The 57,671-nt window shown below is 59.3% G+C and carries 39 protein-coding genes (1 of these 39 running past the window's edge); 21 read left to right on the top strand and 18 right to left on the bottom strand.

Annotated elements, in window-relative coordinates:
- Positions 1–531: 531 nt before the first annotated feature.
- Positions 532–684 carry a hypothetical protein gene (locus NZK35_RS34650; protein WP_259632095.1) on the bottom strand — a complete coding sequence of 51 codons (153 nt, stop codon included), beginning with the start codon at positions 682–684 and terminating at the stop codon, positions 532–534.
- A 33-nt stretch (positions 685–717) separates the two neighbouring features.
- On the opposite strand from NZK35_RS34650, the gene NZK35_RS08450 reads away from it, so the two are divergent.
- The 3 genes from NZK35_RS08450 (at position 718) to NZK35_RS08460 (ending at position 9,581) form a co-directional block, all read left to right on the top strand.
- Complete coding sequence (locus NZK35_RS08450) at positions 718–5,739, top strand: DUF1549 domain-containing protein (RefSeq protein ID WP_259632096.1); 5,022 nt, start codon at positions 718–720, stop codon at positions 5,737–5,739.
- A 75-nt stretch (positions 5,740–5,814) separates the two neighbouring features.
- Positions 5,815–7,284 carry a DUF1501 domain-containing protein gene (locus NZK35_RS08455; RefSeq protein ID WP_259632097.1) on the top strand — a complete coding sequence of 490 codons (1,470 nt, stop codon included), beginning with the start codon at positions 5,815–5,817 and terminating at the stop codon, positions 7,282–7,284.
- Positions 7,285–8,075: 791 nt separating this feature from the next.
- On the top strand, positions 8,076–9,581 hold the full coding sequence (locus tag NZK35_RS08460) for a hypothetical protein (protein ID WP_259632098.1): 1,506 nt from the start codon (positions 8,076–8,078) through the stop codon (positions 9,579–9,581).
- A gap of 62 nt (positions 9,582–9,643) precedes the next feature.
- On the opposite strand, the gene tatC is transcribed toward NZK35_RS08460, so the two are convergent.
- Positions 9,644–10,936, bottom strand: a complete 1,293-nt coding sequence (tatC, locus tag NZK35_RS08465) for a twin-arginine translocase subunit TatC (protein WP_407699779.1) — start codon at positions 10,934–10,936, stop codon at positions 9,644–9,646.
- A gap of 278 nt (positions 10,937–11,214) precedes the next feature.
- Between tatC and NZK35_RS08470 the strand changes: the two genes are divergently transcribed.
- Positions 11,215–12,183 carry a type I phosphomannose isomerase catalytic subunit gene (locus NZK35_RS08470; RefSeq protein ID WP_259632099.1) on the top strand — a complete coding sequence of 323 codons (969 nt, stop codon included), beginning with the start codon at positions 11,215–11,217 and terminating at the stop codon, positions 12,181–12,183.
- Between the two features lie 125 nt (positions 12,184–12,308).
- On the opposite strand, the gene NZK35_RS08475 is transcribed toward NZK35_RS08470, so the two are convergent.
- A complete protein-coding gene (locus NZK35_RS08475) occupies positions 12,309–13,526 on the bottom strand; it encodes a DUF1559 domain-containing protein (protein ID WP_259632100.1) in 1,218 nt (405 codons plus the stop codon).
- Positions 13,527–14,229: 703 nt separating this feature from the next.
- Here NZK35_RS08475 and NZK35_RS08480 point away from each other — a divergent pair.
- A complete protein-coding gene (locus NZK35_RS08480) occupies positions 14,230–15,345 on the top strand; it encodes a cysteine desulfurase family protein (RefSeq protein ID WP_259632101.1) in 1,116 nt (371 codons plus the stop codon).
- Between the two features lie 216 nt (positions 15,346–15,561).
- Here the strand turns inward: NZK35_RS08480 and NZK35_RS08485 are convergent, their stop codons facing one another.
- Positions 15,562–18,345 (bottom strand): hypothetical protein, encoded by a 2,784-nt coding sequence (locus tag NZK35_RS08485; protein WP_259632102.1) that lies wholly within the window; start codon positions 18,343–18,345, stop codon positions 15,562–15,564.
- 580 nt (positions 18,346–18,925) lie between these two features.
- Here NZK35_RS08485 and NZK35_RS08490 point away from each other — a divergent pair.
- A complete protein-coding gene (locus NZK35_RS08490) occupies positions 18,926–20,359 on the top strand; it encodes a hypothetical protein (RefSeq protein ID WP_259632103.1) in 1,434 nt (477 codons plus the stop codon).
- A 717-nt stretch (positions 20,360–21,076) separates the two neighbouring features.
- Here NZK35_RS08490 and tssH read toward each other — a convergent pair.
- The 14 genes from tssH to tssK all read right to left on the bottom strand — a co-directional run bounded on the left by tssH (position 21,077) and on the right by tssK (position 38,554).
- Positions 21,077–23,926, bottom strand: a complete 2,850-nt coding sequence (gene tssH, locus NZK35_RS08495; protein ID WP_259632104.1) for a type VI secretion system ATPase TssH — start codon at positions 23,924–23,926, stop codon at positions 21,077–21,079.
- Between the two features lie 44 nt (positions 23,927–23,970).
- Positions 23,971–25,116, bottom strand: coding sequence for a type VI secretion system baseplate subunit TssG (gene tssG, locus NZK35_RS08500; protein WP_259632105.1), 1,146 nt, complete (start codon positions 25,114–25,116; stop codon positions 23,971–23,973).
- Entirely contained in the window at positions 25,080–26,921 is a 1,842-nt protein-coding gene (gene tssF, locus NZK35_RS08505) for a type VI secretion system baseplate subunit TssF (RefSeq protein ID WP_259632106.1), read from the bottom strand. The genes tssG and tssF overlap by 37 nt, the downstream gene beginning before the upstream one ends.
- On the bottom strand, positions 26,918–27,412 hold the full coding sequence (tssE, locus tag NZK35_RS08510) for a type VI secretion system baseplate subunit TssE (RefSeq protein ID WP_095736225.1): 495 nt from the start codon (positions 27,410–27,412) through the stop codon (positions 26,918–26,920). Before tssE ends, tssF begins: the two co-directional genes overlap by 4 nt.
- The gene (locus tag NZK35_RS08515; RefSeq protein ID WP_259632107.1) at positions 27,413–28,219 is read right to left on the bottom strand and encodes a type VI secretion system accessory protein TagJ; all 807 of its coding nucleotides are present in this window, start codon (positions 28,217–28,219) and stop codon (positions 27,413–27,415) included.
- 70 nt (positions 28,220–28,289) lie between these two features.
- Positions 28,290–29,870, bottom strand: a complete 1,581-nt coding sequence (gene tssC / locus NZK35_RS08520) for a type VI secretion system contractile sheath large subunit (protein ID WP_259632108.1) — start codon at positions 29,868–29,870, stop codon at positions 28,290–28,292.
- A gap of 277 nt (positions 29,871–30,147) precedes the next feature.
- Positions 30,148–31,647 (bottom strand): type VI secretion system contractile sheath large subunit, encoded by a 1,500-nt coding sequence (tssC, locus tag NZK35_RS08525; RefSeq protein WP_259632109.1) that lies wholly within the window; start codon positions 31,645–31,647, stop codon positions 30,148–30,150.
- 66 nt (positions 31,648–31,713) lie between these two features.
- On the bottom strand, positions 31,714–32,232 hold the full coding sequence (gene tssB, locus NZK35_RS08530; protein ID WP_259632110.1) for a type VI secretion system contractile sheath small subunit: 519 nt from the start codon (positions 32,230–32,232) through the stop codon (positions 31,714–31,716).
- A gap of 131 nt (positions 32,233–32,363) precedes the next feature.
- Positions 32,364–33,509, bottom strand: coding sequence for a type VI secretion system protein TssA (gene tssA / locus NZK35_RS08535; protein WP_259632111.1), 1,146 nt, complete (start codon positions 33,507–33,509; stop codon positions 32,364–32,366).
- A 47-nt stretch (positions 33,510–33,556) separates the two neighbouring features.
- Positions 33,557–34,279, bottom strand: coding sequence for a sigma-70 family RNA polymerase sigma factor (locus tag NZK35_RS08540; RefSeq protein ID WP_259632112.1), 723 nt, complete (start codon positions 34,277–34,279; stop codon positions 33,557–33,559).
- Positions 34,276–34,683 (bottom strand): hypothetical protein, encoded by a 408-nt coding sequence (locus NZK35_RS08545; RefSeq protein WP_259632113.1) that lies wholly within the window; start codon positions 34,681–34,683, stop codon positions 34,276–34,278. The genes NZK35_RS08540 and NZK35_RS08545 overlap by 4 nt, the downstream gene beginning before the upstream one ends.
- A gap of 10 nt (positions 34,684–34,693) precedes the next feature.
- Positions 34,694–36,376, bottom strand: coding sequence for a type VI secretion system protein (locus tag NZK35_RS08550; RefSeq protein WP_259632114.1), 1,683 nt, complete (start codon positions 36,374–36,376; stop codon positions 34,694–34,696).
- A gap of 22 nt (positions 36,377–36,398) precedes the next feature.
- Complete coding sequence (locus tag NZK35_RS08555) at positions 36,399–37,037, bottom strand: DotU family type IV/VI secretion system protein (protein ID WP_259632115.1); 639 nt, start codon at positions 37,035–37,037, stop codon at positions 36,399–36,401.
- A gap of 56 nt (positions 37,038–37,093) precedes the next feature.
- Positions 37,094–38,554 (bottom strand): type VI secretion system baseplate subunit TssK, encoded by a 1,461-nt coding sequence (tssK, locus tag NZK35_RS08560; protein ID WP_259632116.1) that lies wholly within the window; start codon positions 38,552–38,554, stop codon positions 37,094–37,096.
- A 166-nt stretch (positions 38,555–38,720) separates the two neighbouring features.
- Here tssK and NZK35_RS08565 point away from each other — a divergent pair, with 166 nt between their 5' ends.
- The 15 genes from NZK35_RS08565 to NZK35_RS08635 all read left to right on the top strand — a co-directional run.
- Complete coding sequence (locus NZK35_RS08565) at positions 38,721–43,526, top strand: hypothetical protein (protein WP_259632117.1); 4,806 nt, start codon at positions 38,721–38,723, stop codon at positions 43,524–43,526.
- A 194-nt stretch (positions 43,527–43,720) separates the two neighbouring features.
- The gene (locus NZK35_RS08570) at positions 43,721–44,203 is read left to right on the top strand and encodes an Hcp family type VI secretion system effector (RefSeq protein WP_259632118.1); all 483 of its coding nucleotides are present in this window, start codon (positions 43,721–43,723) and stop codon (positions 44,201–44,203) included.
- Positions 44,204–44,484: 281 nt separating this feature from the next.
- On the top strand, positions 44,485–46,470 hold the full coding sequence (locus tag NZK35_RS08575; protein ID WP_259632119.1) for a type VI secretion system Vgr family protein: 1,986 nt from the start codon (positions 44,485–44,487) through the stop codon (positions 46,468–46,470).
- A 20-nt stretch (positions 46,471–46,490) separates the two neighbouring features.
- Entirely contained in the window at positions 46,491–46,910 is a 420-nt protein-coding gene (locus NZK35_RS08580) for a hypothetical protein (protein ID WP_259632120.1), read from the top strand.
- Positions 46,911–46,918: 8 nt separating this feature from the next.
- Positions 46,919–47,953, top strand: coding sequence for a DUF2169 family type VI secretion system accessory protein (locus NZK35_RS08585; protein WP_259632121.1), 1,035 nt, complete (start codon positions 46,919–46,921; stop codon positions 47,951–47,953).
- The gene (locus tag NZK35_RS08590) at positions 47,941–49,050 is read left to right on the top strand and encodes a hypothetical protein (RefSeq protein ID WP_259632122.1); all 1,110 of its coding nucleotides are present in this window, start codon (positions 47,941–47,943) and stop codon (positions 49,048–49,050) included. Before NZK35_RS08585 ends, NZK35_RS08590 begins: the two co-directional genes overlap by 13 nt.
- Before the next feature lie 44 nt (positions 49,051–49,094).
- On the top strand, positions 49,095–50,225 hold the full coding sequence (locus NZK35_RS08595) for a DUF2169 domain-containing protein (protein WP_259632123.1): 1,131 nt from the start codon (positions 49,095–49,097) through the stop codon (positions 50,223–50,225).
- A 5-nt stretch (positions 50,226–50,230) separates the two neighbouring features.
- Positions 50,231–51,214 carry an FHA domain-containing protein gene (locus NZK35_RS08600; protein ID WP_259632124.1) on the top strand — a complete coding sequence of 328 codons (984 nt, stop codon included), beginning with the start codon at positions 50,231–50,233 and terminating at the stop codon, positions 51,212–51,214.
- Positions 51,215–51,303: 89 nt separating this feature from the next.
- Entirely contained in the window at positions 51,304–51,786 is a 483-nt protein-coding gene (locus NZK35_RS08605) for an Hcp family type VI secretion system effector (protein ID WP_259632125.1), read from the top strand.
- A gap of 302 nt (positions 51,787–52,088) precedes the next feature.
- Positions 52,089–54,179 carry a type VI secretion system Vgr family protein gene (locus tag NZK35_RS08610; protein WP_259632126.1) on the top strand — a complete coding sequence of 697 codons (2,091 nt, stop codon included), beginning with the start codon at positions 52,089–52,091 and terminating at the stop codon, positions 54,177–54,179.
- 28 nt (positions 54,180–54,207) lie between these two features.
- Positions 54,208–55,230: a DUF2169 family type VI secretion system accessory protein gene (locus NZK35_RS08615; protein WP_259632127.1), complete on the top strand. Its 1,023-nt coding sequence runs from the start codon at positions 54,208–54,210 to the stop codon at positions 55,228–55,230.
- Positions 55,231–55,232: 2 nt separating this feature from the next.
- A complete protein-coding gene (locus tag NZK35_RS08620) occupies positions 55,233–56,294 on the top strand; it encodes a hypothetical protein (protein ID WP_259632128.1) in 1,062 nt (353 codons plus the stop codon).
- Between the two features lie 6 nt (positions 56,295–56,300).
- Positions 56,301–56,681, top strand: a complete 381-nt coding sequence (locus NZK35_RS08625; RefSeq protein ID WP_259632129.1) for a DUF4150 domain-containing protein — start codon at positions 56,301–56,303, stop codon at positions 56,679–56,681.
- A 10-nt stretch (positions 56,682–56,691) separates the two neighbouring features.
- The gene (locus NZK35_RS08630; RefSeq protein WP_259632130.1) at positions 56,692–57,405 is read left to right on the top strand and encodes an AHH domain-containing protein; all 714 of its coding nucleotides are present in this window, start codon (positions 56,692–56,694) and stop codon (positions 57,403–57,405) included.
- Between the two features lie 51 nt (positions 57,406–57,456).
- Positions 57,457–57,671, top strand: partial view of an imm11 family protein gene (locus NZK35_RS08635; RefSeq protein WP_259632131.1) — the beginning only. Its footprint extends 358 nt past the window's final position; the window shows 215 of its 573 coding nt (coding positions 1–215); the start codon lies at positions 57,457–57,459; the stop codon falls past the right edge of the window.

Here is a 57,671-nt window from a genome sequence, read left to right on the forward strand (position 1 = left end):
TGTCGATTGAGCGGTATTGGGCGCGAGCCCTCCGGTGTTTCGGGATCGATGAGCGACCGGAGGGCTTGCGCCCTGCCGCTAACACCTCGTCAAACGCAGGGAATCAACGCCGCTCCGGAGGTGGTGCTTCGCTGACCTCCGGCTACTCGCTGTGCTCCCTCCGGGATACCGGAATGGCGTTGCTCTCTGTTGACACCAAACAAGGTGTTCTTGTTAGCAGAATTGCCCGCGAGCCCGCCGTTGTTTCCAGGCGGCCTCCACCCTCATCCGCTTGCGCTGGTTTTTCACACGCTCAGGTGAACGTCCTCCCCCCGGTAGAATCGCGGAACGAAGAAGTTGACGATGGTTGGGTTTCCCAGTAGAGTCAAGGGAGTGGAAGCTCGCCGTAAGTACGGGTTTCCGCCCCCGCCTGCCCCTTCCTGGGCTACCTGCACGGAGCGTCCTGACCACGTTCGGGTGTTTTCGTGTCGGACTGGCCTTCGTCAGAAATGAATGTTCCGCAGGACTTTCCGTTTCCGACGCGTCGAATGGTCATTGTCCTTTCAAAATGATCACGCGACGGGTCACCGGCGCGGTCACTGCGGATCCGACGGGATTGTTACCCAGGTATCCACTGTGAAAACTCGCTTCTTTTTCGGTCGGGTCGCCGCCGCATTCGTGCTGGTGTCCGTTGGTTTCTCTCACGCGCTCGTCGGTTCGGATGCCGCTGAAACTCCGGTGAGTTTCTCGAAGCAAATCGATCCGATCTTTCGACAGCACTGTTACGGTTGTCATCAAGGCGCCAAGCAACTCGGCGCGTACGTGATGACGGACTTTGCGTCACTGGTCGGCGGCGGTGAGACGGGCGAGCCGGCGATCGTTGCTGGGAAACCCGAGGAAAGCTATCTGATCGCGCAGATCACCCCGGTCGACGGCGTGGCCGAGATGCCGAAACCGCCGTCCCAGCCGCTCAGCGAGGTCGAAGTCGAATTGGTGCGGCGTTGGATCGCCGAGGGAGCGACGAATGACTCGCCAGATGACACCGCGCCGCCGTTCGGCAGCGAAAACCCACCGCACTACAACGACGCCCCTTCGGTTCCGTCGATCGACGTCTCACCCGACGGAAAGCAGATCGCCGTCGCGGGTTACCACGAAGTCTTGCTGGTGGATACGGCGGACGGCGCGATCCAAAGCCGCTTGATCGGGATCAGTCCGCGGATCAATTCGGTGCGTTACAGTCCCGACGGAAGTCGCTTGGCGGCGATCGGTGGCACTCCGGGCGTTCGCGGTGAAGTGCAAATCTGGAATCCCAGCACCGGCGAATTGGAACTGTCGGTGCCCTTCACCTACGACGCCCTGTCCGGCGCAGGCTGGTCGCCCGACAACAACAAACTCGCATTCGGCGCGTCGGACAATGTGGTCCGCGCGATCGACGCCAACAGCGGTCAACAAGTGCTCTTCCAGGGCGCCCACGACGATTGGATTCGTGACGTCGCCTTCACGCCCGACGGAACGCACTTGGTTTCTGTCGCGCGGGACATGTCCTGCAAATTGACCGAGGTGGAAACGGAACGCTTCATCGACAACATCACCTCGATCACGCCCGGGGCACTGTCGGGCGGGTTGAGCAGCATCGCGATGCACCCGGAGCGAAACGAGATCTTGATCGGCGGTGCCGACGGTGTCGCCAAGGTCTATCGCATCTTCCGCGAAACCGCCCGCAAGATCGGTGACGATGCCAATTTGATCCGCAAGCTGCCCGCGATGCAGGGGCGGATCTTCAACGTCGCGATCAACCACGACGCGACCCGCATCGCCGCGGTCGCAACCCTGAACGGCAAATCCGAAGTCCGCGTGTGGTCGTATGATTTCAGCGGTGATCTGACCGACGAACTGAAAAAGATCCTCGCCAAACGCGTCAACGATCGGTCGCCCGAAGAGAAGAAAAAGGCCGACGCCTATCGCCAGTCGGAAACCAAACAATTGGCGTTGCACCAGATCGACGATGCCGCGGCCTACGCGATTGCGTTCGCACCGGATAACTCGCTGTATATCGCCGCCAGCAACGGGCAACTTCAGCGGCTTGCCGCCGACGGCACGCCGGACAAAACCTTCGAAGTGTTCCGGGCCGCCGAACGAGAGGCCGCCAGCGAAGCAGACGCGATCGCGGGTCGGTTCGACGCCGAAGCCTGGATCGGCAAACTCGATACCGTCGGGCAAGCCGGTGTGGACCCGAAATCGATTCAATCGATCGACGTCGCACCCAAATCCGCCGAACTGAATTCTCCCTACGCCTATGTCCAATTGGTCGTCACCGCAACGACCACCGGCGGCGAAACACTGGACGTCACGCGTGCGTGCAACTTCCAAACCCCAGCGTTTGTCGCTTCCAACTCCGCCGGATTGCTCTGTCCGACTCAGGACGGAAATGGCAACGTGGTGGTTTCGCTCGGTGACCATCAAAGTACCGTGACGGTTTCGGCAACGCAGATTTCCGCAGCCCCCACCGAATCGATCGGCGCGGTCGATTTCATTCAAGACGTCAACCCGGTCCTCAGCCGACTGGGCTGCAATCAAGGAACGTGTCACGGGGCACAGAAGGGAAAGAATGGATTCAAGCTTTCGCTCCGCGGCTACGACCCGATTTTTGATCTGCGTGCGTTGACCGATGATCTGGCGGCGCGGCGAATCAATGCGGCCGCCCCGGAACAATCGCTGATGCTCCGCAAGCCACTGGGGCTGACGCCACACGAAGGCGGCGCGCTGATGGTTCACGGCGATCCCTATCACGCGATCCTGCGACGATGGATCGCCGACGGCAGTCGATTGAATTTGGGCGTCCCACGGGTGACGAAGCTGGAGATCTATCCCCAGAATCCGGTGATCCAGACGATCGGGACCGAGCAACAGGTGCGTTTGGTCGCCCATTTCGCCGATGGCAACACCCGTGATGTGACCCGTGAAGCGTTTATCGAAAGCGGCAACACCGAAGTCGCCTCGTCGGGCAAGGGCGGACTATTAAGAGCGGTCCGGCGCGGCGAAGCGGCCATCTTGGCACGTTACGAAGGCAAGTACGCCGCGACGACCCTGACGGTGATGGGCAATCGCGACGACTACCAAGAGCAAGACTATGAAACGTGGGGCAAAATTGACGAGCTGGTTGCCGCAAAATGGCGACGCGTCAAAGTGCAGCCCAGTGAGTTGTGCGACGACGCCGCGTTCCTGCGCCGCGTGACCTTGGATTTAACCGGGTTGCCGCCGACCAGTGAGCAAGTCCGTGATTTCCTAGCCGATGACACGCCGACGCAAGAGAAACGCGCCCGCAAGATCGATCAGTTGCTCGGCAGCGAAGGTTATGTCGACTATTGGACCAACAAGTGGGCGGACCTGCTGCAGGTGAATCGAAAGTTTCTTGGCGTCGAAGGCAGCAAGGCGTTCCGCGAATGGATTCGCAACGCCGTCGTGGAGAACCGTCCCTACGACGAGTTCGCCCGACAGATCTTGACCGCCACGGGTTCCAACAAAGACAACCCGGCGGCCAGCTACTTCAAAGTGCTGCGTGATCCCGAGAACACGATGGAGAACACCACGCACCTGTTCTTGGGCATTCGATTCAACTGCAACAAATGCCACGATCACCCGTTCGAGCGTTGGACCCAAGACCAGTACTACGAGATGGCGGCATTCTTTGGCCAAGTCGCTTTGGAAAACGACCCCGCCTCGGGTGGCAAGAAGATCGGGGGAACCGCCGTCGAGGGCGCCAAACCCCTCTATGAAAAAGTGGTCGACAAAAAGGACGGGGAAGTCATCCACGCACGCACCGGCGACGTCGCACCGCCGAGTTTTCCGTACGACGTACCCTGCGAAATGCCCGACGAAGGCACCCGCCGGGAAAAGCTGGCGGCCTGGATGACCGATGCCGACAACCCGTACTTCGCCCGCAGCTTCGTCAATCGTTTGTGGGGCTATCTGTTGGGCGTCGGTTTGATCGAGCCGATTGATGACATTCGTGCCGGCAATCCGCCGACCAACCCCGAATTGCTGAACCATCTGACCAAACAATTTGTCGCGTCGGGGTTTGATGTCCGCGCCATGTTGCGGCAAATCTGCAACAGCCGCACGTATCAATTGAGTGTCGCGACCAACCCGATGAACGAAGACGACACGTTGAACTACGCTCGCGCGATGCCGCGGCGTCTGCCGGCCGAAGTCATTTACGACGCCGTGCACGCGTTGACCGGTGCCGAAAGCAACATTCCCGGAATGCCCAAAGGCACGCGTGCCGCTGCCGTCACCGACTCGGGCGTCAAGCTCAATGACGGCTTCTTGCAGAACCTGGGACGCCCGGTTCGCGAAAGCGCCTGTGAATGCGAACGCTCCAGCGAACTGCAACTCGGTCCGATCATGGCCTTGATCGGTGGCCCCACGGTGGCCACCGCGATCGCCGACCCCAAGAACGAATTGGAACGCATCGTCCAGGAAAATCCGGATGACCGCGAATTGGCGACGGAAATCTTCCTCCGCTCGATCGGCCGGCCGCCGAGCGAAACCGAATTGGCAGCGTTCGATCAAATCAAGCAACAGATCAAGACCGACCACGAACTGCTTGAGAAAGAACTGGCTGCGAAAGAAATCGAGTGGGCCGAGCGGAAGCAAGAATTGGAACAGATCCGGGAGGCGAAACTTGCCGAAACCAATGCGCAATTGGCCGCACGGATCGAAGCCGCCAAACCGGAACAAAAACGCTTGGCCAAAGAGCGTGAGGCGCGAATCGAAAAGGCCACCAAGGCGCTCGAAGACGTCAACAAACAGTTGGCAGAAAAAGTAACGCAGTGGGAAACCGAACACGCCGCGGCGGTCGAGTGGCATCCGCTGCGACCTTCCAAAGCGGTCTCGACCAACAAAGCCAAGCTGGTCGCCGCGGAAGATCGCTCGATCACCGCCAGCGGTCAAACCGGTAAGACGGTCTACACGATCGAGTATCCGACGTCACTGAAAAACATCACCGGATTCCGCTTGGAAGCCCTCTCCGATCCGTCGTTGCCAAGCAACGGTCCCGGTTTGCCGCCCAACGGGAACTTCGTGATCACCGAATTCGAAATCAAGGTCGCATCCAAGTCCGACCCCAAGGCGTTTGCGGACGTACCGATCGCAAGCGGCAAGGCAGATTTCTTGCAGCCGAGCTTTACGATCGAAGCGACCTTTGACGGCGACAAACGCGGACAAGGCGGATGGGCGGTAGCCGGTGCGACCGGCGTCGACCACTGGGCCACGTTCAAGCTGAAGCAAGCGATCGAAAACCCCGACGGCTGTGTGCTGCAGTTCCAAATCCATCAGTTTCACAACGCCGCCGAACACGTGTTGGGCAAGTTTCGCATCAGCGCGACGACGGACACCGGCGAGATTCCATTGGACCTGCCCGAAACGTTTCGTTCCATCGTCGCGACACCGGTCGCCGATCGCGACGAGACGGCGAAACAGTCGTTAATCGATTACGTCGGCAAGACCGACCCGGATCGAACCAAGGCCGAAGCCGCGTTGGCCGAAGCCCGGAAAGCAGTCCCCCGCGACACCGAAACGGTTCGGTTGGAGCAACGTCGCGACGCCTTGTCCGTCGCAACGCCCGATGATGCCCGAATCATTCGGCTGCGAAATGACGTCGCACAAAGTAAACAGCAAGTCGAACGGTTACGTTTGACGGCGGCAGAAGACCTGACGTGGGCACTGATCAATAGCCCCGCCTTTTTGTTCAACCACTAACGTGGCCCGGATGGTTTTAACACACGTTCGGTGCCAAACCGCCGATCGCCCACATCGCTTCGGAGAACCCCAATCATGCTTTCGTTCAAAGGCTTCGCCGCCAAAGACCTTTGCGATCCCCACCTGGCTCCGTCTCGCCGCACGTTCTTGCGTGTCGGTGGCTGCGGGATGCTGGGGCTGTCGCTGCCTTCGTTGATGCAACTCGAAAACGCCTCGGCCGGTGAGGTGCTCGGCGGCGGTCCCGGTTGGGGCAAAGCCAAGAGCATCATCATGGTGTATTTGCAAGGCGGCCCCAGCCACCTGGACCTGTGGGATCCCAAGGAGAATGTTCCCGACAACGTCAAAAGTCAATTCCAACCGATCAGCACCAAGATCCCCGGGATCAAGTTCACCGAGAATCTGCCGCAGTTGAGTCAACTGAACGATCGATTCACCATGATTCGGTCGATGTCATACACGCCCAACGGCCTGTTCAACCACACCGCGGCGATTTACCAGATGATGACCGGCTACACGACCGACAAGGTCAGCCCGTCGGGACAGCTGGAACCGCCTTCGCCGAAAGACTTCCCTAATTTCGGCAGCAACATCGTCAAGATGCAGCCGGTCGACGAACCGATGTTGCCCTTCGTCATGTTGCCACGGCCCCTGCAAGAATCCAACGTCGTCGGCAAGGGCGGGACGGCCGGTTTCTTGGGCAAGTCCTATGACCCCTACACGCTCTATCCAGATGGCGATGATCTGGACATGAGCAAGATGAACCGCATCAAGATCGATGACCTGAAACTGCGTCCGGAAGTGTTCAGCGTGCGGCTGAAGCGACGGGCGCAATTGCGAAATTTGCTCAACGCGCAAATGCCGGAGATCAACAAGGCCGTCGAGAGTTTTGAGTTGGATGAATACTACGACCGAGCGTTGTCGTTGATCGTTTCCGGTCGGGCCCGCGAGGCGTTTGACTTGGCCAGTGAACCGGAAGACCTGCGCGACAAGTATGGCCGCAACACCTTCGGCCAAAGCTGTTTGCTCGCCCGACGCCTGGTCGACGCCGGGACGCGTGTTGTCGAAGTCATTTGGCCCAAGGTCGCCAACAGCGACAACCACTCGTGGGACCATCACAGCGGATTGAGTAAGCGGATGAAAGAACAATCGGCGCCGATGCTGGACGCCGGATTGTCGACGCTGATTGAAGATCTGGATGACCGCGGCATGTTGGAAGACACGCTGGTCGTTGCCGTCGGTGAATTCGGCCGCAGCCCACAGCGCGGCGTCAGCACCAGCGGCAACAACAACTCCGACGACGGACGCGACCACTGGCCGTATTGCTACACCGCCGTCATGGCGGGTGCCGGAACCAAGCGCGGTTACGTGCACGGCAAGAGCGACAAAACCGCATCGGCACCGTTGGAAAACCCTGTCCACCCGGCCGAGTTGTTGGCCACGATCTACCACAGTTTCGGCATTCACCCCGAAACGATCGTCTACAACCACCTCAACCAGCCGAGAGAGTTGGTCAAGGCGCAAGCGTTGACGGCGCTGTTGAGTTAGGGCGGGGAGTGGTTCACCGCCGAACGGGGTTGTGTCCATTGCACAACGGCGTCGATGCATCTTCTTAAAGATGATGGCACCCTTCTCCCCCACAAATCGTTCACAAGCTTGCTTGTGAACGATTTGTGGGGGAGAAGGGCCGGGGATGAGGGGGCTGGTGATCGCTATTGCATCCCGCATCGTTCGTCACAGAGCATACGGTTGGGCAGTTGACCTTGATACCTTGCGACTCAGGTGTGTGGCCCCTCACCCCCAGCCCCTCTCCCCAAAAAACGCTCGACGCTGCGCGACTTCGGCGTTTTTTGGGGAGAGGGGAGCCAGTGTCGTTTTTTGATATCCTTCAGTAATTCAATCGACATCCACCGGAGTCGATCGTAAGGCCGCAGGACAGTTCGTGGTGGGTGATGTACGTGTCAGGCGCGGGCAAACGCAACATCGCCATACTCCCCGGCGCGTGAAACTTCACACGTCACCTATTCCCCGCCACGACTTTTTCCCCGCGACGGAACTTTTTACAGGCGGGTTTGAAAATCGTTCTACGCGTCCGGCGTTTCTATCGGTTGCCGTTTGATCACTGCGATTGAATTTTCACGCGGCAATTCACGGTGATTTCTTGTCCGGCGTTTTTTCGTGGTCGTGATTGGTCCGGTCGATGCATCCCTCGTCGTTTCAATGCCCGCCGGCCTTTGAATCCAACATGATTCCCGGCGGGCTCACGTTTGAAACGTGATCGCACTGCATGGGCAGGCCGCGTTTCAAAGCATCACACCTTGATCGAAGGATAAAAAGGTATGAAACGTTTGAGTGTACAGGCTCTGGAAAGCCGAAAGCTGTTGGCTGCCGATATCGGCGTTGTGGATACGACGCTCTATATCGAAGGCACCGGCGGCAATGACATCGCAGAAGTCTACACGGTGGAAAACTCTGTCTTCGTGAAACTGCAAACCCAAGACGCCGACGGCCAAGTCGCGTCGATGGAGCAGAGTTATGACGCGGAGCTGATCGATGGCATCATCTTCGAAGCATTGGGCGGCGATGACTTGCTGGTCAACGACACGTCGTTGGATTCCATCATGCGAGCTGGTGGTGGAAACGATGTCGTGCTGGGCGGTTCGGGACGCGACATTCTGGTCGCCGGTGCGGGCGCCGACGTCGTTCTCGGCGGCGGTGGCGACGACGTCATCTTGGGCGGTCCCGGCGACAACGTGATCATCGACTCGACCGGCGACACACCGACCGACACGATCGTGGAAGAGGACACGATCGTCGACGAGACCTCCGATGCGCCGTTGGCCGAAGACTCCGATGACCAAAGCTCCGATGTCGATGACACGCCGCTGGGTGATCTGTTGACCAGCGACGACTCGGAATCGCAAGACTGCGGCGGGGAACCGGCGGCGGAGGCCGATTCCGAAACCACCGCCGATCTGAATCCTGATGAAACCGTCGGCGTCCTCGGTCAACCCGATGCCGAAGACGGAGACACCAGCGACGAAGCGATCGAGCCGGTCGGAGAGGTCGCCGTTGATCCCATCGACGAAGTCGCCGTTGATCCCATCGACGAAGTCACCGTGGATCCCGTCGATGAAGTCACAGTGGATCCCGTCGACGAAGTCGCCGTTGATCCCGTCGACGAAGTCACCGTGGATCCCGTCGATGAAGTCACCGTGGATCCCGTCGATGAAGTCACCGTGGATCCCGTCGACGAAGTCGCCGTTGATCCCATCGACGAAGTCACCGTGGATCCCGTCGATGAAGTCACCGTGGATCCCGTCGATGAAGTCACCGTGGATCCGACCGGCGAAGTCACCGTGGATCCGACCGGCGAAGTGACCGGTGAACCCGTTGAGGAGGCCATTGTTGAACCGACCAATGAAGTCACTGACGAACCTGTTACTGAGGTCACCGCTGATCCGACCGACGAAGGGTCCGACGCGCCCGTTGGTGAAGTCACGGTTGAGCCGACTGATGAGGTCACCGGTGAAGTGACCGGCGACACTTCGGAGACTCCCGAGTCACAGTCGGACATCGTCGATCCGCAGCCCGTCGCTGAAGACACCGATGCCACAGACGGAGAAAGCATCGATCCGGTGTCTGAAGAAACGGATGAATCCTCGGACGTCGTCGCGGAAGACACCGATGGCGGTGCCAGCGACGAAACCGATAACGATGTCATCTTCGGCGGTACCGGCAACGACTGGATCTTCGGCGAAAGCGGTGACGATACCGTGTTCGGCGGTGACTCGCCCCTGGGCGAAGAACTGTTGATGCAACTGCTCAGCAGCCGCTTGGCCTGAATGAATTTCTAAACGGGCGTTCGATGCGCTCGGTCTCCGTTCGGCCTGGGGCAAGGATGCTCCTATGCCGGATCATACGCACCGCTTCCCAGACCTGGACCGCGTGGAATGAAGTGACACATTCCGATCCCTAAGAAGTAAAGGAACATCAGGGGAACCGCCAGTGCGACCATGCTGGTGACGTCGGCGGGCGTCAACAACATCGACAAAACGAAAATCACCAAGATCGCCACCCGCCAACTGCCGACGTACATCTCGGTTTCGATCAGTCCGATGCGTTGAAGGAACAGCATCACCAGTGGCAACTGAAACGCCAATCCGAAACCCAGCGGCAACAACAGAACAAAATTGATGTAGTACGTCAGCCGAGGCTCGACTTCCACATCCATGCTGCCGTTGAACGCGAGCAAGAAGTTCAAGACATAGTGCAGGACCAGAAAGAATGCCAGCACGACGCCGGACACAAACAGCGTCACGCTGACCGGCAGGTAGACGTAGACGTACTTGCGTTCGTGTTGATGCAGTCCCGCGGCGACGAATTGCCAAAGGAAATAAAACACTCCCGGCGACGACAGCACCGCTCCGACGATCAATCCCGCCTTGACCCAAATCATGAACGACTCTTCCACCTTGAACGTGCTGAGTCCTTTGGTGTCGCGGATGAACTGAACTTTGGGGCGCAGATCCGACGCGGCGGGAAGGGCACGCAAGATGTCCGCGATCTCACGCGGCTTGACGCGTGCACCGGGTGTTACAGCGACCGGACCGGCTGCGGCGACAGAGACGGCGGGCGCGGACTCGACCACCTCAACCTTGTCGGGAACGTCGTCGTCCGCCGGCGGATTGGCGGCCGGCGGATTGGCGGCCGGCGGATTGGCGGCCGGCGGATTGGGCTGTTTCGATTTCGCTGTCTGCGGCTCGCTGACGACGGGTGTTTCGGTCGGCGAGCCCGACTGCGGAACCAGCTCGATCGATTCGGGCGTCAGGTTTTGCAGTTCGTCGGGGATCTCGTAGATCACCTGCCACTTCAGCGAGCGTTCGGTGATCAACGGCAGCAATGCCTGAACATCTGGATCGTCCAGGTCTTCGTAGCCGAGCATCGCTAAACTTCGCTTGGCGTTGAAGTCCACGATCGCCGCTTTGAGCGGTTCGGCGACGTAGCGGACGACTTGATTGGCGACCGTCAATCCGACGGCCAGTCCGATGCCTAGGCAGATGATGGCACGGACAAGAGAATGGCGGAGCTCTTCGAGGTGCTCGCCGAAGGTCATCGTCGAGTTTTCGAAAAGATCGTCTTTCGGCCGTGTGGCTTGGGGAGAGCGGGCCGAAGCGTTGCGTTGAGCCGTAGCGTCCACGATTGATTAACTGTTCCAGGAAAGTTGAATGAGCGCGATAGACCGACGCAGCCGTCCACAGCGAGTGACGGCTATCGGACCACCAGAAAGAATTCCATCAGAGAGAATTCCTTGGTTCGGCCGAAATCCATAGCCGAACAGTTTAGCAAAAGCGTCCGGAAAGTCGGACTGTCCTTGTCCGCTACATTTGGCGCTTTCATGCAGATCTTCGTGACCGCGGATTCATCATCCGTATATTTGAACCAATTGCGCCGCCATTTGTCACCTCCAGGAAGACCATGTTTGAGAAAGAATCTCCGTATCCCCTGCAATTCCGCCCCCTGATCAAACAAACCCTCTGGGGAGGCTCTAAGTTGGGGCAGTTGCTGGGAAAACCCATCGGTGACGAGCAGAACTACGCCGAAAGCTGGGAAATCGTGGATCACGGCCAGGATCAGAGCGTGGTCCAAAACGGTCCGCTGGCCGGCCAAACCCTCTCCGGGCTGATTCAAAATGACGCAGCCTGGACACTCGGAGAATCGTCCGAGGAAGCGAAGTTTCCGCTGCTCTTGAAATATCTGGACTGCAATCGTGTCCTCTCGGTCCAAGTCCACCCCGACGACGCCTACGGGGCGACGATGGACGTTCCCGACCGCGGCAAGACCGAAGCCTGGTACGTGGTCGATGTTGAACCGGGAAGTTTGATCTATGCGGGGCTCAGATCGGGTGTCGATCGCGACGCGTTAGCCGAAGCGATGGCTGCCGGCGAAACCGACCGCGTGCTGCACTCGTTTCAGCCTTCACGCGGCGATTGTGTGTTCATTCCCGCAGGGACCGTCCACGCCTTGGGCGCCGGTTTGGTGATCGCGGAAATCCAGCAATCCAGCAACACGACGTTTCGATTGTTCGACTGGAACCGGGTCGGTGCCGACGGCAACCCGCGGCCGCTGCACATCGAACAATCGCTGGCGGTCACCGATTACCAGTCCGGCCCCGTCGAAGCACTCAAGAGCGACCCGTCGGCCTTCGCTTGGCAGCGATTGGTCGCCTGCGACAAGTTCGTGCTTTCGTCGCTGGAAAACGGCAGCGACGTCGTCGGCGGTGACGGGCGTTTTCACATCCTGACCGTCCCGATCGGAACCGCGACGTTGACGACCGATGACGCATCGATCGAATTACAGCGGGGACAGTCCCTGCTGTTGCCTGCGGCGATGCCCGAGTGTTCAATCGCCGTCCACGCCGATTCAACGGTGTTGCGGGCGGAGTGACGGGGCCGCTCACTGACCGGCCTATCGACGGAAGACCTGCGTCGCATGCCAGCCCGCCGCGTCAGCAAGGGGCGCGGCGTCAGCAAACGGGGCCGCTCGCTAACGCGTCCCGCTGAGATGGGCTCCTACTGGGTCAACTCGTCGGTCAAGATCCAGTCCGGTGCCGGCACTTCGCTCTTGGCCCCGTTGGGGGTCAGGATTGCCTGATAGACGTGATAGTCAATCGTGTTGGAGACCGACTTGGTGGCCCCGTCGGCAAACACCATATTCACTTGATCGGGGTGGTTGGAAGTCGGACGTGCAAGATCGCGGCAATTGGTGAGATCCATTTCCAAGATGTCGTTTCGCAGGGCTCCCGAGCTGCCCAATGTCCCGTTGATCCGGTGGACCGCTTGAACGGTGGGAAAGATCCCGACGTTGCGATCGTCTTCGAAATGCCACACCATCCCCGTGGTGAATTTTGCCTTCAAGTACGCTTCCATGATCGTGGGTGTGCCGCTGGTCGCAGAGTTTTGTGCCCAGTCCAGTTGCCCCGTGGTACTGATCTGTTTCATGTCATTGCCGGCGGTGAATCCGGGCTGGAACCAGGCGAGTGCTTGAAGGTTTTCGCTGAACATCGCCGTGTTCGTTTGGCCGTCCGTGATGTCCTCCAGCGTCATCTTTGTTCCCGAAACGGTGAAGAACGCGGGAGCAATCGCGTCACCCATGTAGCCGCTTCGGAAAAGTCCGTTCTTCTTGTTTTCCGATTGATTGAAAACGAATGCGGCTCCGGTCACGCTTTGATTGTTGATCACATTTTGCACAAATGCCTTCGGGTTGGCGTTGTTGAGCCCCGAGTCGACCGAGCCGTTGTTGCCGACGTAGCTGTTGTATCCAAACTGACCTCGCGTGACGGTGCTGCTGGGGCATCGAAACACGTCGACCGTCGCGCCGGACAAACCATTCCAGGCCGCAATCCCACCGCTGTCGTCTGTCGAAATCACCGGGAATTTGTTCGTCGACCAACGTTCGTACAGCGGCTGATTGTCCAGATAGGGCAATAACTCGACGCCGTAACCACCGATCTTCAGGTGCGGGGCGATCACGGGACCACCGGGAACCGCGGGGTCGCTGCCGCCGGCGTAGCTGCCGTAAAAATTCGTGTAATGCGGCAACCGTCCTTTGCTGGAGTGGAACGTCGTGGTGGCCAATCCCAGTTGCTTGAGGTTGTTCAAACACTGAACGTTTCGCATCCGCTCGCGAACGGCACCGATCGCGGGCAACAACAAGCCGACCAAGATTCCGATGATGGCGATCACCACCAACAACTCCACCAGGGTGAAACCCTTAGATTGACGTTTCATTTGCTCGCGTTCCGAACGAAGAGAGAAGAAGAGACCAGTGATCCGAATCAGTCGGATCTTCACGGCATGCGAACTGGCCGGCGTTGGTTTGTAATCGGTTCCCGCACGATTGGATGAGCTCCCATTATCGCGGTATTTCCGAGGGAGTGCAAATGCATCCGCCCTTGAATTGCTAGAAAAATCGCTGCCGGCGGCGGGATGTTTGGTCAAAACGATGGCAAACGTCGGTTTTACCGTCGCCCAGGCAGCCCGATCGGCATCATCGACGGAGGGGGCGGTGCCGCCGGCGCCAGCGGGCGAATGCCACCTCCTTTGGCACCGAAGGAGTTTGCGGAACGGGGGCGAGCGGGCTGTCGATGTAATCAGCCGTTTGGCGCGAGCCTACGGGTCCTGGTGTGTTTTCTTCGTGCTGCAGGCCCGTACGCTCGCGCGAAACGGCTGATCCCATGTGTGATCGGCTTAAATCGGACAGCCCGCGAGCTGTCCGGTTTCACTGTGAAAGACCGGAGGGCTCGCGCCCTGCCGCTAACAAAAACACGTCTCGTTCCCCGGTCCGCGGGCCTCACCGATGGGGGGAGCACCGCTAGGAACCAGGACGGGAACCTGCAAAACTCTGGGATGCTGATTATGGTGTTGCGTTCCCCGTCCCGTTCTTTTCTTTTTTCGCCGTTTCGATTTTCGGCGTCGATGATCCTGCGTTTCAGTGATTTATCTCGACTTCAATCGCACCACGCCCCTGGCGCCTTCGGTTCTCGAGGCGATGCAGCCGTATTGGTCAACGCACTACATGTTGCCCGGCCAAGAACACGCGCACGCCCACGCGGTCGGCGAAGCGCTTGAGGGGGCGCGGGAAAGCATTGCGGCGATGGCCGGTTGCGAGTCGTTTGAGATCGTTTTCACCAGCGGCGGAACCGAAGCGAACAATCTGGCGATCCTGGGACTGCTCGGGGCTGCCGAACCGGGACACGTGCTGGTCAGCCAATTGGAGCACGAGTCCGTTTTGGGCCCGCTGTCCGGTTTGCCGACGCGGGATCCACGCTGGACGATCGAGACGATTCCCTGCGAGCCGTCGGGGATCATCTCGCCGCTGACCGTCGAAGCGATGCTGCGGCCCGACACGCGTCTGGTCTGTCTGCAAGGTGCCAATGCGATCGTCGGAACCATTCAGCCGGTCCGTGAAGTCGCCGATCGTTGCCACAACCGGGGTATCTGTGTCCACTGCGACGCGACCCAGATGTTCGGCAAGGTTCCCGTCGACGTCAAACACCTCCGCGCCGACACCGTTGCGATCAGCGGTCACAAGTTTTACGGCCCCAAGGGATCGGGTGCGATCTACGTCCGCCGCGGTTTGCAACTCGACCCGATCACGTTTGGGGAACCGCGCGAGATGGGATTGCGTCCGGGGGCGGAGAATATTCCTGGCTGCATCGGCCTGGGCGCCGCGGCGAGCCTGGCCGAGCGGTATTGTGTCGAAGCCAACGATCAATTGGCCGAACTTCGCGACCACTTTGTCAATCATCTCTCGGAGCAACTGTCGAGTCCGCCGCTGGTGCTGTGCAACGCATCGCCGCGGTTGCCCAACACCGTCGCATTGGAGTTGCCCGGCGACGCGCGGCGGATCCACGAATCGGCCAGAGAGTTGGCCTTGGCGACCGCTCAGGCGAATTCACCGCCGGACGAGTTCACACGGTCGCTCCGCGCGATCGGACGCAACGATTCGCAAATCGGTCGCACCCTCCGCGTCTCGCTCGGTTGGACCACCAGCAACGAACAAGTCGAGCGCGCCGCGGGTTTGATCGCCGAGGCGTTTGATGGTTGAGAAGGGCGTTGTCAGATTTGAGATTTGAGAGATTCATGCTGGTGCCCAGGCTCCGCCCTACGCCGTGAACGATTTGTTAGCGGCAGGGCGCGAGCCCTCCGGTGTTTTGGCAAAGATGCGGAACCGGAGGGCTTGCGCCCTTCCGCTAACACCTCGTAAAAACACAGGAAATGAATCGTTCGCGGCGCAGGACTCCGCCTGGGAACGAGTTCCCCCCTACGGTGCTTCCTCGAAACCGACTTGATTGATTTCCAACAGCGAGGGTTCGTTGATGTAGACGCCGCGGAAATCTGGTGGCTGGGGCTGGTTCTTGATCCGGATGCCACAACGGCTGCAGTCGCCACCGGGGACCGCTTCGGTGGTCGTTCCCGGCAAGGTCAGCAAGTAGTCCGGGTCGATCGGACCGGGATCGATCCAGAGCCCTTCGGGGGTCAGTTCCATCGTTCCCAGATCCAAGTCCAGTCCGCGTCGAATCACTTCGTAGTTGACGAAGATATTGAGCAGCGAGTTCTGTGCGTCGAGCAAGTCGCCGAGTGCGGAAATCGTATCGCGAGCTGCGGTCGGGCCACTGCTCAGTCCGCGGGCGTCGCGGAGTTCGCGGATGTCTCCGTTCAACTCGATTTGCGATGCCGCAATCCGAACCGCCTGCCGTCCATATTCAAAATTGACGCGGTTGACTTGCAGCTGACGGACTTGTGCCCGCAACAGCAACCAGATGCTGTCTTCGTATTCGTAGTAGCCGCGTTTGGCCTGCTCGAATTCGATCAACGATTGACGATAGGTATTGCGTTCCTGTAGCCGCGTGATCGGGGCGTCCCACTCCAAACCGACGCTCAACGTGCTCGATTTGCCGCGGAGTGCGAAGGGGTTGTTTTCCCCGGGCGCTGTTCCGACACCTCCGCTGACGCGGATGTCCAGCGAACTTTCCAGGTCGTCGGCGATGAATTCGATCGCCCGCCAGCTGTCGACCAGTGCCGCCCGAGCGTTGGCCCAGTCGCGACGATTTCGCCGAGCGATCTCAAAGGCTTCGGCGGGCTGGATGTTGACTTCCGGCAGCAAGGCACTTTCGGTGCGGGCGCGAGCCTGGATCAACTGCATCGTCAGGATGTCATCGCCCAGTTCGGACAGCAGGTCTTGCGTCGCCAAGATCAACTCCTCACGGATCTTCTTGGACAACTCGGTCGGCGTGTCGCCTTGTGGACCTTCTTCCAAGAATCGATCCAGCGAGGCATTGATGGACGCCACTTTCGCCCGGTATGATTCCAGCCGACCCATCAAGGCGTCATAGGAATTTCCCAAGTACGACTGCAGGGTTGCCAGTTCACTGACGTCAAACACCGACTCGTCAATCTTGTCGACCTGCAGCAAGGTGCAAATGTTCTCGCGTTCGACTTCATAGAGTTCGACCAATTGATCGTTCTGTTTGATTCGTTGCGGAATCGTTTCCGCCAGTTTCGCGATGTCGGTGGCCACGATCGGCGCGTCCACTTGCTGTAGCTCGCCGAGGAATGCTTCCAGTGGTTCCAGTTCGGTTCGTAATCGCCCGACGGTCTCTTCAACGACCGGCGTCCAAGACAGCAGCGACACCGGCAAACCGGTATCGGGATCGGTCCCCGACTCGGTTTCTTCCAGCAATGCAAGGTTCAGCTGGCCGACGACGCTACGCAATCGGATCAGTTCTTCGCGACGTGAACGCAGGTCGCGATCGATCAATTCAAACCGCTCCAACAATGGGTCTTGGATGCGTGCACAAAGGTACGGGGGCAGTCCCAGCGTGCCGAGGAACCGGTCCAGTGAAGCTTGGTAGGCCGCTTGTCGCGTCACCAGTTGGCTTTGCGAATTCAACAGGGCGCTCTTTTGTTGGGCGACCTGCAATCGTTGCGAAATGATCTCTTGAGGGTCATCTGGAATCGTCGTCAGCAATTCGATCAGGGTGTTTTCCAACACCAGCTGGTTCTCGCTCAACCGTGCGATGTTCTCTTCCAGGTTGCGGATCTGCAATTGATCTTGCAGCAGCCCCATGAACCCGCCGGCGTCTTGGACGCCGCCGAAGCCACCACCGCCGCCGCCGCCAACACCGCCGACCAGACCACTGCCCAGCCCGGTGAAGCCAGACAGTCCGACGCCGAACACACCGCCACTTCGTCGAACCTGGCTTTCCAGACCTCGGCCCACCGTGACGTTCAGATAAAAGCTGCGGCGAAATCGCTCGAAGGAACGAATGTTGGCCAACAGGGCACGCTCGGCCAGCGTCAAACGCGTCATCACCTTGTCGCGCCCGGCTGCCCGCAGCAAAGGCTGAAACAGCTGAAAACTCATCAGCGACGTCGCACTCTGGGTGTTATTGCCGCTGAGTTCCCAGACGATGTTGTTGGCGACACCGGCCACCAGGCTTCCGCCATGGGCAAACGCTCGACTGAAGTTCAGTCCCGTCGTGCCGACGCCCAGTTGAGAACTATCGCCGCCACCGGTCATGTCGTAGAACGTGCCGCTGCCACCAAAAAACTGTGTGTCGAACTGGAATCGTTCGCTGCTGACATCAAGCGCCGACAAATACAACGTCTCGAGTTGTTGCTGATAGTCCGTCGAGTGCAGCAGAGCGATCTGAACGGCGGTGTCGGCGTTGAGCACCAGCACGCCGTCCTTGTCCAGCGGCAAGAACTGATACCAGTCCGGGTTCTCGACCGAATTGGTGAATCCGGCCGCACCCCACATCGGGTACCCGCGACGCCCATCAACACACTGCATGTAACGATGCGAGGCGGGGTCGTCCATCGGCATCGGTTGGAAATCCAAGTCGAACGGGTTGTACATCCGACTGCGACGGTCGACATCAATCCCCAGCCCGGTGTTCGGTCGCCGCGCCAGATGGGAGGTTTTCTCCTGCAACAGGCAATGGACTTCCTGGTCGGCCTGCTTGCGGTAGTGCTGGCGGTGGCATCCGATCGCGCTGAGCCCGGTCAGGGCGGCCAACGACGCACTGAGCAGTGCTGTGGCCAAGTGATTTCGTTTGCCCGAGGTCCCTTTCCGGCTCGTTCGCACTCTACGCAATGTCTTTTTTGTAGCCACGTTTGATCCGCGATTCCGTTCGAATGGTTACGATGCGGCGAATTGCTACCAAAAGGCAAATCGCTGCGAGTCAATTGAGTCGTTCAATTGGCATTGCCAGAACAACCCAACCATCGATTCGGACAACAGGGATTGCGATCATCACCGTTTCGCTCGCCGAGTGGTCGGTTTTGGCACGGCAGGGGGGCCGGTTGTTCCGGCTGTGACGATGATTCGGCCTGGGCGACGGAGCGATGCGACCGCCCCACTCCGACAAAACACGCCTGAATCCGCCTCGAAATCGTCGTTTGAGGCCTAGGAAGACTGAATCGGCCAGGCAAGATGCTCCGAAACCATAGAAATGCTTGACGCTCTATCTTGCCCAACTTAGTATCCAACGGTTGGAAACCTGCACCTTTTCCGCACCAAACCCGTTTTCGAGCCTGTTCGAAGGCTTCCGACGCCGGCGCTGCACCGCGCGGGTCCCTAAAAATCGCCTCCTCTGACGACGATCTGTCGCCGCCCAACCATCATGAAATTTATTATTCTGGCAGTCCTGTTGGCGATGTTCATCGCCTTCGTCGTGATGGTGGTCAAAGCGGCCAAACAGTGGCGTTGGTACCACATCACCAGCGCGGTGATCGCGATGTTGCTGGCGATGATCCTGCTGTTCCCGACCGCAGGTGTGCTGAAGAGTCGCCAGGCGTGGCACAAGATCAAAGAAGACTTGGAAAAGCGACTGGCCAACGTCGAACAGGAGAATCGCCAGCTTCAATACGGCGACGGCGGTGCCGCAGCCGGTGGCGAAGGCTTAAAGTCGCTGTCGTTGAAGCTGTCCAACCTCGGCACCGAAGCCGGTCGACGCTGGCGAAGTCTGGCCTTTGGTGGAGCGGATCCCTCCGGTCAAATCACGCTGCGAGCCAACACCGCTCCCGCCGTGCCCGGCCAACCGGCCCCGGCGGCGGATGCGGCCGCCGGCCCCTTGGTCCCGGTCGGCTTGGTCGTTTACGGATTCGCCGAAGGCAAATTCCGCGACCTGGAACAACCCGTCCCGATGGTCTACCTGGGCGAGTTCAAAGTGATCGCCAGCCAACCCAACGTGGTCACCATCGCCCCGACGTTTCCCTTGGAACGCAATCAGTTGGATGCCATCAACAGCGGCCGGGCGACCAGCTGGTCCTTGTACGAGATGTTGCCGCTGGACGGTCACGAGCCCTTCATCGCCGAGGGCAGTAAGGCCGATGAAGACAACATTCTCGGTCGCGTCGACGACGAATTGGTCAAGATGATCCTGCGTGCCAATCGGCCGGAATCCAACCAGGAAACGATCGCCAACTACCTCCGTGACGGACAACGTGGATCCCCCGAAGACCCCGCGGCCCGTTGGATCAAAGTCCGCTTCGACAAAAAGTACACGATCGATGTGGACAGCCCCGAACAGCGTGGTGCTCTCGAAGGCGGCTTCTTTGATAACAACGGACGAGCGGTCGATAGCAGTCTACAACGCGCCGATGGAGGATCGATCACGTTCGCCGTCGGCGACGAATTGGTCGTCAAAGAGGAAGCCGCCAAGCTGTTGATCGACCAAGAAAAAGTCGCCTCGCTGGTCGACACGTATTACTTGCGACCGCTGAACGACTATCGCTATGTCTTGCGACGGATTCGATTGCAAATCAGCGAACTCGATATCCGCATCGCCGAAATGCAGTACGAAAAGCAAGTCTTGGACGCCGCGATCGCCGCCACACTGGGCATGCTGGAAAAGGGACAGGAAGAAAAGCTGAAGCTCGAGCAGGATCTCGCCCAGCACCAAGTCGAAAACGTGGCGTTGAAAGAGTACTTTGACCAGGTTCGCGAGGACTTGCGGCAAATGAAAGAAGCCACCTCGGTGCTCTATCGCGACAACTTCGTCAAACTCCGCCAAATCCAACAACTCGCCGCCGCCGCAACGCTGACGGATACTTGAGCGGCGTGGCATGACCGCGACCGGGGGTCAAAGCCAGTCGCCGGAGGTGAGCGCAGCGACACCTCCGGGTGCTCTTTGCGCCAACGGCGCCACACCGCAAGGGACATCGATTGTATAAGTGACGGATTTGATCGTAGCGGCAGGCGCCAAGACTTTTGCAGCGTGGCCCCTCTCTGGCGTTTGCTTACTGCGCAAACGCCGTCTCTCCCAGAGGGAGAGAATCTAAATTGGTTGCCAAAAGCTATCGTTATACAATCGTTATCCCTTGGGGTTGGCGGCCTGTTGGCGACCGGAACTTGGGGTGCGCGGGCGCGACCCCATGCTTTGATGTGGCACGCCGCTGGCGTGCGGGCCGCAGGAGCGGTTGCCGCTCGCGAGTCGTTCCCACAACGCGGTATGGCGAGTAATTCGTCAGTAATGCAATCGACGTCCCCTGCAGCGAGCGGGGGCGCCTGAAGGCTGGACACCAACGTTTGCTGGTGTGCAGGCTTTAGCCGCCCATTTCGCTGCTTCGCAGCGAGCGGGGGCGCCTGAAGGCTGGACACCAACGTTTGCTGGTGTGCAGGCGTTAGCCGCCCATTTCGCTGCTTCGCAGCGAGCGGGATGCGCCTGAAGGCTGGACACCAACGGTTGCTCAATCCCTTGTGGCTTGAGCCCGTGTCGTTCGGATGGGGCGTCTTGATGACGGGATGATGGGTAGTCGCAGAGCTGCCGCTTTTAACCGCCGACCGGGTCTTCGCTGTGGACGGTGTAGACGAATTCTTCGTCTTTCATGTCGATGGCGATTTCGGTGATCGATGCGTTGGTGGCCAGGCTGGACAGCACTTGTGATGACAATTCGGGCAGCAGCGATTTGTTCAGGATGTGGTCGACGTTTCGAGCCCCCGTGTCGACTTCCGTGCATCGCGCACGAATCCCGTCGACGACGTCATCGGTGTAGGTGAACTTCGCACCATAGCTGTCTGCCACACGACGCTGCACCTTGCCGAGTTTCAGCCGCACAATCTTGCTCATCACTTCGTCGCTGAGCGGGTAAAACGGAATCACGCTCGTTCGACCCAAGAACGCCGGCTTGAACGTTTTGAGCAGTTCGGGGAAGACGGCTTCCAGGAACCCATCGGGATCGGGCATCGTTTCGTCATCGGCGCAGAGACTTTTGATCAAATCCGTTCCCGCGTTGGTGGTCATGATGATCACCGTGTTCTTGAAATCGATATCGCGACCTTCGCCGTCTTTCATGTTGCCCTTGTCGAAGACTTGGTAAAAGATGTCCTGGACGCCGGGGTGTGCTTTTTCGACTTCGTCCAACAGGACGACCGAGTACGGTTTGCGGCGGACGGCTTCGGTCAGCACGCCTCCTTCGCCATAGCCGACGTAGCCGGGAGGCGATCCCATCAACAGCGAGACTTTATGCTCCTCCTTGAATTCCGACATGTTGATCGTGGTCATGTTTTGCTCGCCACCATAGAGCAGATTGGCCAGCGTGATCGCGGTTTCCGTCTTGCCGACGCCGCTGGTGCCGGCCAACAGGAACACGCCGATCGGCATGCGTGGATCGCGCAATTGCGCGCGGCTGGTTCGAATGCTTTGCGCAATCCGATCGAGCGCGTGGGACTGGCCGACGATCGATTCCTCCATCAATTCTTTCAAATTCAACACGGTGTTGATTTCGTTGCTGACCATCCGTCCGACCGGAATGCCGGTCCAAGCGGCAACGGTTTCGGCGATCGCACTGGAATCGACACAGGGAAACAGCAGAGGCGTTTCGCCTTGCACTTTCTTCAATTCCTTTTCCGCGGCGACCAGTTCCTTTCGCCAGGCTTGCAGTTGCTCTTCGGTCGGCGGTGCGGCTTCCTCGGCATCCCCTTCACCGACCTTGTCCGCAGACTTCGCTGCATCCTTGGCCAGGGAACCCTTGTCTTGGGAACCCTTAGCTGCCGATTTTTCAGCCTTCGCGTCGCCGGGTTTTCCTTTGGCCGCGTCGTGTTCCCCCGACTCTTTCTGCTCCGCTTTCCAGTGCTCGGGCGAGTCTTTATCGAGCCGTTTTCGAAGGTCGATGATTTTCCCCAGAATCTCTTTTTCGGTCTCCCATTGCTCGTTCAGTGTTTCGAGCCGTTGTTCGACCGCAACCTTTGCCTCCTCGGCCGCCGCGATGGCTTCGGAATGCTCCATGCCGGTTTGTTCTTCGCGGCGGAGGATGCGTAACGAAACGTTCAGCTGATCGCGGCGGCGGGTCGCGTCTTCGATCGCCGGTGGCGTCGACGATTGGCTCAGCTGAATCCGAGCGCACGCGGTATCGAGCAAGCTGACCGACTTGTCGGGCAACTGTCGTCCGGTGATGTAACGATTGGAGAGCTTGACCGCTTCGACGACGGCGTCGTTCATGATGCGGACGTGGTGATGGTTTTCCAGTGTGTCGACCAATCCCCGCATCATTTCGACTGCCGTCGGCTCATCGGGTTCGTCGACCTTGACCACTTGGAACCGCCTGGCCAATGCGGCATCCTTTTCGAAGTATTTCTTGTATTCCGCCCAGGTCGTTGCGGCGACGGTTCGCAGTTCGCCGCGGGCGAGGGCGGGTTTGAGCAAGTTGGCGGCGTCGCCTTGTCCGGCTTGGCCGCCTGCACCGATCATCGTGTGGGCTTCGTCGATGAACAAGATGATCGGCGTGGGAGATCCCTTGACTTCGTCGATCACTCCGCGGAGCCGGTTTTCGAATTCGCCCTTCATGCCCGCACCGGCTTGCAGCAGCCCCAGGTCCAACGTTCGAATGCGAACGTTGCGGATGGCTTCGGGGACATCACCGGCTGCCACGCGGAGCGCGAAGCCTTCCACCACAGCGGTTTTGCCCACACCGGCTTCACCGGTCAGGATCGGATTGTTTTGACGTCGGCGGGTCAGGATGTCGATGATTTGGCGGATTTCGGGATCGCGTCCGAGCACCGGGTCAATTTGTCCGGCTTCGGCGCGACTGGTCAAATCGATGGTGAATTGATCCAGCGACGGAGTTTTGGTCGGGCCGGTCGTCGGCTTGGTCGGGTCTCCGCTCGGCCGCGGCCCGGCGCTGCCGACCGCCATCGGAATCTGTGCCTCTTCGCTGTCGGCGAGTAGCACTCCGAAATCTTGAATGATGGCGTCGCCGTTGATTTCGTCGAACTGATCGGAGGCATCGCGGGCGAGCGGTCGCAGCGTCGAGGAGGTCAACAAGGCGACCAACAGGTGTCCGGAGCGGACTTTGGCGACGCCGTGATCGACCGAAGCGAACAGCCAGGATTCACGAACCAGGTCCACCACGTTGGGCGAGAGCGCGGGCGGGCGGCCGTTGCCGGTTTTGAACTTGTCGATCGCTTTGTTCAAATCAGACATCAAGCGAGAGACGTCCACGCCCGACGCTTTACAGGCGATCGTCAGGTCGGATTGGTCGTTCTCCAACAACTTCAGCAACCAATGCTCGATCTCGATGTTGTAATTGGTTCGCGACAGACACAGCCCTGCCGCCGCTTCCAGCGCGCCACGGCAAGTGTCATTGAGTTTTCCGACGAGTTCTTTGAGATTGATTTGTGCCATGGTTCGGTCAAGCGTCGAAGGTCAGAGAAGAGGACATCTATGTTCTAGCGTGTTGGCGCACCGTCGTGGTGAAAAACCGCGTCGTCGCTGTCGCGCGTGGGCGGTTTGCTGCAAAGCCAAGTGTTCCATCCCAAATGCGGTTTGACCTTGGTCGATTCCCCGGGACCGGTGAAGGAGGATTCCGAGGGTAATTCACAGACCGGAATTTCGTCGGCCGACAGGATGACTTGCAGGTCAAAATCAAACTCCAACCCGACGTAGCTGCGGATGAATTGGCAGATCCGCACCAAGGTTTCGCCGGTGGGCATCAAGCTTTCAAATTGTTGCCAGGTCACCGGCCCGATCTGGATTCGGAATTTTGAACTGGGGTCCCATGTCCGGTCTCCCATGATCGTATCGACACCCATCCGGCAATGGCCGTCGGCACGCCCCAAACGCGATCGTTCGGCGATCGGCAACACCAGCCATTGGCCGAACAGTGACAGCACTGCGGCCGGCAATTGCAAGTAATCGGACACCATCGCGCGGAGGGATTCGGCGGTCGGACGATCGACGAATTGGCCGCCGTAATAAACACAGGCGTCATCGGCCGATTCCAGGCGATTGCGGACGTGCTTGGTCCCGCGGCCGACGATCGCTAGCAGGGCTTCGCGAACCAAATCATTTTCGGGGCGTTGGTCGTTGACCGCGTTTTCGAAGCCGGCCGGTAAAAAGTACTTTTCCCACGCCCGATAAAAAAACGACAGCTGGCGATGGGAAAAGATGTCCAAAAAGTCCCGCATCGCAACGTCTTTGTTGTGCACGCGGTCGATCACCAGTTGGGTGTAATGATTCGGCAAGGCGCCGGCCGGACCGATCAATCCCCAAAACGCAATCTCCAATTCCCAAGGCTGATTGTCCGAATCGTCTTCCGCGTCGCTTTTTCTCTGTCTCGGGTGCAGCGACACGATTTCGCTGGGCGAGAAACTCAGCGAGACCTCCGATCGAAAGCGGACGCCTTCTTCGGAAATGTTGCTGACCGTTCCCAGACGCCCGCGACGCGCATTGGACCCCAGCGCCAGATCGCGATCCAGCTCCGCCAACGCACCGGAGAGCAGCAACCGAACGGCTTGAAAGAAACTGAATTGATACGGCTCGTCGACGAGCCGCTTGCTTACAGAAACGTCTGTCTTCCGGATCGCGCCGGCCATCGGGCAACCTCTTGTTCTCGGAGGCTACTTCGCAACGAGGTTCGGGTAAAGGAATTGATGGAAGCGTACAGGGACAGGAATCGTTCCAGTACCATGCCGAGCAAATAGGCACCGCCGCTGCTCAAACGTTCTTCGTCGATCAAGATGTCCAGGTCCAGACCGCGACACAGCGTTGATCCGCCGGACGGGTTTTGACAACGCGCCACGCCGGGTCGGCACTTGACCGAACGAATCGAATCGATCCGTTGCTGTGAGTCTCCCTTGCCGATGAAATCGTACAGTCCCAGGATTTCTCGCAGTGCCGTGGCCCCTTCGTCGGCGTCGAACAGCGACACGTGGCCGAGCGACAGATGGCTGATCATCCGCCAGTACGTGCCTTTTTCCAGCGGCGGCCGCAGTGTCACCCGCGGTTGGGTGACGCACTTGGGGGCTTCCAGCGGTCCGCCGTGTACCAGCTGCAACTTCGGGCGGCCGCCGCCAAACTCCAACCGCTGGGGCAGATTTCGGCTCGTGCAAAGCGCCCGCACGTCGAGCACGGTTCCGTCACTCTGGTCGGGCTGGAAATCCAGATCGACCAATGACAAATAGACCTCAGTCGCCAGATCCTTGGCACCGCCGCTTTGCCCCGATCGACGCCGATGCAAATGATAAAATCCCCGCCGCAGCCTCTCCTCGCCGGCGTGCCGGACCGAATAAAACGGGTGATAAACCTTTTCGTCGCGTTCCGAATCGATCGCCGTCACGCTTGAAAGGCTGTGAACTTCAAACGCCCTGGGCTGGCGGGCATCGGGAATCACTCGATATTCCGGCATCGTATAGCTGACCCGGATCGGTTCACATCGCTGCTCAAATAGATTGACCATCGGCGTGCAACCGATGCGAATCGTTTCCGGTTCGACAAATTGCTCCACCGCACCGACATGGCGTTTCATCAAGACGTACAGGTGCAGCGATCCGCCGAATCCTTTGAGCGATTCCTGTGAAATCCCTTTGACGTCGAAGAACATGAATTTCTCGGGCGCCGCGAAGTATTCCGACAACAATCGGTAGCCGCTGAACGTTCGCGGTTGCGAAGGAAAGATGCACTCGTCGGCCTCGAACCCGATCGGATGGATTGCAGCGGCCGACAATCGAATCGGTTTCGGATCGGTGGGGGAACGCGCCAGCAAGACTTCGATCGAGTCGTTATGAATCAATTCGTAAAAGTCCATCGCGGCATGTGAAATCCCGCGGATGAAAAAACGCAGCGACGTCATCTCCATCGTTTCGAAGGTGACGGCTTCACGAAAGCTACGTAATTCCACATGCAAGACCGATTCGGCCTTGGGCAACAGCGGCGACGGGGGGCATTGGAAGGGCTGCCCCTTGTATCCCGCCGCGGCGACCTTGTAGGGAAACAGCTTGACCGGATAGACGGTTCGATATTGGCAGGCCCCGTCTTCGGTCGACTCGGTTTCCACGCCTTCGCCGGCAGCGATCTTGTAGCCGCCGACCAATTCCGCCTGTCGCGGATCGAGCGCGAACTCGACCACCGCCGTCGACGGGATCGGGGCGAGATAATGCGGGTAGAGCACGCCCAGCATCGCGTGCGTGATTTCCGGGAAATCATCGTCCAGCTTCAGTCGGGTGCGGGCCGACAGCAGCGCAAAAGATTCGATGATCCGCGACACGTGCGGATCTTCGCTCAGGTCATCGCCCAACCGCAGCCGCGCGGCGATCTTGGGATGCTCCTGGGCAAACTCCGAACCGAAGCGGCGCAGGTATTGAAGTTCCTGGTTGTAGTAGGGCAGCAATCGATCCGTCATCGGCGAACTCCACGCACTAAAAAGTCTCCGCTGGTCGCGTCCAACTTGCTGTCGTAAATCACCGGTTCGGGAGCGGGGTCGACCTTCAACATTCCGTCGATGCGAAAGCGGAGTGCCCGATCGGTCGGATCGCTGGTGTCGGCGAGTCGGACGTGGACGTTGATCAATCGCGGCTCAAAGGCTTCGATCGAACGCAACATCATCCGGCGCAGCATTTCCTGTTGTTCGCGAGAGCCTGTGTTGATCCCCACGCAATCGGGGATGCCATAGGCAAATAACGAGCGGTCCAATTCTTTCAGATCGTCGGGCCAACTGGTGGCGCGACAGCGGGTGTTGAGTAGTGCTTGCAGGTCGCGTCCCACGCTTTCTTTCATCTGCTGTAACACCTGGGTCCGGTTCAACGGTGCTTCGGTCCGATTGTGCGGTTCCAAGTCGATCAGCCGATCGAGCACGCTGGGGATCAGTGGGCGGTCGTTGGGAACGCGAGACATTTACTCACCACGCCGGATCGTTTGCAGTTCCATGATCGGCAAGTCTTGGTCGCCCGCGAGCAGCATTTTTTGGCCGCGGCCGCGAACGATTCCCTGGCCCGAATCGGCCCAGTCGGTGCCGCGTCCGAGTTGCAGATTGGCGTCGGTCGGGCCGTCTTCTTCCGGCTCCAAATAGATTGCCGGCAGGTACACTTCGCCGTCCGGTCCCGACTCGATCGACAGGGACGCTTGCCGCCAGAGCAGGTCAAAGGGACGCTTGGGCGGATGGATTTCCATCTCCAGGATCTGGTTCCAGTCGACCCAGAAATACTTTCCGGTCGTCGTGTGCACTTCCAAGACCGGCGACAGCAGGTCGTCCAAGTCGCGGATCTCGTCGACCTCGTTGCCGTTGACCTCAATCGGCTGATTCAGGTTGGCGATTTCCGCCATTGGTTGCAGGGCCGCCGCGGCGGCGGAGACGTCGCCGGAACGATACAGCGTCAATGCCTGAAGGTGTGCTTTGAGTTTGTCAGACGGCTCACCCAAAAACTCCGGCACCCGGCCTTTGAAGAAACATTCTCGCCGGGCCAATTCCGCTCGCACCAATTGTCGCAACAACGCCGCACCGATGGCCGCTTGCGGGTCTTGATTGGTGACGGTGTCGAGTTGTTTGTCGGCACGCTCAAAGTTGCCGGCGATGCAGGAGAGTTCGGCGAGTTGAAACCGCAATCCGACGTCGGCCGGCTTGGCTTTGACCATCGCCAGGGAGGCGTCCACCGCTTCGTCCAGCCGCCCCGCTTCGTACAGCTCCATCGGAGTGTTTGTCATCGTTGAATGCCTCGGTTAGACGGTGGAACGCGAGTTGGAGTGATTGAAAATGATTGGCATCCGCCGGATCTTACGAGCGTCCGATCCGGGTCTGCAGGCGAACGCTTCCGACCATTTCGTCGAGTTCGTAGTGCGGCGCCAACCGCATGATACAGTAAAACGATCCCGGCTTACCGGGGTCGGGTTGGACGGTGATGCTGGCTTCGCGAAGTGGTTTGCGGCTTTTCACGTCGGCGCTGGCTTCCCGGTCGGCAGTGACGTACTCGATGATCCAGTCGTGCAGCAAGCGTTGCAATTCTTCGGCCGTGGTAAACGAGCCCATTTTGGTTCTGCCGATCACTTTGATGTAGTGGGCGAACCGGGAGACCGTCAACATGTAAGGCAGCATCGCGCTGATTTTTGCGTTGGTGTTGGCGTCGGCGGTGTCGTACTTCTTGGGACGTTGTAGCGATTGGCCGCTGGCGAACACCGCCATCGGCGTGTCTTTGCAATCGCAAATCGGCAGCAGCCCCAAATCGCTGAGTTGTCGTTCCAGCGAATCGGTGACCGCGATTTCGGTCATCGGTCGCGGGACCACACCGGGAGCGTCGGTGGGAAAACTCAGCGCGGGCAGATCGGAGACCAGTCCGCCGCCCTCGACGTCCTGGCGCAGCCCGCGGATGTCTGCCAGCCAACCGCTGGTCGCAAACGAACGCATCAACACCGCGGCGTAGGCATAGCCGGGGTTGCCCCACAAGTAGTTCTTTCCGTCGGGGCTGAAAACGTCTTCGCGGAATACAAATCGATCGATCCGGCTGCCGTCGTCTTCGTATGGCCCACGCATCAGGATTCGCGGCAGCACGACGCCGACGAATCGGGCGTCTTCATCGTCACGCAGCGCGTTCCATTTCAAGTAATCCGTTCGCGATAGACGGGCTTCATGGTCGCGCGTCACCTGCAACTCCGAGAAACTCTCCAGATCCAGCAGCTCTGGACTGGCCGCCAACAGCACCGGGCAGAACGAGCTGGCCGCCACGCCCGACAAGGCTCTCAGGATCGACAGGTCATCGGTCGGGTGTTCTGCCGACACGCGGGGATGGATGTCATAGTCTCCGATCAACACGCCGAACGGTTCCCCGCCGGGCATCCCCAGTTCTTCCTCGTAGACCTTTTTGAACAGCGCACTCTGATCGAATTCGACGTTGCGTTCAAAGTCCTTTTCGAGTTCTTTCCAACGCGCCGACAACACGCGGACCTTGATCATCGGATCGCTTTCGATGTCCGCTCTCCGGACCAGAAACGCCAACCCGCGCCAAGAGGATTCCAAACGCTGGAACTTGGGATGATGCAAGATCGCGTTGATCTGGTCGTTGAGCAACCGGTCGATCTCGGCGATGTCGGCGGCCAAGCGGGCGAGCACCGACTCCTTGTTCCGCAGCCGCCGATCTTGGCTCCAGCTCTTGCCGAACCAACATTCCAGCGACTCTTCGACATCGTTTGCGGCCAGGAACTTGGCCAGGGGCGCCGAAGACGAGGGACCCGATGGCGACGTCGGCGCCGCACGGCCGTCGTGGTTGTCCGCAGCGACAGCCGACAGCACTCGCTGAAGCAGAGACTCGGCAAGTACTTCGGTGTGATACGATCCATCGGAGCGGAACTCGGCAGGCGACATCGTGGCTTGCTCTTGGCAATGGTTGGCGTGCAGCCTTCAGGCATTCCAGGGTGCAGAGGCAACGCTGTGAAGCATTATTTAGCGGTAGGGCGCGAGCCCTCCGGTGTTTCGGGAACGATGAGGAACCGGAGGGCTTGCGCCCTGCCGCTCACTTCTCGTAAAACGCAGGGAATAAATGCTTCACAGCGTTGGTGCAGAGGGATCGGCTAAAGCCTAGACACCAACGGTTTCTGCCCGCGCCATCGGCGGCGGGCACTTCGATAACTCTGGTTCCGGGTCAGCCAAGCTTGGGGATGCTGGCGACCATTCGCATGCTGGTCGTCAACTCTTCCATTTGCAGCCAGGGTCTCATCCACGCGACGGCGTTGTAGGAGCCCGGTTTGCCCGGGATCTCCTTGACCTCGACGCGTGCTTCGGCCAGCGGATAACGGGCACGCACGTCCGACGGCGGATTGGGGTCGCTGGTCACGTAGTTGTGGATCCAGCGATCGAGCCACGCTTCGCAATCGCTCGCTTCCATGAAGGAACCGATCTTGTCGCGTCCGAGGACCTTCAAGTAGTGCGAAAAGCGGCTGGTGGCCATGATGTACGGCAACCGTGCGCTGATCGCCGCGTTGGCGGTCGCTTCGGGGCGATCGTAGAGTTTGGGTTTTTGGGTCGTTTGGGCGCCAAAGAAGACCGAGTAGTCGGTGTTCTTGAAGTGGCACAGGGGCAGGAACCCGAGATCGCTGAGTTCTTTTTCACGGCGATCGGTGATGGCGATTTCGGTCGGGCATTTCAAGTCCATGTCGCCGTCATCGGCTTTGAAGATATACGAGGGCAGCCCTTCGACCTTGCCGCCGTTTTCGACACCGCGAATCGTGGTGCAGAAACCGGTCTTGGCGAACGCGTCGGTCAATTTCGTGCCCATCACGTAGGCCGTGTTCATCCAGCAGAATTCATTGTGCGCGACGTGGATGGACTCGCCTTTTCTCCCCACCGGGACTTCTTCGTAGGCGAATTCGTCGATGGTCTTGGTGTTCGCGCCGTAGGGCAAACGGGCCAGCGTTCGCGGCATCGTCAACACACAGAACCGGCTGTCTTCGCTCTCGCGGAAGCTTTTCCACTTGGTGTATTCGGCCGAATCAAAGATCCGGGCCAAGTCGCGTGGTTTGGACAGTTCGGTCCACTCGTCAAAGCCGAACAGTTGCGGCGCGGTGGCGGAGATGAAGGGACAGAAAGCCGAGGCGGCGACACCGCTGACGCTGGTCAGCAGATCGATGTCTTCGGGGTGGTTGGTGAACTCGTAATCGCCGATCAGCGCTCCGTAGGGTGCGCCACCGGGAGTGCCGAATTCGTCCTCGTAGAGTTTTTTGAACAACTGGCTTTGGTCGAACTCGACGGCCCGGTCCATGTCCTTGAACAACTCGCGTTTGCCACAGTTGAGCACACGGATTTTCAAAGAGTCACCGGTCTCGCTGTTTTGGACCAAGTGATGCAGTCCGCGCCACGAGCCTTCCAGTTTTTGGAATTTCTCGTGATGCATGATCGCAGCGAGCTGGGTGCTCATTTTGGCATCGATGCCGGCGATGGCGGCATTGATCGATCGCATGACATCCTTGTCAAACGTCACGGTCCCCTTCAGGGCTTCTTCGGTCAGCGTTTTGATCAGCTCTTCGGCACGAGAGCGTTCGGTCTTTTTGGTCGCCGCGATCGCGGTTTCGAGCAGACTGGCACTTTCTTCGGTCTCGGTCGTTGACTGCTGTTCAGCTTGGCCTTCGGTCTCACCGGTACTCATGGCAAGTTGACTCCTCACATCGGGGGATTGATTCAGAATAGTTTGAAGGACGAATGGGGGCGGTGGTTATTCCGCTGCCGATTCGTCGTTGTCCATGCCAAGCTCTCCGGAAAGCTGCTTGAGCTGGTCGCTGTTTTTGAGCACTTGTTCCAGCACGTTTTCCAGATCGTCGCTACGATCGATTTTGGTGGCCAGATCACGTAGCTTGTTTCGCGTGGCCATCAGCTTCTTCAGCGGATCGACCTTGTCGACGATGTTCGCCGGTTCAAAGTCGTCCATCGAATTGAAGTCCAGGTTGACCGACATTTCGCTGCCGTCACCGGCCAGCGTATTTTCGACACGCATGTTCAATCCCGGTGTCATGCGTTGCAGCACATCATTGAAGTTGTCGCGGTCGATTTGGATGAACTTTCGATCCTTCAACGGTTTCAACTTGCTCGTCGGATCCCCCGAGAAATCGCCCATCACGCCGACCACAAAAGGCAGCTCTTTGACGACCTGTGCCCCTTCGGTTTCCACCTCATAGGTGATGTGAACGCGAGGCTTTCGGACACGGTTCAACTTTTGTTGTTGGCTTTCGGCCATCTCATTATCTCCAGACGCGCGATTTGCGAGCTCGAACACGAGCCCCTGTACCATTCGGTTTTAAGTCACCGGTCCCCCCCAGGCAAGCTTTGCGAGGCCGCCGAGCGACAAGAAACCAGTGAAAATGTGTCTCAATCATCGTCGTACTCATCCTCCTTGACCGGAATCCCGGTGCGTTCGGACAAGTTCTTCAGCACACTTGAGTCTTGTATTAATTTTTGCAGCAGGGTCGGCAGGTCCATGCGTCCGAATTCGACGGTCTGTTGCAGCATGTAACTGACCGGCGAATGCGGTTCGGTCTTACGAAAGAATTCGCTGGCCTTCATCAGCATCCGAAATGCGTCTTCGCGATTGTTGACCTGGGCCTGTGCCAGGTCGACCTTGGGCCCGGTGTTGGGTGTCAATCCTGTCGCCGTGGTCTCCCCTTCGCCTTCGGGTGCTGCGTCACCGTTGCTGGACAACAGGTTGCGCGTCAAGTTCGAAAACGCCTGCTGAATCGTCTCCAGCGTTCGTCGGATCTGACTGCTCGGCGGCGTGTGGTCCTCTTCGCCCTCGACGCTGCACTTGGATTCCAGCACCGCGGTCATTTCCTTGTAGGCCTCGATCGCCTCGGCAATGTCTTCCTCTTGTTGCCGCAATTGATCCAAATCAATCTGGCGGACCGCATTGTCGAAGTCGCTCTCGGTGACTTCGCCGCCACCGCCCCCGACGGTCGCCTCGCGGTAGGCCGCGTACGTCAGCGCGCCGTACTCGGGCAGCATCGGGATCTCCTCCAGCGGGGCGATCAGTGTCCCCGGTCCTTCCACGCCGTTCAAACTGGCAAGCTGCGAAACCGTGTCCAGGTACCCGTCCTCTTCATCATGTGGCGGGTAAATCCCGTCCCAATACGTCTCGCAAATCTTGCCGATCAATCGAAATCCGTCGCGTGCCCCGGCGTAGCCGTTGCGTCGCGTGTTGGCCTCGACCAACCAGGACGCGACCCACAGGTCTTTGGAATGATGGGCGATGATGTCGACGCATTGATCCAGCACGGCTCGCCAGTCCGGCGAGCTGGGCACTTCGACGCCCTGTCCCTGTTCGCTCAACGCGGCCAGTTCGTCCTCGTCGTACATTGCGAATTCGCGAATCTTGCGTTCCGCATTGACCGCCTCGGCGCGTGCGTCCTTGGCGCGCTGGAACCGCTCGAAATCGCTGCGACGCAGATACTGCCCGCTCGGCGCTTCGTCCGAAATCGGGGCCAGCAGTTGATCAAAATCAAGTGTCGTTTCAGATGCCATGATGAACTCTCGGTGCCCAGCGTTGTGGACGTCTCACGGGAATGCGTTTAATCGTTGCCGCTGCGACGCAGACTCTGGGCCATCTGGTCCAGGCTCTTCGCATGAATTCGACTCGCCCAACTCTTGCTGATCCCAATGCGATCGGCCGCTTCGGTCAGCGAAAAACCTTCGAAATAGATGGCGATGATCAATCGTTTTGCATCATTGGGCAGCTCGTTGACCAATTTGCGTAGCGTTGTTTGCATTTCACGGTTTGCAACGACTTTGCTGGGGATCTCGTGCTGGTCGGCCGCTTGTGCCAAGACGCTCGTTTCCGAATCGTCATCACCGCTGGCCAGGTAGACGATCGCAAGCCGCTCGGCCATCTTACCCAACCAATCCGCATCCTCGTCGGAACTGGTGCCATCGCCACGGGATTCCGACTTTGAGGATTCCGCATGCAGGACATCCTCAGCCATGTCGCGAAACCGCAGCCGCCGCAACCGCGCACGACTGGTCCAGTTCATCTTCGAGACCCCGTCGTAGATCGCCCCGCGGACTCGGTAATAGGCGAACGTCGTGAAGCGGGCGCCGCAGTCGGGGTCGTATTTCTGTGCCGCTTCGGCCAGCCCCAGTTGGCCGTAGGCAATCAGGTCGTCCAGATCCATCGGGATCGGCAGCGAACGGTGCACCCGCATCGCCAGCGAACGCACCAATCCCTGCGCTTCGTTGATCAGGTCGGTGGGTGATTCGCCGTCACCGGAGGACGCGTCGCTCGGATGGGCACTCACGATTCCGCTCCCAAAGAATTCCAAAATCGCTCGATCCGTTGGCGGCTGTAGGCATTGGTCCACAACGCCCGACCGACTTCATCATATAGGTCGGCGGGCAGCTGCCGTGACCGCGGCCCCAGCCGATGTCGCAGTACCGCGGTGGCGATCGACACGAACAACGCCTCGTCGCACGGGGCGTTCTGACGCCGAACCTTCTCTTGGCGAAGCACTTCCAAGAGCTGATCCGAATTCTCTTGAAGCCGAATCAGCGTCTCCCCCAGCACCTCTTGCAGCAAACGCTGGCTCTGACCAGCCGCGGTGACGTCGGTCGATCGCTCGTGGTCAGGGGCGACACCTGATGCGTCGCCGGCCTCGCGATATTGCGTGTATGTCTGGCGCGACGGGGAGGGCTGGGCAGGCATCGGACCGCGTTCACTCTGCGTTAAAGTACCAAATCAACAGCCCGACGATCGTCGCCACCAAGGCGCCGTTGATCACCATCAGAATGCGGACCCCGGTCTGCATCCGTTGTTCCTCGGCGAGGGCTTCACTGCCCCATTCCAACTCCTCTTCTTCGTTGGTCGCTTTTTTGAACACGCTGGCCAAAAACGCCTGTCGGTCCGGCATCGCGCCGGTGGCGACGAAGTAACAGCCGCTGAACAACAGCGGTTCGCCGTCACTGAGATGCGGGCCGGCGGCGTTGATCGCGTAGGCCGACTTGATCAAGTGCGCCAAACGGGGTTGGAACGTCGACCGGATCCGACACAGCAGCGAGTACAGATGACGGTTGCCGGGTTTGCTCAGCCCGTCGCCTTCGCGAAACAGCAAGTACGACCAATCCTCGAACGCCCCGCAGGCATGTTTGACGACCGCATCCAGCTGTGGCGCCGTCGGCAGATTCCACAATCCGTATCCCTTGCCGAATCGTTGCACCGAAGACCGTTCGGCACCGACGCGTCGGACCAGCTCGCGGAACCCGGTTTCCATTTCCATCGAATCGACGACGTGGGTGACGCTGCAGCGAATGCGCAACGACCCGCGCAGGCACGCCAAATCGGCTTTCAGTGCGATCAAGATCTGGTTGACGATGTCTTGCGAGCCGTCGGCCAGGAAACGAAACGGCGTGGAGACGATGACGCCGTTGATCGGGCACAGTGGATCGCGCAAGCGGCGGAACAGCCGGCACAGGTAGGCCAGCCGCGCCGTCGCCAGGCTGGCATCGCTGGGCGTCAGGATCGCACTGGCGATCCCACCGCCTTGCGGTTGCATCGGGTTTTTGACGCCGCCGGATAGGTCGCCGACCATCATCGTGCCCCGCATGTCGGCGCCCTGGTTTTGTGGCGGCACGGGAATGTTCAGCCCGGCGATCGTGTTTCGAACGTCGGCCGAATAGGCCGAGGCGTTGCCGCCGGCGGACGGCATCGGTGGGCGCAGCGCGGCCGGATTCTGTCCCATCGTGCTGACGTCCATCGTCCGGTCGGCCTGGAATGGCTGAGGGGCACCGGGCATTTGTCCGGGAACGATCGTCGAGTCACGCGGCGAACCGAGCAGCTTGCTCAGCTGGCAACACTCGGTGCACACCACATAGATCGCCTGTTGATTGGCGAACACATGGATCGGAGCCGGCCCCAACGGCGCCCGCACGGGGAACTGCGTATTGGAAGTCGCCATGAAGGAGTTGACCGATTCGACCGTCCCCGGCCCGGCGATCAAGAAGATCGGCGTCTCGGACGGATCAATCGATTGCTCCTCCATCGCGGTCAATGCCGTCTCCCAGGCACGGTCGATATCGGGAAACGCCGACGGTTCGCCTTCGAGCCACAGCTTGAGCGCGAACCAAACGACGATCGGGATCGCGATGACCAGCAAAAAGATCGCCGGCAACTCACGCCAGTAGAAGCTCGCCTTCTGTTCGGTCTGGTCGGTATAAAAACGAATAATGGCCCAGATGATCGCGACCAGCAGCAAGCCGAAGAACAGCAGCCAGGCGGCCCGCGCCTGCAGCGACAGGCCGAGAATCCGCTTGGGCGAACTGATCACGCTGCTGGGGATCTGCGCCAACATGCGAAACGGGTACAAGACCGCATCGACGAAGCTTCGTATTGCGCTGCCCATCGTTATCGACTCCGATCTTCAATCATGGCCACACCAACATTTTTCCGATTCCGATGGCGACCGCCGCCAACAACACGCAACAGATCACCGAGCTGATCAACAGGTACTTGCCTTCCAGCGGCGGAGCCCCTTGTCCGGGGCGTCCTTGTTCCAGGATCGGCGGTCGGCCCTGTCCCAATTGGATCGCCATCCCGGTCCGCCGCGCCCATTCGTCCAGCGACGCCGGGACGCCGAAGTGTTCGTGTTGGGCGGTCGCTTCGGGGTCTGCGTAAAGCCCGCGAAACCCCAGCACGACGCAGACGTAAAACACTTCCAACGCGTCCTTCTGGGGCAACTCGGTGGCCTTTTGGCTCTGCTCGTAAAACTTGGAAAACGCGCTGGTGCTTTTAAAGATTTGAAATTCCAAACGGTTTTGTTCCCACCACTTGCTGCCGTCCCAGGCGGCTTCGATCAGCAAATCGTCGACCCAGGCGACCAGTGCATATTTGGCCAGTTCCCAATCGGGCCGCCGTCCGAGCATGTTTTCGGCGTTGTCGAGCAGGCCGCGGATCTTGGCGCTGATGTCTTCGGGGCTCGGATTCTTATTCGCCTCGATTTCATCCACGACGGACGAAACGTACATGAACACGGGGTCAACGGCGGCGGCGAATTCTGGCGACATGGAGGAGCAGGGTTGATCCGAGGCGAAGGTGAACAGCGTAACAGCGGCAAACGGTCTCAGTCTTCAGCGGTGGGGACGGCGAACAAGCTCAGTTTGAGCGTGCCTTCGATTCCGTCCACGTTGATTTGCAGCTCCTTCTTTCCCTGCAGCGTCGCCAGATTCGCAATCAACGCTTCCTTGAAACGGACGCCCAACCGCGGTGAGTCGTCCGATCGCAGGTCTTCCCAGGCCGGTCCGCTTTTATTGACGCTATAAAACAGCCAATTGTCGCCTTGCGGAAGGGCGCGTGGAGCTTTGGTCTCGGTGATTTTCAATCCGTCTTGGCGAAAGCGGAACATGAAATCGACCTTCTCGCTTTTGCCCAGTTTCCAGTCCAGCCGGCCGATTTCCAGCAATTCACGACACTGTGCCGCCGTGATCCGCTCGTGCTGCACTCCAATGTACCATTCCCAACCCTTGCTCATCCATTTTTGGTCCAGCTGGACTTCTTGTCCTTTTCCGGCACCGATGAAATCGCGCCGCTCGAATTTGTATTCTTGGACTTCCGTGATCAAGGAGCGGATCTCTTCGAGCACCCAGCGGAAGATCCGCGCCAGATCGTCATGGTCGTACAGCGGGATTTCACCGGGCCGACGATCGGAGCGGAAAATGGAAAGCGATCCGACGATCCGGCAGAGGTCGGTGTAGGCGACGTGGGGGTGGACGCCACGGGCAAACGCCAGCGATCGCAGCGATCCATAGCCCGCGTTGAGCGCCGTCAACATCAGCAACCGGTTCATGTCACCGGCTTCGGGCGCTCCCTGCATGATGCCCCGCGTGATCACCTGGGAGCTGAGCACTTCGATCTTTTGACCGATGATATCGTAGGCGGCCCGCACATAGTCGCGTGCCAGTTCTGGCCAGGCGTCACAGCCGAGCACCGGCGGAATGTATTCGTTGTCCAGCTCCGGCGCGGCCTCGGCGGCACCGGAACGCTTGATCCGCGCGATCGGCAGCGTTTCGTAACCGGCCAGATTGTCCGTGCCCAACAAGATCTGGACATTCAACGTCCGCAACGAAATCTCTTGCTCGTTGCCTCCGGCGTTTTCATCTGCGACGGTCCCGGGAAGCCCCACGAAACGATGCTGGCCGCCGCGCTCGGGCAAGGTGTTGGGACGCCCGAGCCGTAGTTTTGGCACGGCCAAAAAAACGTCAATCGATTCGACCTGATCAAATGCATCGGACAGACTTCGCTTGACAGATCCACCTGTCTTACCCAAATCCACACGATCGGGTTGTTGGGCCGAGTCGATCCAGATCACGGTGCCGTCGCGGAGCCGGGCTTGGCATGCGCTCAATTCGAACTGGCCGTTGGCGATCGCTTCACGGCTGAAACTGATCTGCCGAATCCCGTAGTTGTACCCGTGATCGAGCGCAACGTGCTGTCTGGCATTCTCGTCGATACTCCGTTCGGCGGCCTGCATGTGATGGGGCCGTAAAAACATCCCCTCTAACCAAGCAACACTCTCGTTGTGCATCGCTGTAGTGTTCTCCTCACCGGGGCTGTCAGAAATCTGCCGTCAGTAATCGCATCGTTGCCATCAATTCCACTGGACGATGATACTCTAGCAGGTGTCGGGTATCGTTCCCACTAGGTAAACTTTTCCCGTAGGGTTCAGTCTTCTTCCGTTGGATCGCATCACAATGAGCACCTCAGGCAAATACGGCGAGCGTCAATCGTGGCGGCGAGCCGAAAGCGGTCAGGCAGGAAAACGCAAAACGATCAAAGCGTTGCTGACCCTGGTGGCGATCGCCCTGACGTTGCTGTTCGTGTACCTGTTGATGCCGGGGCCGGATCGGCAACTGATCACCATTTTGGTGTCCAACGATTACGACACCGATGTCGTCACGCCGCCGATGTTCGGTGCCAACGCCCGTGCGGCGTTGAAATCCCAGCTCCAGGCCAATGACTTGCGCGGCAGCTGTGACGTCATCCGCAGCAGCTTTCAGCAAACCGAACTCGTCTCGAAGTATTTGAGTGACCCCGACGACACCGTGATGGTCGTGCTGCGTGGCTACCTGATGCTGGACGGTGAAAAGCGACCGTCGTTGGCGTGCAGCGACCTGGCGATCGGATCATCGCCGCAATCCCCCAACGGCCTGTTGCCGCTGACGGAGATCTTGGAACCGTTGGCCGCCGTGGCCTCAAACTCGTTCGGTGGCACGCGGCTGGTGGTGATCGACGCCGAACCGCTGGCCGCCCAACCGTCGTTGGGGCAGTGGAACGATGATGTGTTTGCACATCTTGACGAAACGATCAGGCAATTGCCCGGCCAGTCGGCCGATCGCCTGTGGGTGTTGCTGACGCGCGGGCCGATGCAGAACGTCGGCTGGGATGCGAACACGCACCTGCCACTTTCAACGCAGACACTGTTGGACGGCATTCAGGGCGGCGCGGATCTGAACCGGGATCTGAAAATCGAACTCGACGAGCTGTGTGCCTTTTTCTCCGATCGCTACGGACGCATGCCGCGCAACAACGAAACCGACAGCCCCCGCGTGATGCTACTACGGGGCGGTGTCGGGCGGGTCGAACCGAACGCCTTGGCCCGTGGCGATTTGGACGTCTGGATCGCGCGGGTCGAACCGGCGGCGGACGAAAATGACGGCGAACAGGAAACGCCGGAGGATTCCGGCGCGGTCGCCGACGACCTGGCCGACAAAATTTCTCACTCGCGATCGTCCGGCATCACGGCCACACCCGTCGCGTTGCAGTCCGCCGGCGGCGAAGCGGCGAATGCTGACACTGCGTCGCCCCCGGTGGACAGTGCCGGCGGCCCAGCAACCGAAGGCCCAGCAACCGAAGGCCCAGCAACCGAAGACTCGCCTGCAGCCGCGACCGCAGGGACACCCGGCGCCGCCCCGAACCGACCGACGAACCCATCCCCAACCCCCGCGGGCACGCCTGCAGCGAGCAACGCCTCGGGAACTGTCGGTGACTCACCGGCCGCGATGACGTTCTGGGACCGACGCGATCAATTCGAGTCGATTCCCCTGGCCAGTTCCGACGGCAAACCCGACGTCAGCCCGATCGCGCTGGCGCCGCACCTTTGGCGACGCTTGCTCGTCGTGGTGCTCGCCGGTCAGATCAAAGATTTCGACCCGGCGTCTCCCACCCCCACACCGCGGCAAGTCGCTGAGGACTTGCGGGAACTGCAGCGAATCGTCAAAGGGCAATCCTCGTCGGGCGGAATCAACGACACGATCTCCGATGACATTGTCAGCCGACTGAAGCGGTTGGTCTTGAATCACCGGGCGGCGCGAGACGCGACTCGCCCCGATCGGCGACTTCGCACCGCCGATGCCCTGCAACATGCTGTTGCCGTCGCCCGATCCCGGCTCTGGTCGTGGCTGGAATTCCAACGCCAAGCGGCCATCGCCGGCGGCCCGATCCCTGACCAAGGAATCGCCGAAGCCGCGCTGCAAGCCGAACGGGTGCTTGCCGACGGTGATGGGGCAGAGCGACCCGACCAGGGGACGCTGGATCGCCAGCTGTCCCGGTTGCATTCGGCCATCAACGTGTTCGATCGCAACGTTGAGGGCGCCGTCAATCAATTGCTGGCCGGGTTTGCCCTCGACGATCCGCCACGCAGCTGGGAACTGAATCGCAACGCCTGGGCCTGGCTGCGGAGCCCGCTGCCGACCGGCGACCAGCGACGGCGGCTAAGGGCGGCGATCAGCAATGCGCGTCTCGATCCGACTGACACGGAAGAACGAACGGTCAATTTCAGCGACGTCGTGTTCGCCCTGCCCACCCCGTCGCAACGTAGCCGCGATGTGACGATGAAGTATCGGTCCGACCTGACGCAATTTGAAAAGCCACGTGACGGCACATCCGGGCCCACCGATGTCGCCGGCTGGAAAGCCATCCTGGAGCAGGGAAAGGACTCGTCGAGCGTGTTTGCCGACCGTTTCGCCGCGGCGCTGCGGATCGATCCACGCGTCAACGTCGTCGCTGACCAGCAACCGATCTTGCACGCCATCACGGCCAAGCCCATCGTCCGCATTGCGAGTGTGACGATCTTGGATGACAGCGGTCAGAAACTGGGGGATTCGGCGGTGCTGCGATTGGAAACAATGCAAGACCGCCGCAACTTGACCCTCCGCATTGACCCCGGCCGCGAGCAACCGGTTCGGCTGTTGGTCAGCGCCGATCTGCGCAGCTCGACCAACGACTTTGGGCCACCCCGCGCCGAGGTGCTGTGGAAAGGCCCCGGCATGGCGACCAGTCGTCCGGGAGAGTCGGTTGCGATCACCATCGACGGCGACTCGTATCGCGATCTGCCGCTGGAGATTCGCCCGGTGGCGCTGGCCGAGCGCGGAGTCGATTTAAAACTCCAACTACAGATCCGGGCCGATCGGGTGAGCGACGAAATCGAAGGCGTCGTCGGCATCCACTCCCTGCCGATCGAATTGCCGCGCGAAAACCGATTGCGGCTGGTCGCTTCGTCGCCGCCAGGGATCGGTTGTTCTCGAGAGGTGCTCAGCGACGAAGGCAGCTTGTCGGGGGGGCTTTGGTTGCGGACGTTCAACAGTCGAAAGACGCCGTTTCGATTTGAATTGTTTAACGAGTCCGGCAAGGCGTGCATGGCGAAGGTCTGGCTGATCAAGCTGCCCAAACCGATGCCCGACAATGTCGCCGCCTACTGGCCCGATTTCGCGGCCAACCTCTATGCCAGCCCCGAGGGAGGCATCTTGGACGAGAAGGGCCGGATCCTGGAAAAGTTTTTGCTACCGACACAAATTTTAAAGGGCCCCAGCACGCTGGCGATTCCCGCCGACGGCGAGCGCGTCGCGCTGAACTTCCGAGCCCCGGCATCGTCCGCCGATGGTGCGGCGGCCCCGGCCGCTGCTTTCGCCCCGGCGACGCCCGGCGACACACAAACCGACATCAGTCATGGCATGGCATTGGTGTGTCGGTTGGTCGACGCCAATGACAACGTCATGCCCGAGAAAGATCAAATCATCTGCCTGGTCGCCAAGCCGTGGGCGCCGAGCGATTATGTCACCACCAGCGTGTCCTACAACGACGGCGAAGTCGAAGTGAACGTGGAGTTGGAGTTTGACATCGACGGCGACGCTTCACGCGACGCCTTGCCTCAACTAGAAAAGGTGCCGGTCAACGTGCGTTGGGTCCAGGATGACCAGTGGTCGGACTTCAGCGCCGAAACCAGCGATCCCCCGCGTAGTCTGTTCGTGGATCTCAATCCACAAGCCGGCAGAAAACAGGCGTTCTTTCGTGTGCCCGTGGTTCGCCGCAATCGTGAAACCTGGTGCCGACTCGATGTCGACGGTTGGCCGCGCGCGATTCAGCACGTCGTTCAGCACCAACCGGGCGCCATCGGTGCGGCCAAACTCAAGAACCAGATCAAGTTCGGCTCGATCGCGTTGACCCGGCGACCGCAGGGAAACACCGAGCAGCCGACGACGTCGTACTACTGGCCGGAGAACGAAGTCTATTTCAAGGGTGACGGCGACCAGTTGATCGCCACGATCAAGGCGGATTTCGGTTTCCTGACGCGGACCAGCGATGCCGAGGTTGCGGTGGATGTCGAAGGGCGTCGGTTCACCGGCTACAAAACCGATCGATTCATTCGCACGACGGCCGGCCCGCTGTCCGACGACGGCGTCATCACGCTGACCACCCAGGTCAGTGACATCCAGGTCGAACTCAGCCAGGGCCGCTATCGCGATGAACGCATTCCGATCGAGGCCACGCTCAAACTGGACAACATTGAACAAGAGAGCGCATCGATGACGGCGGTGCTTGATTCCACACCCCCGGACAAAAACCTGATCGCCATCACCCCGCGCCAACGTGGCCCCTACTACGACGGGACGACGCTGGAATTTTCCGTCACCGCCAGCGACTTGGGAGCCAAAGCCGCGGGGATTTCGCGCCTGGAGATCGGGCTCGACACGACCCAGGACGGCAAAGCGAATACCAAACAAGATGAACATGTCTTTGACCCACCGGCCTCGCCCGCCGTACTGCCGGCCGGCAAGTCGCAGTTCAAATTCCAGGTCGCCGGCGAGTACGCCATCGTGGTGCGAGCCATTGACGCGGCCGGCAACGAGAGCAGCAATCGTTATCCGATCACGATCGTTAAAAAACCGAAACCGGCTGACGCACCCGGCGGCGGGGGGGCGGCCACGCCGAAGGTCAAAATGGGTTGGCTGCACGGGGTGCTCGACACGCGCGCCGGGATGAACGGGACGTTGTTCCTGAGCCCCGCCCCGGCTCCGGTCAACAGCAAAGAGAAAACGATCTTGGGGCAGGACAAGCGTTTCGATTTCGGGCCGTTGCCCGAAGGCAAGTACAGCTTGAAATTCAAGGGCACCAAACAAAACACCAGCGTGACGTTGACCTGGAAAGACTTGGAGATCGACACCACGCCCAAGAAGTCGAAACCGCTGTCGCTGAATCTTGATCAGGCCGAAACGGAATAGTCGTGGCGAAGCCGACGCGATCGCTTTCCCTGCGTTGCCTCGATTGACACGCGAATTCGGATTTTCAAGATTTCGACCCAGAAACAAGCAACAAATCCGGCGGTGGGTCGAGAACGGTAGTGTGCATGGTGGCGAGAGAATTCGCCCAAGCAAAACACTTCCGGTTTCTATCCTCTCCACGTAAGGAACTGATCATGGCTGCTTACATTAAGTTTGATGGCGTTGACGGCGAATGCAAAGACAAGGACCACAAGGGGTGGAGCGACTTGCTGTCGTTCAGCCAAGCGGTTCATCAACCCGGCGGTTCGGCCACCGGTGCGACACGGCGTCGCGGCGACGTTATTTTGGAAGACATCTCGTGCACCAAGGAACTGGATAAGTCGAGCCCGAAAATCGCCGAATCGGTGTGCAAGGGCAAGGTCTATCCGAAGGTCGAAATCGATGTCACCGCGTCGTACACCGACGCAGGACGCGTGACGTACTACCGCTACGAACTGACCAATGTGTTGGTGACCAGCTACAGCATCGGCGGTTCCGGCCAAAGCGAAACGGTGCCGACCGAAGACTTCTCCTTGAACTTCGAAGAGATCAAGGTGACCTACACCGAGAACGATTCCAAGGGCAAGAAGAAAGGCAACGTCGAGTACTCGTGGAAGGTCGAAGAAGGCGAAGGCTGATCACTCTTCCCGAGTGGAAGTGGGGTAAGCATCCTGCTTGCCACCCTCGCCGGCCCCGCCGGCGAAGATGAAGTGGGGTAAACATCCTGCTTGCCACCCTCGCCGGCCCCGCCGGGCGAAGATGAAGTGGGGTAAGCATCCTGCTTGCCATCCTCGCCGGCTCCGCCGGCGAGGTCTGGGAGGCGGAGCCTCCAACGCCGCGTGTTTCCAGGCGGAGCCTGGGAACAAGATCTGACAACTCGCCCCAGCATCCTGATCACACACCACACCTCGACCGAGCCATGGCACTTCAACAGCAAAATCGGCTCCTGAATCTCAACACGGTTCTCGGTGACGATGTGCTGTTGCTCACGTCAGTGACCGGCAGCGAAGAAATGGGGCGGCTGTTTCGTTACCAACTGGAGCTGATCAGCGACGACCCCGGCATCAAGCCCCAAGACATCGTCGGCACGGCGATCGGCTGGAGCATCGAACTGGCCGATCACTCGCGGCGGCACTGGCACGGATTCGTCAAAAGCCTCTCCCGCGGCGACGTCGACGGACAGGACCGGCGCAACTATCGCGTCGAAGTCGTCCCCTGGCTGTGGTTCTTGACCCAGACCAGTGACTGCAAGATCTTTCAGGACACCAAGGTGCCCGACATCATCGATGAAGTCCTGGGCGAATACAGCTTTGCCGATTACAAGTCGGACTTTCTGCTCGATCACAAAGAATGGGAATACTGCGTTCAGTACCGCGAAACCGATTTCAATTTCTTGTCGCGTCTGATGGAACAAGAAGGAATCTTTTACTATTTCAAACACTCCGAAGGTGCACACCAAATGGTGATCACCGATCACAAAGATGGTTACTACACGCTGCCGGAGGCCGAAGTTGATTTTCCCGATGACATCGGCTCGCGTGCGATCGACGACCACCTGACCAGCTGGGAACGCAAGTATGAGTTTGTGCCCGGGAAATGGGTGCAGCGTGACTACAACTTCAAAACCCCCAGCGATGATTTGATCACCGACACGGGGACCGTCGTCGACCTGCCTGAAGTCGGCAACTACGAGATGTACGACTATCCGGGCGAATATCCCGACAAGGGCGTCGGCGGCGGCGAAACACGGTTGCGGATCGAGGCCGAGGAGACGCGTCACGACATCGTTTCGGCGACCAGTGTGTGCAAGACGTTCCAGGCCGGCGGTCGTTTCACCGTCGATCAACATCGCGACAGCGAGGAGCAAGGCGCCGAGGTGGTGATCACCGCGATCCAACACTCCGCCAGCGAGCCGATGGCCTACGAAACGGGCGGCGATGGCGGCTTGGCCTATCGCAACTCGATCACTTGCCTGCCTTCCTCACGCGTCTTTCGAACGCCGCGCAGCACCGCCAAACCGATCATCAGCGGCGTGCAAACGGCGATCGTCACCGGTCCGCCCGGCGAGGAGATTTATCCGGACGAATTCGGCCGCGTGAAATGCCAGTTTCACTGGGACCGCTACGGTCAGAAAGACGACAAGAGCAGTTGCTGGATCCGCGTTTCGCAGGTCCATGCCGGTTCCGGTTTCGGCGGCATCAGCATTCCCCGAATCGACGAGGAAGTCGTCGTCAGTTTTCTCGAAGGGGATCCCGACCGGCCGCTGGTCACCGGTCGCGTTTATCACGCCCAAAACATGCCGCCCTTCGGGCTGCCCGATTCCAAGAACATCAGCGGGCTGAAATCAAACAGCACCAAGGGCGGCGGCGGATACAACGAGTACGTCATGGACGACACCAAGGGTAACGAACTGATTCGCGAGCACGCCCAATTCGATAAAGATTCGACCATCGAAAACGATCTCCGCGAGCACGTGCTTAACAACCGCACCCGCGATGTGTCGGTCGACGAAGCGGTCAGTATCGGCAGCAACCAAGAGATCAACGTCGGTGCCGATCGCACCGTGAATGTGGGCGCCAATCAAACAGTCACCATCGGGTCGAATTCATCTCTCAGTGTCGGTTCCAATCGTGACACGACCGTCGGCGGCAATCAAACCCTCAATGTGTCCGGTTCGCAAGAGGATAACACCGGCACCAGTCGATCGACTTCGGTCGGAACCTCCGACACGCTCAATGTCGGAACCGCCTTGGAAATCAACGCCGGCACGTTGATCAAGTTGACCGTGGGCGGCTCGGTGGTCGAGATCGGACCGAGTGGAATCAAAATCTCTGGCCCGATGGTGGACGTCACGGGCGCCGGCCCGGTCACCATCACCGGCGCCGTCGTGAAGGTCAACTCTTAAGATTAAAGGCACCGAAATTGATGACACAGACTTCCACGAAGACGGATTCCGCCGCGGAGGCAACGACGCTGCCGCTGCGGCACGGCCAGTCGATCCACGTGCAAACCGACGGCGACCGACAGACACTGCACCTGATGTCCGTCGACGGCAAGTGCCGGCTGGAAATCCAGATCACCGAGGCCGGGCCGGTGCTGATGCTTGGCGGCGCGGGACTGCAGGTCTCCGTCGATGGACCGCTGGCCTTCGATGCCGGCCACGTTGCGATTCATGGCCGCGATTCCCTGTCGTTGTCGACCGACGGCGACTTCAGTCTCAAAAGCGCCGGCAAGATGCACTCCAGCGGCCACACCCAATGCATCGAATCGCAGCGTGGGGATGTTCAAGTGACGGCCAACGATGATGTGCGGTTGACGGGGGAGCGCGTGCGCGTGAACTGTTAGATGATCCAATGCAACTAGAAAACTCAACCCGGTTCCCAGCGCTGTTGTTTCGCGGCGCCATCGACGAAGACCGATTTTGCGCGTCGGTGACCTGTCGCGCGACGTACGACCTGACGACAAAAGGGTTGGTGCTGTCCGACGAACAGCCTTGGGTCGTTTCCGCCGAACCCTGGGACGGGCCCCATGGTGGGCCGATGGGTTCCGACGAAGTGTTCTATCGAGGCGGTGTCGACGTGTTGATCTTCGGCCAGGCCTGCGCCTTCGGCAACGATCCGACGCGCGGCCAGGTGGTCGTTCGCGTGGGAGATTCGTTTCAATCCGCGGTCGCCGTGTTTGGTGATCGTGTCTGGGTCGAGCGAGAGGGCGAACTGGTCCCCGGACCGCCGCAAGCGTTTCAATCCATGCCGCTGGAACTGAGCCGAGCTTACGGCGGAAAGGACGTTTGGGATGAACTCGACATCCCCTTTCCAGACAATCCCGACGGCCGCGGCTACTATCTTTCGCGGGACAGCGCGGTCGGGGCGCCGCTGCCGAATTTGGAAGACCCCGCCAACCCGGTCGTGAACTGGGAGGACCAACCCGAACCGGTTGCGACCGGCACGGTACCGATGGCGTTCGGTCCCAAGCTGAAACGGTTCATGGTGATCGACGAAGTCACCGGTGAGATGAAGAAACTTGATCCGCGGTTCTTCAATAGTGCATTTCCCAACTTGATCGTCGACTCGGTTCGTCCCGGTGATCCGGTCGCGGTCGAAGGCGTTTTTCCACACGGATCGATCGCGTTTCAAGTTCCTGATCTGGAACTGGAAGTGATGCTGCAATTCGACGATGAAGAAATCGTCGCGCCGCTGCAAATCGATCAGATCGGAATCGAGTGTGAGCGCAAGCGTGTCTTCATCGGATGGAGATACCCCTTTCGCTATCGCTTTTATCCGCTGCAACAACGACGCTGTGTCTTGCGATCAAGGCAGCGGGACGTCCGTGAACCACAGACGATGGCGACCGCAGCACCGGATTCAGGAGCAGATCAATGCACGCCGTGATGAAGCACTGGCACCCGATGCTGGGCATTGATTTTCATATCCCCTGGCCGCCGGGTTCGCCCTCGCCGGCCCCTTCGCCCGTCCCCTACCGAACGGGCATGATCTTGATCGGTACCAGTTTCATCGCTTCTTATGCCAAGACCCACTTGAGCATGGGCTATGGGATGACGATGCAACAGGGCACCGACATTGGCTTTCTGATTCCTCACGTCGGTCCGCCGAGTGTGTTGCTGGCCATCGAGATTCCGCTCAGTTCATCCAAGTCCTATTTCGGCGTGGCTCGCTATCCCGCCGAAGGCAAACCGATCTGCGTTGCCACAGCGCTGATGATCAACATGAACTTGAACTGCGGGACCCCCATTCCCACGCCGACCGGAATGGTGCTGGCGTTGAACACGCACATGGTCTCGATGACGCTGGCTGACATGATTTATGGCAGCGTGCACATGTTGCTCGATTTCGGACTGCAGTCTCTGCTGCAGTGGGCCGGCGGCAGGGCCGGGGGAATGATCGCGGCAAGGTTTGAAATGCAGATCGCGTACCTGACGTACCGCTTCGGTCCTCAGTTGCTGTCCAAAGCAGCCGCCAAAGCGTTCCTGCGATCCTCCGGACGAAGCATCAAGGGGCGAGACATCAACCGTTTGGCTCGCGAATTTGCCGATTCACACAACGCGCGCGTTCAAACCGGTCGCAATGCGGTGCCCAGCTTGACCAGTGAACTTGCCGGCAACATCACCGGCTGGTTCACCGGCGGACCGATGGGCGCCGACAACGCAACCATCGGCGGTCCCACGCTGGTCGACCAGGTGAACGTCGCCGGAACACCCGTGGGAGACATTCCGACCTCGTTAGCCCAAGGCGCCGCCGACTACGTGAACGAACCGAGCGTCCCCGAACATCCCTCCTCGCCGCCGGCGAGTTCATCGCCCGACGCCGGCCCGCCGGCACCCGATGCTGGACCACCGGCACCGGATGCTGGACCACCGGCACCGGATGCTGGACCACCGGCGGACGCCGGCAGCGATGCGCCCAACGCCTCCTACCCGCCAGACGACGGCGGCGTCTGCGGACCTGACCCGCCGGGGGCGAACGAATGAATTCGGGCCAATCGAAATCGGAGCCATCGACCGAGGAGCTGCCCGTGGCCACGCAGGTTTCTGGAAGGGCGTCCAATGGTGATTTTGTCCTTTCGGTGTTGGCCAAACGCAGCTACCGAATGGTCGACAATCAATGGTACGTCGATGAAGAACAGGAGCCGCTGTTCGGCGACCCCCTCGCCAATGCCGATCATCCCGCGTTGATGCAACGCGACACCGATCTTCATCCCCAGAAAGAAAAGACCGACGTCATCATCAAAGGCCACGCGTACGGGAGCGGTCGAACCGCGTTCTTGGCCGGCGTCGCCGTTGGCGAACATCGGATGATGATTCACGTCAGCGGCGATCGGATCGCGGATCGTTCACCGGCGGATCGTTTGCAGTTTTCTTCTCCCCAGCCGGTCGACAAGATTCCGCTCTGCTATTCACGCGCCTATGGCGGCGTCGACACGGTGTCGGAAAAGAAATACGGCAATCCGTTCCTGGAGCTCGCCGACCAGTATCGTGGCGCTGATATCGATCTGGAGGCGGCCAGTCCGTTTCGCTATCCACGCAACGGCGGCGGCATGGGCTACCTGATGGAGTTTGATCCCCAGTCGTTCGAACCCATTCCGCTACCCAATCTCGAAAACCCGTCCCAATTGCTGACGCCCGAAACGCTACTGTACGGAGACGTGGATCAATGGCCCTTGATGCCGCTGCCGGCCGCGACCGACTGGCTCGACTACGGCGCGTTTCCCCGCAATGCCCTGATGGGCTTTGTCCCGTTGTTTGACCCGCAAATCACGACGGTCCTAGAAATCCAGGCGGGCTATGTACCCGCCGAGATCTGGCACGAAGACTTTCCCGGCAACCCGTCGACCTACATCGCGGGCCTCAACGGGGCTTCGTTGCCGTTGCAATTGCCCCACCTGACCGGTGGCGAACCGGTGATGCTTCGCAACATGCATCCGCAGTTTGAACAATGGATGTTTGACCTACCCGACGAGGTGCCGACGCTTCGAACCGATGGCAGACAAGGAAAACTCAACGACACCCATCCGGTCATTCACACCGTCGTGATCGATCCAGACACGCAACGAATGACGATCCTTTGGCGAGGCTCGGCAAAAGCACTGCGGCCCTATCTGCCGGATGAATTGGAACGCATGCCATTTGAGGTGATTTGGAACTGATGCGGATGGTTGTTCGCATAACATCGGACATGCACCACGGTCGGCGGTTCTGGCTGCGACCGGGACAGAAAGTCGATGTGGGCAGTGCCGAGTCCGCCGAAAAGGTCTTTCCGCGATCCGGGCTGTTGCCCAATCACTTCCGTATGGAATGTGGGTACAACGGCTGCTTGCTGACCGCGCTCGGTGGGCTGACGCTCTGCAATGGCGTACCGGTGGGGCAAACCGCTCTTGCCGACGGCGATCGGATCGAAGCCGGTCAAATGCAGTTTGACATCGAGATTGATGGTGCAAAAACAGCATCGGAAGCAGCCGATTCGGTGCAACGGGCCTCCGCAAGTCCGATCACGCGCACGGGGAAGGGACAGCTCGACGACGAGGACGGCGGGGTGTGGCGCATCGTGCGGGCGAGTGACAAGGCGACGCTGCTGCAGGCAACGCCGACCGGCGACAACGATCCGCTGGCTCGCTATCGATCGATGATCGCAGCGACCGATCCCGCTGCGTCCATCAGAGTGTTTCAATTGATGCCGCCGGGAGCTTTGATGTCGCAGGACGCAGCGGACGAGGATGCTGCGGCAACGAGGCTCTTTGTCGCGCAACATCTCCGCGGAGAAGACCAGGAGCGGTTGTCTGTCTCCCTGCATCAAATCCTGGATCCGCTGGAGCAATTGCCCCCGGATCGCCAACCGGGCACCGTCGGCTGGATCACGCGGTGCGACGACGAAGTGATTGCGCGGGTTCTGGGTTTGGCCGCGCAAGGCCGTGGCGGCCCGCTGGAACGGCCGCATCCGGAGTGGATGCTCCGCAGCGCTGATCCGGTCGAGTTGTCACAGTTGCTCGCCGATTGCAGTGATTCGTTTCTCGACAATTTGGTGGACGGATTCGATCTCATTTGGGTTCAGTGCGGAGATCCGCCACAGTACTTCGTTCTCGTCAAAACGGACTTTTCTGGTTTTTTCCATTTCGAGCCGCAACAATCTCGCCGATGACCCGAGAACGGTAGTGTGCATCGCGGCGAAACAGCTCGCCCAGCAATGAATCACTACTTTTTTGCGTTTCCCCACTCTAGGAACACACAATGGCTGCTTACATTAAATTTGATGGCGTCGACGGCGAATGTAAAGACAAAGATCACAAGGGATGGAGCGATCTGCTGTCGTTCAGCCAAGCCGTTCATCAACCCGGCGGTTCGGCCACCGGTTCCACGCGACGCCGTGGCGACGTGATTTTGGAAGACATCTCGTGTGCCAAGGAACTGGACAAATCGAGTCCGAAAATCGCCGAATCGGTCTGCAAGGGCAAGGTCTACCCCAAGGTGGAAATCGACGTGACCGCGTCGTACACCGATGCGGGACGCGTGACGTATTACCGTTACGAACTGACCAACGTGCTGGTGACCAGTTACAGCATCGGCGGGGCGGGGCAAAGCGAATCGGTGCCGACGGAAGACTTCTCCTTGAACTTCGAAGAAATCAAGGTGACCTACACCGAAAACGATTCCAAGGGTAAGAAGAAGGGCAACGTCGAGTACTCCTGGAAGGTCGAAGAAGGCGAAGGCTGATCGATCGCCCCGACGTCATGATTGCGACGGTCCGTTCTCCGCTGCGGTGAACGGGCCCGTTTGCGTTGGGCCCGTTTGCGTTGGGCCCGTTTGCGTTGGGCCCGTTTGCGTTGGGCCCGCCCGACTCGTTGCCAGGCTCCGCCTGGCAACGCGATGGATCGTCGGCTCCGCCGACAGACCGGGCAGGCAGAGCCAGCCAAGCCGGTGTGTTCCCAGGCGTGGCCCGGGAACGAGGCGGGTCTCGGCGGCTCTTGTTCACTTCGGCTATGATTGCTGATCTCACACCTCACCTTGATTGAGCCATGGCACTTCAACAGCAAAACCGCCTCCTGAATCTAACCACGGTTCTCGGTGACGATGTGCTTTTGCTCACTTCCTTCACCGGCAATGAAGAGATGGGCCGGCTGTTTCACTACCAGTTGGAGATGATCAGCGACGATCCCGGCATCAAGCCGCAAGACATCGTCGGCACGCCGATCGGTTGGAGCATCGAGCTGGCTGACAATTCCAGACGCCACTGGCACGGCTTCGTGAAAAGTCTCTCGCGGGGCGACGTCGATGGGCAGGACCGTCGCAACTACCGCGTCGAAGTCGTGCCGTGGCTCTGGTTTTTGACTCAAACCAGCGATTGCAAGATTTTTCAAGACACCAAAGTCCCCGACATCATCGACGAAGTCCTCGGCGAGTACGGCTTTGCCGATTACAACCCCGACTTTCAGCTCGAACACAAAGAGTGGGAGTATTGCGTCCAATACCGCGAAACCGATTTCAATTTCTTGTCGCGGCTGATGGAACAGGAAGGCATCTTCTACTACTTCAAGCACTCCGAGGGTGCTCACCAGATGGTGATCACCGATCATAAGGACGGCTACTACACCCTACCGGAAGCCAACGTCGACTTCCCCGATGACATCGGAACCCGGGCGATCGACGACCATCTGACCAGTTGGGAACGCAAGTACCAGTTCGTCCCGGGGAAATGGGCTCAACGGGACTATAACTTCAAAACACCGACCGACACGCTGGGGACGGACACGGGGACCGTCGTCGACCTGCCCGAAGTCAGCAGCTACGAGATGTACGACTATCCGGGCGAATACCCGGACAAGGGCGTCGGCGGCGGCGAAACCCGGCTGCGGATCGAGGCCGAGGAAACGCGTCACGACATCGTTTCGGCGACCAGCGTGTGCAAGACCTTCCAAACCGGCGGTCGTTTCACCGTCGACCAACATCGCGACAGCGAGGAACAAGGCGCCGAAGTGGTGATCACGGCGATCCAACACGCCGGTAGCGAACCGATGGGCTATGAATCCGGCGGCGGTGGCGAGGGGTTCATGTATCGCAACTCGATCACGTGTTTGCCCGCGTCACGCGTCTTTCGGACGCCACGCAGCACCGCCAAACCGATCATCAGCGGCGTGCAAACGGCGATCGTCACCGGTCCGGCCGGCGAAGAAATCTATCCGGATGAATACGGCCGCGTCAAATGCCAGTTTCACTGGGACCGCTACGGCCAGAACGACGACAAAAGCAGCTGCTGGATCCGCGTCTCGCAGGTCCATGCCGGATCCGGCTTCGGCGGCATCGACATCCCGCGGATCGACCAGGAAGTCGTCGTCAGTTTTCTCGAAGGCGACCCGGACCGACCGCTGATCACCGGCCGCGTCTACCATGCCCAAAACATGCCGCCCTGGGATCTGCCGGCCAATAAGACTCAAAGCGGCTACCTGTCGCGGAGCAGCAAGGGCGGTGGCAAAGACAACGCCAACGCGATCCGCTTTGAAGACCTCAAGGGCGAAGAGCAAGTTTGGATCCACGCCGAAAAGAACCAAGACATCGAAGTCGAAAACGATGAAACCCACTGGGTCGGGCGAGATCGAAAGAAAACCATTGATCGCGACGAAGACACGGAAGTCAAAGGCAACCGAACAGAGGTCGTCAGAAAGAATGAAACGATCACCGTTCATGGAAGTCGAACTGAAACGGTGCACGCCGAAGAACAATTGAGTGTCAAAGGCAATCGACGCGAGACGATCTCAAAAGATCACACCCTGGTGATCGACGGAAAACGCACCGAGACCACGGCAAAAAACGAAACACTGAGCGTCAAAGGCGAGCGGTCGCGAAGTGTCAGCAAGGACGAGAACATTTCCATCGACGGGAATCAAACGATCGGCGTCGGTAAAAGCGCGTCCCTGGACGCGGGCAAGGCCATCCTGATCAATGCCGGTGATTCCATCACGCTGAAAACCGGCAAGGCATCGATCGAAATGAAAAAGGATGGCACCATCAAAATCTCGGGCAAAGACATCACCATCACCGGCAGCGGGAAAATCACCGCCAAGGCGAGCGGGAAAATGACGCTCAAGGGCAGCAAGATCGCGGAAAACTAATTCGGAGAAACCGCGCCGAGAAATCGCCATGTTACAAGTACACAACCAGACCGATTACGAAACCGCGCTCAGCGTTTTGTTCGACAAAGACGGCATCGAGACCGCCTTTCTCGTCATCAAAGCGACGCTGTTGATCGATCAACCCGATCAACCTGCCGAGACGCAGTTGCCAATCTTTTACGTCGACGAACATTGGGGCGATCCGGAATCGACCAGCGTCAAATATCCCGCCGACATGACGTTGAGCAAACCGGCGACTGACGTGGTCCTCAATGGAACCGCCTACGCCCCGAGTTCGAACCCCACCACCCAGGTCGATGTTCAGCTGTCGGTCGGCGACACCCGTAAAACCGTGCGGGTCATCGGTGACCGTGTCTGGCAAAAAGGACTTGTCGGCATCACGCCGTCCAAGCCGGCCGAGTTCCTGTCGATGCCGCTCGTTTACGAACTCGCCTTCGGCGGCGCAGACGTCCATCCCGATGGGCGTGAAGATTGGGCGACGGAAAATCCGGTCGGCCGAGGGTTCCTCGCGTCCGACAAGAGCAGCAACGCCGACGGAGCGCCGTTGCCAAATTTGGAAACGCCGGGGCAAGAACTCAAGCGTTGGTCCGAGCGACCCACACCAGCCGCGTTCGGGGCAATCGCGGCTCACTGGACTCCCCGGTCGACCTTCGCGGGAACCTTTGATGAAGACTGGGAAAAGAATCGGTCCCCGTTTTTACCGACCGATTTCAATCCGAGTTTCCTCAACGCGGCACATCCGGATTTGATCTGCGACCCGTATTTGCAAGGCGGTGAAACGGTCAGCATTCGTGGTGTCCACCCCGAACAGTGGATTCAGTTTGCGCTGCCGACCAAGCAGTTTCGAATTCGCTATCAGCTGGCCGGACAGGAATCGGATGCGGAGCATCGCCTCGAAACCTTGTTGATCGATACGGACAAACGTGAATATGCAATGATTTGGCGAGCCGCGGTCCCCTGTCCGAAACAATCGACGAAGCTGAATTGGATTGCCGTCGAAGAAGTGTCATCTATGAACCGGCGGGCTTGATCATGCCGATCGCAATCATCGCTGTCGACATCGCGTGCCCGGTCGGTCTGTGTATCGAACAAGCCGCAACATCCGTGGCCGCCGGCATCGCTCGGATTGAAGAAACCAACTGGATCGCGCCCAATGGCAATCCGATCAAAATGGGGCGGATCGCCAACGACGCGCTGCCGCCGCTGGTGGAGGAAATTGCACAAGACCAATCGCTGACGCAACACGCGCAGCGGTTGATTCGATTGGGCTCGATACCCTTGAAAGCCGTCGCCGAGAAACTGGCCGAACTTCCGGCACCGGTTCACGGATTCATCGCGATGCCTGAATCCGGCGGCGGTTCGCACTGCGACCCGGCGGCGCTGGTCCGCAACGCGCTGACCAATTCCGAAACGAAGCTCAAGTTCGCAGCCACGCATGTTTTCACCGGCGGACGTGCGTCGACCTTTCAAGCGCTGCTCGCTGCGGAGACCTTTTTGGCACAATCACCTCATGCGATTGCCGTGGTCGGCGGAATCGATTCCTTTCATGACCCGATCCTGTTGAGTCAGCTGGGCGCGCAAGAACGTCTGCTGACCGACGGCGTGCAGGACGGGATGATACCCGGCGAAGGTGCGGCGATGCTGATTTGTGTCGACGCGGACAGTGCGGCGTCGATGAACGTGCAGCCGATTGCACGGATCAATGCGGTCGCGGTTGCCGATGAGCCGGGCCACCTGACGAGCGACGATCCCTGCATGGGGGATGGTTCGACCGAAGTCCTTGCCGCGGCGCTCAAGGGTTGTGAAGCGGTCAATCAGGTGTATCTCAGTTTTAACGGCGAACACGTGTGGGCTCAGGAATGGAGCATCGCGTTCTTGCGACACTCGGATTCCTTTGTCCAGGGCCACGGCGTGCATCACCCGGCTGAACACTTCGGCGACAGCGGGGCCGCAAGCGGGGCGATGATGACCGCGTTGTCGGCGTTTGCATTCGCCTCGGGAAAGGCCTCCGGGGAGCATCTCGTTTGGTGCGCTTCCGACGGCCCCTTGCGCGGCGGTTGCACACTCACCAGTTCCCTCCAACCAGCGAGCTAATCCGTCATGGCACAAACAGTCTTCGCGAATTGTCGGGGCGTGATTCATAAAGGATCCGGGACCATCAATTTTGCATTCCCAGACGTTTGCAAAACACCGACGCCCGGTGGCCCGGTCCCGATTCCCTACCCGAATCTAGGAAAGGCCGCCGATACGACCAGCGGCAGCAAAAAAGTCAAAGCCGACGGACAGATGATTCTCAACAAGGGTGCGAAATACATGATGAGCACCGGCGACGAACCGGGCACGGTGGGGGGCGTCAAGAGCAACGTGTTCAAACAGAATTGCGAGTTGCTGATGTATTCCTTCGACGTCAAAGTTGAAGGCAAAAACGTCGGTCGACTCGGCGATCCGCTGTGGCACAACAAGAAAAACATCGCGATGTGAGGAGCCCGAGATGAATACCGGAGGAGCCGATGTGCCGGGCGTTTCGCCCGCCGAACAATTGCACGCCTGCGATTGGAAACAATGCGAAGAAGACCACAAAAAGAAGATCGATTATCCCGGCGACGGGAAGGTCAAACACAGTAGCAACTACGCGAGCAAATGGGGTGAACATGAACCCTGGGTCATGAGCGGCAACGCGGGGAACACCGGCAAACGCGCTGAACTTGCGGACTATCGAGAAGAAACCAAGAGTGCCAGATACGCCGTCAATGCCGCCGCAATGACGGACCCCAATTACCACACACAAAAACACCACTTGATCTCCGTCAACTTGTTCGGCAAGGTGTCGGACCTCTCGCATGATGCCAAACTGATCGGATACGATGTAAACCACATCAACAACGGTTCCTGCTTTCCCAGTTATGCGTACGATATATTTCGTCACGACATGCAGTGCCACCGCGGTTCGCACCCGAATGCGGTGTACAACGACCACATCATGCCGATCTTGCTCAATTTAGAGAAGAAGTGCATCACCTATTGCCAACGAGACTCCAACTGCGATACCTCACCTCAACAGGGGCTGATTCAGAATCTCAATGCGATCTCCGCGGTTTGTTTCACCAAACTGCTCTATTGGGAATGGTTCCTGAGGTCAAAAGAAAAAGCGCTTCGTGAGCGAAAGGAAAGTTTCGAACGACAGAATTTGGCCGTGCCGACCTAGTGCTCTGTCGACTTCGATGAAAAGTCATTCACCGTCTCTTAGGAATTGAACATGTATTGGGTTTGGACGAATCGTCGTGAATCAGAAGACGAAGCCACGGTCAGCCGCCGCCCGGCGGTGATCTCCGAACGCCGTTTGAGGTTCGACGACGGTTCGGCGATCACCGAAGAAGTGCCGCTGATCGAAATTGATATCGACGCCGATTCCGGTAGCGTGCTGACCGAGAATCTGGTCGCCAACGCGACGACGGGATTGCTGTTCTCCGA

The organism is Stieleria sedimenti (assembly GCF_025060895.1).
GTDB lineage: Bacteria > Planctomycetota > Planctomycetia > Pirellulales > Pirellulaceae > Stieleria > Stieleria sedimenti.

What these genes read in the sequence shown, in the direction of transcription:
- NZK35_RS08455 (WP_259632097.1), top strand. Translation starts at nt 5,815, where the DNA reads ATGCTTTCGTTCAAAGGCTTCGCCGCCAAAGACCTTTGCGATCCCCAC.
- NZK35_RS08460 (WP_259632098.1), top strand. Translation starts at nt 8,076, where the DNA reads ATGAAACGTTTGAGTGTACAGGCTCTGGAAAGCCGAAAGCTGTTGGCT.
- NZK35_RS08470 (WP_259632099.1), top strand. Translation starts at nt 11,215, where the DNA reads ATGTTTGAGAAAGAATCTCCGTATCCCCTGCAATTCCGCCCCCTGATC.
- NZK35_RS08475 (WP_259632100.1), bottom strand. Translation starts at nt 13,526, where the DNA reads ATGAAACGTCAATCTAAGGGTTTCACCCTGGTGGAGTTGTTGGTGGTG.
- NZK35_RS08490 (WP_259632103.1), top strand. Translation starts at nt 18,926, where the DNA reads ATGAAATTTATTATTCTGGCAGTCCTGTTGGCGATGTTCATCGCCTTC.
- tssH (WP_259632104.1), bottom strand. Translation starts at nt 23,926, where the DNA reads ATGGCACAAATCAATCTCAAAGAACTCGTCGGAAAACTCAATGACACT.
- tssG (WP_259632105.1), bottom strand. Translation starts at nt 25,116, where the DNA reads ATGGCCGGCGCGATCCGGAAGACAGACGTTTCTGTAAGCAAGCGGCTC.
- tssF (WP_259632106.1), bottom strand. Translation starts at nt 26,921, where the DNA reads ATGACGGATCGATTGCTGCCCTACTACAACCAGGAACTTCAATACCTG.
- tssE (WP_095736225.1), bottom strand. Translation starts at nt 27,412, where the DNA reads ATGTCTCGCGTTCCCAACGACCGCCCACTGATCCCCAGCGTGCTCGAT.
- NZK35_RS08515 (WP_259632107.1), bottom strand. Translation starts at nt 28,219, where the DNA reads ATGACAAACACTCCGATGGAGCTGTACGAAGCGGGGCGGCTGGACGAA.
- tssC (WP_259632108.1), bottom strand. Translation starts at nt 29,870, where the DNA reads ATGTCGCCTGCCGAGTTCCGCTCCGATGGATCGTATCACACCGAAGTA.
- tssC (WP_259632109.1), bottom strand. Translation starts at nt 31,647, where the DNA reads ATGAGTACCGGTGAGACCGAAGGCCAAGCTGAACAGCAGTCAACGACC.
- tssB (WP_259632110.1), bottom strand. Translation starts at nt 32,232, where the DNA reads ATGGCCGAAAGCCAACAACAAAAGTTGAACCGTGTCCGAAAGCCTCGC.
- tssA (WP_259632111.1), bottom strand. Translation starts at nt 33,509, where the DNA reads ATGGCATCTGAAACGACACTTGATTTTGATCAACTGCTGGCCCCGATT.
- NZK35_RS08545 (WP_259632113.1), bottom strand. Translation starts at nt 34,683, where the DNA reads ATGCCTGCCCAGCCCTCCCCGTCGCGCCAGACATACACGCAATATCGC.
- NZK35_RS08550 (WP_259632114.1), bottom strand. Translation starts at nt 36,376, where the DNA reads ATGGGCAGCGCAATACGAAGCTTCGTCGATGCGGTCTTGTACCCGTTT.
- NZK35_RS08555 (WP_259632115.1), bottom strand. Translation starts at nt 37,037, where the DNA reads ATGTCGCCAGAATTCGCCGCCGCCGTTGACCCCGTGTTCATGTACGTT.
- tssK (WP_259632116.1), bottom strand. Translation starts at nt 38,554, where the DNA reads ATGCACAACGAGAGTGTTGCTTGGTTAGAGGGGATGTTTTTACGGCCC.
- NZK35_RS08565 (WP_259632117.1), top strand. Translation starts at nt 38,721, where the DNA reads ATGAGCACCTCAGGCAAATACGGCGAGCGTCAATCGTGGCGGCGAGCC.
- NZK35_RS08570 (WP_259632118.1), top strand. Translation starts at nt 43,721, where the DNA reads ATGGCTGCTTACATTAAGTTTGATGGCGTTGACGGCGAATGCAAAGAC.
- NZK35_RS08575 (WP_259632119.1), top strand. Translation starts at nt 44,485, where the DNA reads ATGGCACTTCAACAGCAAAATCGGCTCCTGAATCTCAACACGGTTCTC.
- NZK35_RS08580 (WP_259632120.1), top strand. Translation starts at nt 46,491, where the DNA reads ATGACACAGACTTCCACGAAGACGGATTCCGCCGCGGAGGCAACGACG.
- NZK35_RS08585 (WP_259632121.1), top strand. Translation starts at nt 46,919, where the DNA reads ATGCAACTAGAAAACTCAACCCGGTTCCCAGCGCTGTTGTTTCGCGGC.
- NZK35_RS08590 (WP_259632122.1), top strand. Translation starts at nt 47,941, where the DNA reads ATGCACGCCGTGATGAAGCACTGGCACCCGATGCTGGGCATTGATTTT.
- NZK35_RS08600 (WP_259632124.1), top strand. Translation starts at nt 50,231, where the DNA reads ATGGTTGTTCGCATAACATCGGACATGCACCACGGTCGGCGGTTCTGG.
- NZK35_RS08605 (WP_259632125.1), top strand. Translation starts at nt 51,304, where the DNA reads ATGGCTGCTTACATTAAATTTGATGGCGTCGACGGCGAATGTAAAGAC.
- NZK35_RS08610 (WP_259632126.1), top strand. Translation starts at nt 52,089, where the DNA reads ATGGCACTTCAACAGCAAAACCGCCTCCTGAATCTAACCACGGTTCTC.
- NZK35_RS08615 (WP_259632127.1), top strand. Translation starts at nt 54,208, where the DNA reads ATGTTACAAGTACACAACCAGACCGATTACGAAACCGCGCTCAGCGTT.
- NZK35_RS08620 (WP_259632128.1), top strand. Translation starts at nt 55,233, where the DNA reads ATGCCGATCGCAATCATCGCTGTCGACATCGCGTGCCCGGTCGGTCTG.
- NZK35_RS08625 (WP_259632129.1), top strand. Translation starts at nt 56,301, where the DNA reads ATGGCACAAACAGTCTTCGCGAATTGTCGGGGCGTGATTCATAAAGGA.
- NZK35_RS08630 (WP_259632130.1), top strand. Translation starts at nt 56,692, where the DNA reads ATGAATACCGGAGGAGCCGATGTGCCGGGCGTTTCGCCCGCCGAACAA.